This is a genomic window from Pandoraea sp., assembly GCF_041919235.1.
GTDB lineage: Bacteria > Pseudomonadota > Gammaproteobacteria > Burkholderiales > Burkholderiaceae > Pandoraea.
The window spans coordinates 115,344-173,014 of record NZ_JAYRUC010000009.1 but is presented as its reverse complement, the minus strand read 5'-3'; the positions used below and the strand labels follow the sequence as shown (position 1 = coordinate 173,014).

Here is a 57,671-nt window from a genome sequence, read left to right as displayed (position 1 = left end):
TCACCGGCCCACGCCGGTCGGGCATTGCCGGTCACATGCCAGGGAGCTCGGGGAGCGCACTATCGCTGCGACAGTTCATCGTTAGCAGCGTCGTGTCATCGCTACCGTGTCCCTGAATGTAGTAAAGCAGCAGCCCAGCAAGTTGCATCGCCCCCCAACCTGGATCGCCTGGCTGTGGCTTGATGTGATGCAGTGCCGTAAGAAATTCAAAACCCGCCGTTCGTTCATCGACGGCGGGTTTTTGCATTGCGCGAGAATCGATCTTTGGCGCGCCTGCGGCGGGCGTAAAACGTTGCGCCGCCGACGTGGCGAACACCGCTCGATTCGCTTATTCCGCGCCGGGATCGTCCGGCGGGAACATCAGCGTGACCTGCAGGCCGCCGGTGGGCCGATTGCTGAACGATACGCGCCCGCCCAATTGCTGGGTGAGCTTGTCGACGATGGCAAGTCCCAGCCCGCAATGGGCATTGCCCCCGCGTGCCGGGTCGAGCCGCACGAAAGGCCGCACGATGCGATTGATATCTTCGTTGGGAATGCCGGGGCCGCTGTCTTCGATGACCAGACGCCAGCCGCCGGCGTCCCGCGACGTGCGAATCGCGAGCGGCGCGCGCCCGTAAGTTACCGCGTTATCGAGCAGGTTGTTCACGATGCGTTCGAGGTACGTCTGCTTGAGCTTGAAGCCGGGGCCTGCCTGCAGGTCAAGCTCGATGGCATATCCCTGGTCGACGAACGGCGAAATCAGTGCGGGAATGCGGGCTTCCACCGGCGACGCTGCACTATCGGTCTCAACGCCGCGGGCGAACAGCAGGAATTGGTCGACAATCCGGGTCATCGATTCGGCGTCGCGCGTTATGCCTTCGCTCATCTGCACGTCGTCGAGCATCTCGGCACGCAGTCGCAGGCGCGCGAGCGGTGTTTTCAGATCGTGGGCGATACCCGCGAGCATCGTATTGCGCTCACGATCGGTTTGCACGATATCGTGGCTCATGCGGTTGAAACGCTCGGTCAGTTGGCGCAATTCCAGCGGGCCGCGCTCCTTGACCTGCGTGCGAACACGATGCGTTGCGAGTTGCTCGGCCGCAGCGGCCATATCCCGTACCGGTCGCTGCAACTGCCACGCGGCAAACAACGCAAAAATGACGGTAATACCGAGCACTGCGGCCAGGCCCGGCAGAATCGTGGCGGTGCTTGGCGGGTTGCGCACGGACAGCACCGGGGTGGCAATCCAATAGTCGCGCCCCGGCAGACGCGCCCAGATGCGCGGGGGGGGCGTGCGCTCCACGCGCAATTGCGTGCCGGCTGGCAGGCGCCGCGCGAGTTCGGTCGTCAGCCGGGCTGTCTTGCTGGGCGGTTCGAAGACGTCGCCATGGGCGAACGAGACCGGCACGAGCTGCACGAGATCGGGCAGCGTGAGCGACGAGCGACCGTCGTGCACTTCGGCGGCGGCCTTGATGATGAACGCCATCTGCTCGGCGGCATTTTGCACGCGCGTCTCGTCGTGATCGCTGCGCAGGATCGTGAGATACGAGAAATGACTGATGACCAGTGCCGCGATGATGAGCAACGCAAGCCGGCCGAACAACGTATCGAAACGGCCTTTCATGCAGGGCTCCGCATGGGGGCTGGGGGAAGCATTATCGAGGGCATGCCGGCGTCCTTGTCAGACGAGGGGAAGACGTCTCCGAACAGGACGACGACAAAGCGTCGCGTTTGGCGCCGGTCCATCAACCGGTGGCCATGTCCGCGCGTTGCCCATCGGGAACGAAAATGTAACCGCGTCCGCGCACGGTCTGGATAAAGCGCGGGCTCTGCGCGTCTTCGTCGAGCAGCCGGCGCAGGCGCCAGATCTGCACGTCGATGCCACGGTCGTTGACGTCGCTCTGCGCGCCGTAGAGCAATTCGATGATGCGTTCGCGCGAGAGCACCTGCATGGCGTGGTTCACCAGCAGGCGCAGCAAGCCGTATTCTCCGTCCGAAAGCGTGAGCAGTTGCGCGTCGCGGGTGAGCGTGCGGCTGCGGAAGTCGAGCACGAACGGGCCGAACGTATAGTTTTCGCGCTGCTCAGGCACCGCCGCGTCGGGCATTTTGCGGCGGCGAAGCACGGCGTTGATCCGGGCGAGCAACTCGCGCGGGCTGAACGGCTTGCCGAGGTAGTCGTCGGCGCCGATCTCCAGCCCCACGATGCGGTCGATCTCGTCGCTGCGCGCCGTGAGCAGGATTACCGGCACATCGTCGTTGCGCGCGCGCAGGTCCCTCAGCGCCGTAAGGCCGTCGATCTTCGGCATCATCAGGTCGAGCACGATCAGGGCCGGACGTTCACGCTCGAGACGTGCGGCCAGCCCGTCGCCGTCATGCATCACCGCGACCGAGAAGCCGTGGCGGCTCAGATACTCGCGCAGCAGGTCTCGCAGATCGGGATCGTCGTCGACAACAAGAATTTTCATATTCGTTCGGACCGGTAGTGTCGTCATGATAGTGGCCTCCCCGCGCGCCTTTGCACGGGTTTTGTTTCCGGACATTACAGTCTTGGTCGCCTGTAACGATGCGTAATAATAGAGCGAGCCACGGTGACGCACGAATTTCGCGCGTCTCGTGTGAGCTTGGCGCTTACCACCCTGCCACCGCTTTGACGGCAAACTCCGCACACCCCAGTCGTACGTCTCGCATGGCGGACATGCTGCGGCAAGGCAAGGCACAGCGCTGCAAAGCGCAGCGAATGGGCCGCGATGCGAACCATTGCGCGCGCCGCCTGTCTTTGATCAGCGGCGCGAACATCGATCGCCTGCCGGGAAAGCTGTTGTAATCCGCCGTCCCATTTGGCTTTTGCGACGGTCTGCTATGCTGATCGGCCAAACCTCGTGCGCGGCGCAGCCCAGGGGCCTTCAGGCCGTTTGCTGCGTCGCAGCAACCAAACAGAACGAACGTCGTCCGCACTGGACGAATCCGCCCACTACTCCGCTGTGATGAGGAAGTCATGACCGAGCACGGTCCCCACGGTTCCGAACAACCGAACGGTTCTGATCGGCCAGCGTCCGCCGCCACCGGGACGCAACGCGACACCGGGCCCGCCCCGGCGTCTTCGCGCACGCGCCGCTGGCTCGTGCCCACCGCGATCGGGCTGATCGTCGTGCTCATTGCCGCGGGCGTGTATTACCGCCTGCATTCGCCGAGTGGCCAGGGGCCGGCTCAGACGGGCGGGCGTCGCGGCGGGGCGCCGGGCGGCATGGCCGGCGCGGGCGCGCCCGCCACACCGGTGACGGCGGGCGAGGCGAAGACGGGCGACCTGCCGGTCTTCCTCAATGGGCTGGGCACGGTCACCCCGACACGCAGCGTTACCGTGCATTCGCGCGTCGACGGTCAACTCATGAAGGTGCATTTCAAGGAAGGCGAGATGGTCAAGGAAGGCCAGTTGCTTGCCGAAATCGATCCGCGTCCGTTCCAGGTTCAGGTCACCCAGATGGAAGGCCAACTTGCGCGCGATCAGGCACTGCTCAAGAACGCTCAGATCGACCTCGCCCGCTACCAGACGCTGCTCAAGCAGGACTCGATTGCCGCGCAGACGGTCGATACTCAGCGCGCGCTTGTCAAACAGTACGAAGGCACTGTCAAAGCCGACGAGGGACAGCTCGGCAATGCGCGTCTGCAATTGAACTACGCGAGTGTGACGGCGCCGCTCTCGGGACTCGCGGGTCTGCGTCAGGTCGATCCGGGCAATGTCGTTCACGCGTCGGACACCAACGGCATCGTCATCATCAACGAAGTCACGCCGATTACCGTTGTCTACACCATTCCCGAGGACAGCCTGCCGAAGGTGGTCAAGCGCTCGCAGGGCGGCGAGACGTTGCCCGTCGAGGCCTTCGACCGGGCGGGCACGATCAAGCTGGGCACCGGCAAGCTCGCGTCCATCGATAACCAGATCGATACGACGACCGGCACCGTCAAGCTCAAGGCCGAATTCGCCAATCGCGACGGCCTGCTGTTCCCGAACCAGTTCGTCAATGTGAAGATGCTCGTCGATACCCTCAAGGGCGCCACGCTGATTCCAAGCGCGGCCGTGCAGCGCGGTACGCAGGGCAGCTTCGTCTATACCGTGCAGCCGGGTCAGACCGTCAAGCTCAAGACGGTGAAGCTCGGCCCGACCGATGGCACCAACGTGGCCGTGGAGTCGGGGATCGCGCCGGGCGAGAAGCTCGTGATCGACGGCATGGACAAGCTGCGCGACGGCGCCAAGGTCGAAGTGATCACGGCCGCGAGCCGCGCGGCAGCGGTTGCGCCGCGTGCGCCGGGCGAGGCGCGTGCCGGCAACGGCGGGCCCCGCCGTCCGGCGCAATAGGGCGCCACCGCGTGACCTCGCGCGAAATCGCCTACGCCCCGCTCGCGGCCCCAAGAGACGCCCGTCCACCCAGCCAATGAATCCGTCCCGCCCGTTTATTCTCCGACCGGTCGCCACGTCGTTAATGATGTTGGCGATCCTGCTCGCCGGTTTCGTCGCTTACCGGCTGTTGCCGCTCTCGGCGCTGCCGGAAGTCGACTATCCGACCATTCAGGTGGTCACGCTCTATCCGGGGGCGAGTCCGGATGTGATGACCTCGTCGGTGACGGCGCCGCTGGAGCGACAGTTCGGCCAGATGCCCGGCCTGAACCAGATGTCGTCGACCAGCTCGGGCGGGGCGTCGGTGATCACGCTGCAGTTCTCGCTCGATCTCGGACTCGACGTTGCCGAACAGGAAGTGCAGGCGGCAATCAACAGCGCAAGCAATCTGCTGCCCAGCGATCTGCCGATGCCGCCGATCTACAGCAAGGTCAATCCGGCCGACACGCCGATTCTCACGCTGGCGATCATGTCGAAGACCATGCCGCTGCCCAAGCTCGAGGACCTGGTCGACACGCGCGTGGCGCAAAAGATCTCGCAGTTGCCCGGCATCGGCCTGGTGAGCATTTCCGGCGGACAGCGCCCTGCGGTGCGCATTCAGGTCAATCCCCGCGCGATCACGTCGTACGGACTCAATATCGAGGACGTTCGCACGTCCATCGCGGCGGCCAACGTCAATCAGGCGAAGGGCAGTTTCGATGGCCCGCTGCGCGCGTCGACCATCGACGCGAACGATCAGCTCGTCTCCGCCGACGAGTATCGCAACCTCGTCATCGCCTACAAGAACGGGGGGGCGATCCGTCTTTCCGACATCGCCGACGTGATCGACGGCGCGGAGAACACCAAACTGGCGGCATGGGCCGATACGACGCCGGCCATCGTGCTGAACGTGCAGCGTCAGCCGGGCGCGAACGTGATCGAGACGGTCAACCGGGTCAAGGCCCTGCTGCCGCAGTTGCAGGCCTCGCTGCCGGGCAGCATCGACGTCAAGCTGCTCATCGACCGCACCACGACGATTCGCGCCTCGGTCTCCGACGTGCAGTTCGAACTCATCCTCGCCGTCGCCCTCGTGGTGATGGTGATCTTCCTGTTCTTGCGCAACGTCTCCGCAACCCTGATTCCGAGTGTGGCCGTGCCGCTCTCGCTGATCGGCACCTTCGGGGTGATGTATCTGGCCGGGTTTTCGATCAACAACCTGACGCTCATGGCGCTGACCATCGCGACCGGCTTCGTGGTCGACGACGCCATCGTGATGATCGAGAACATCGCACGTTACATGGAGCGGGGAGAAAAGCCCTTGCAGGCGGCGCTCAAGGGGGCGGAGCAGATCGGCTTCACGATCATTTCGCTCACGTTCTCGTTGATCGCCGTGCTGATTCCGCTGCTCTTCATGGGCGACGTCGTCGGCCGCCTGTTCCGCGAGTTTGCGATCACGCTGGCGGTGTCGATCCTGATCTCGGCCGTGGTGTCGCTCACGCTCACGCCAATGATGTGCGCGAAGCTGCTGCGTCACGTGCCCGAGGAGAAGCAGGGCAAGTTCTACCGCAAGACCGGCGAGATGTTCGATCGCATCATCGCGAAGTACGGCGAGTGGCTCACCTGGGTGCTCGATCGCCAGACGGCCACGTTGCTCGTTGCGCTCGGCACGCTCGTGCTCACGGTGCTGCTGTATCTGTGGGTGCCCAAGGGCTTCTTCCCGGTGCAGGACACCGGCGTGATTCAGGGCATTTCCGACGCGCCGCAGTCGATCTCGTTCGCGGCGATGGGCGAGCGCCAACAGGCGCTGGTCGCGGCGGTGCTCAAGGACCCGGCCGTCGAATCGGTATCGTCGTTCATCGGCGTGGACGGGGTGAACACCACGCTCAACAGCGGGCGTCTGCTTATCAATTTGAAAGACAAGTCCGTGCGCGGGCTGGACGCCTCGGCAGTCATCCGCCGCATTCAGCCCGAGGTGGCGAAGGTGCCCGGCATCGCTCTCTATATGCAGCCGGTGCAGGATCTGACGATTGAAGACCGCGTCAGCCGCACGCAGTATCAGTTCACCTTGCAGGACCCGAGTCTCGATACGCTCGGCATCTGGGTGCCGAAGCTCGTGGAGAAGCTGCAACAGGTGCCGCAACTCGCCGATGTGACGAGCGACCTGCAAGTCAACGGCCTGCAGGCATATGTCGACATCGACCGCGATACCGCAAGCCGTCTGGGCGTGACGCCGGCCGCCGTCGATCAGACCCTCTACAGTGCTTTCGGCCAGCGTCTGATTTCGACGATCTACACGCAGGCCTCGCAATACCGAGTGGTGCTCGAAGTGGCGAGCGACTTCCAGCGCGGACCCGACGCGCTCAGAGGCATTTACGTGGCGTCGACCTCGGGCGTGCAAGTGCCACTCACGTCGTTCGCGAAGATCGTGGAAAAGCCCACGCCGCTGGCGATCAACCACCAGGCGCAATTCCCGTCGGCCACGATCTCGTTCAACCTCGCCAAAGGTGCGTCGCTTGGCGACGCTGTCAAAGCGATCAACGACGCCGAGCAGTCCATCGGCCTGCCCGTGAGCACGCAGACGACGTTCCAGGGGGCGGCAAAGGCGTTCCAGGCGTCGCTCTCGAACACGCTGTGGCTGATTCTGGCGGCGGTCGTGACGATGTACATCGTGCTGGGCGTGCTCTATGAGAGTTATATCCACCCGATCACGATTCTGTCGACGCTGCCGTCGGCCGGTGTCGGGGCGCTGCTGGCGCTCATGGTGTCCGGCAACGACATCAGCATCATCGCGATCATCGGCATCATCCTGCTGATCGGCATCGTGAAGAAGAACGCCATCATGATGATCGACTTCGCCCTCGAGGCGGAGCGCGAACACGGCATGCCGCCGCGCGAGGCGATTTATCAGGCGTGTCTGCTGCGCTTCCGCCCGATTCTGATGACGACCATGGCCGCCGTACTCGGTGCGCTGCCGCTCATGCTCGGCTCGGGGGTGGGCTCCGAGCTGCGCCAGCCGCTGGGTATCACGATGGTGGGCGGGCTGATGGTCAGTCAGGTGCTCACGCTCTTCACGACGCCGGTGATCTATCTGTGGTTCGACCGCCTGGCCGCGCGTGCGCGCGCTTGGCGTGAGCGGCATTTCGGCGCGCCGGGGCCGTCGGACGATTCGGGGCTCGGCGAGCATGACGATCATGGCGACCGGGGCAACCCGGGCGGCGGCGGCGCCGGCCCGACAACCACGGATGGTCCGGCGCGATGAACCTGTCGGCCATCTTCATCAGGCGCTCGGTCGCGACCGTCCTGCTCACCATCGGGGTGACGCTCGCGGGTATCGTTGCGTTCGGCTTGTTGCCGATCTCGCCGCTGCCGCAAGTGGATTTTCCGACGATCTCCGTCTCGGCGTCGCTGCCGGGCGCGAGTCCCGAGACGATGGCGGCGAGCGTGGCCACCCCGCTGGAGCGTTCGCTGGGTCGTATCGCAGGGGTGACGGAAATGACGTCGAGCAGTTCGCTGGGCTCGACCCGCATCACACTCCAGTTCGATCTCTCGCGCGATATCAACGGTGCGGCGCGTGACGTACAGGCGGCCATCAACGCCGCGCGCAGTCTGTTGCCGACAGGGTTGCCAAGCAACCCGACCTATCGCAAGGTGAATCCTGCGAGCGCGCCGGTGATGATTCTTGCGCTCACGTCGCAGAGCATGTCGCGCGGGCAGATGTACGACTCTGCGTCGACCATTCTCGCGCAGAAGATCTCGCAGCTCGAAGGGGTGGGCGACGTGACCGTGGGGGGCAGCTCGCTGCCCGCAGTGCGCGTCGAACTCAACCCGACGGCGCTCAACAAGTACCAGATCCCGCTGGAGAAGGTACGCACGACGATCCAGGCGGTCAACGCGAACCGCCCGAAAGGCGCGCTCGAAGACGGCGATCGGCGCTGGCAGATTCTCGCCAACGATCAGGCCAAGTCCGCGAAAGAGTACCTGCCGGTGATCGTCAGCTATCACGACGGCCGGCCGGTACGTCTGTCCGATATCGCCGAAGTGGTCGACTCGGTACAGGACTTGCGCAACGCGGGCTCGGCCAACGGCAAGCCGTCGGTGGTGCTCATCATCACGACGCAACCGGGCGCGAACATCATCGAGACGGTCGATCGCATCAACAAGATCCTGCCGAATCTGCGGGCCTCGATCCCGGCAGCGATCAACCTCGACGTGGTCATGGACCGCACGCCGACGATCCGCGCCTCCCTCAAGGAAGTCGAGCGCACGCTGCTGATCTCGATCGCGCTCGTCATCACGGTGGTGTTCATCTTCCTGCGGAACTGGCGCGCGACGCTGATTCCCAGCGTGGCCGTGCCCGTCTCGCTGATCGGCACGTTCGGGGTGATGTATCTGTGCGGTTTCAGTCTCGACAACCTGTCGCTCATGGCGCTCACCATCGCCACGGGTTTCGTGGTCGACGACGCTATTGTCGTGTTGGAGAACATCTCGCGACATATCGAAGACGGTCTGAGTCCGTTCGCGGCGGCGCTCAAGGGAACGCGCGAGGTCGGCTTCACGGTGCTCTCGATGAGCATTTCGCTGGTGGCGGTGTTTATTCCACTGCTGCTCATGGGCGGCATTGTCGGGCGATTGTTCCGGGAGTTCGCGGTCACGCTCTCGGCGGCCATTCTGGTCTCGCTGGTCGTCTCGCTCACGACCACGCCCATGATGTGTGCGCGTTTGCTTAAGGGCCGGGCCGCGCCGCGAGCGCCCGTGCCACCGCCGCGCCCGTCCGTCTGGACACGCCTGGGCGGCCTCACCGCGCGCATGTTCGACGGCATGCTGCGCGAGTATGAGCGCTCGCTGTCGTGGGCGCTGCGTCACGGGCCGCTCATGCTGGGGATTCTGTTCGCGACCATCTGCCTGAACGTCTGGCTCTACGCCGTTGTGCCGAAGGGGTTCTTCCCGCAGCAGGATACGGGGCGGATGATCGGCTTCATTCAGGCCGATCAGGCGATCTCGTTCCAGGCCATGGAGAAGAAGCTGGCCGACTTCATCAGAATCGTGCAGGCCGATCCGGACGTCGCAACGGTCTCGGGCTTTACCGGCGGGTCGAATCGCAACGGCGGTTTGATGTTCGTCACGCTCAAGCCGCTGGGGGAGCGCAAGATTTCGGCCGATCAGGTCATTGCGCGTCTGCGCGGCAAGCTGGCCAAGGAGCCGGGGGCGATGCTCTATCTGCAGTCGGTGCAGGACATTCGCGTGGGCGGGCGTGCCAGCAACGCGCAGTATCAGTACACGCTGCAGGCGGACGATCTTCAGCAGTTGCGCGAGTGGGAGCCGAAGGTGCGCAACGCGCTCTCGCATCTGCCGAATCTCGTCGACGTCAACACCGACCAGCAAGACAAGGGTTTGCAGACGACACTCGATGTCGATCGCGATCAGGCGGCGCGGCTCGGGTTGACGATGAGCCAGATCGATAACGTGCTCAACGATGCGTTCGGGCAGCGGCAGGTCTCCACGATCTACAATCCGCTCAATCAATACAAGGTCGTGATGGAAGTGGCGCCGCAATGGTGGCAGAGCCCCGAGTCGCTCAAGGACATCTATGTGGTGACCTCGGCGGGCGCGCAGGTGCCGCTCTCGGCGTTTGCGCGCTACCGGCCCACCAACACGGCGTTGGGTGTCTCGCATCAGGGACAGTTCGCCGCGAGCACGATTTCGTTCAATCTGCCGCCGGGGGTGTCGCTGTCGCAGGCGCAGGCGTCGATCAACGACGCCATTGGCCGTCTGGGCATGCCGACCGCGGTGCACGGTAGTTTTCAGGGCACGGCACAGGCGTTTCAGTCTGCCTTGTCGTCGCAGCCGCTCCTGATTCTGACGGCGCTGCTCACGGTGTATATCGTCTTGGGCGTGCTCTACGAGAGCTACATCCATCCGCTCACCATTCTGTCGACGCTACCGTCGGCGGGGGTCGGAGCGCTGCTGGCGTTGCTGCTCTTCAATACCGAGTTCAGCATCATTGCGCTCATCGGGGTGATTTTGCTGATCGGCATCGTGAAAAAGAACGCGATCATGATGATCGACTTCGCGCTCGACGCGCAGCGGCGGCAGAACATGTCGCCGCGTGAGGCCATTTACCATGCGTGCGTGCTGCGCTTTCGCCCGATCATGATGACGACGATGGCGGCCATGCTCGGCGCGATTCCGCTCGCGCTGGGTACGGGCGACGGCGCGGAGTTGCGCCAGCCGTTAGGAATTTCCATCGTGGGCGGCCTGCTCGTGAGCCAGGTCCTTACGCTCTATACGACGCCGGTGGTGTATCTGTATCTCGATCGCGTGGGCCTGCGCTGGGCGCGCTGGCGTGCGCGCGGCCGGTCCGGCCAACAAGATGCCGGGGAGGTGGGCCATGGCTGATGCCGTTCGCTGCCCGCGCCGTGTTCTGCCCGGCGCGTCTTCCGAAACTTCTGTCCCGGCCGAAGGGCCGATGAATGCCATGTCCCGTTCCCTGAATCGTCAAGTCCCTATCGTTCGTATGCATGCGGCTGCCATGGCGGCAGCGGGGCAAGGGCGAAGCGTGCCGACATCGCCGCGCGTGCGTCGTACGGTGACATGGCTCGCGGCGAGCGCCGTGCTGTGGCTCGCGGGCTGCGCCGTGGGGCCGGACTACGTGCGCCCGAGCGTCGAGACGCCGGCAGCGTTCAAGGAGACCGGCGACTGGAAGCTCGCCGAGCCCAGCGACGCGGCGTCCAAGGGCGATTGGTGGGCGATCTACCAAGACCCGGTGCTCACCGACCTGATGGCGCAGGTCAACGTCGACAACCAAAACATCAAGGTGGCCGAGGCCAACTACCGGCAGGCGCTGGCCTTGGCCTCGCAGGCCCGCGCGGCCTTCTTCCCGACGATTGGCGCCGATGCCGGGCTCACGCGCGCCAGCTCGCGCGTGAGCAACACGGCGGTGAGCGGATCGGGCGCCGGTGGAATCTCGAACAGCTTCAGCCTGTCGGGCACGGCGAGCTGGGAGCCGGACATCTGGGGCAGCGTGCGCCGCTCGGTCGAGGCCGGCAATGCGAGCGCCGAGGCGAGTGCGGCCGATCTGGCCAATGCACGTCTTTCGGCGCAGGCGTTGCTCGCGCAGAACTACTTCGACCTGCGGGTGACGGATGCCCAGAAGGCGCTGCTCGTTCGTACGGTCGCCGCGTATGAGCAGACGCTCAAGCTCACGCAGAATCAATACGCCGTCGGTGTGGCGCAGCGCTCCGACGTGATTCAGGCGCAGACGCAGTTGCAATCGGCGCAGGCGTCGGTGCTCGATATTGAAGTGACGCGCGCACAGTTGGAGCACGCGATTGCGTTGCTCGTCGGTAAGGCCCCGGCGGCGTTCTCGCTCGCGTCGACGCCATTGCGCGCCGCGTTGCCGACGGTTCCGGTGAGTCTGCCGTCGACCTTGCTGGAGCGACGCCCGGATATTGCGGCCGCCGAACGCTCGGTGGCGGCGGCGAATGCGAAGATCGGCGTGGCCAAGGCGGCCTTCTTCCCGACGCTCTCGCTCTCGGCGACGGGCGGCTTCCAAAGCAGCAGTTTCGCCAACTGGCTGACGCTGCCGAGCCGCTTCTGGTCGGTGGGCCCTGCACTGGCGGCAACCCTCTTCGACGGCGGCCTGCGTCGCGCGCAGACCGATGCAGCGATCGCCGCGTATGACGCGCAGGTCGCGACCTACCGTCAGACAGTGCTCACGGCGTTCCAGGCGGTCGAGGACAATCTCGCCGCACTGAACTATCTGGGACGCGAGTCTGCCGTGCAGAACCAGGCGGTGCAGTCCTCACGCGAAGCGCTGCAACTCATCCTCAACCAATACAAGGCGGGTACGGTCGGATTTCAGAACGTGCTGACCGCTCAGACGACCGCGTACACCACGGAGCGTACGGCGCTGACGATTCTCGGTCGTCAATTCACGGCCAACGTTCTGCTCGTGACGGCGCTCGGCGGCGGCTGGCATGGACTGCCGAACGAGGGCGAAAATGGCACGGCCAAGCAAGCCGATCACTAAATCGGGTGTTGGTGTTTAAGGTAATTCCGAACTTCACCATTGGAATCGCGGACGCGCCGCTTGCGAATCTTCCGAACACGGGTAACGCGAGTAGCACAGTCAACGCTGGCATGCGTCTGAGCAATTTCACCTCCGGGCGAGTCCCGTCAAGCAGTTAGACCGCAGTACCCGCTCTATCAGGCAGCATGCGGGGCTCGTGTGCGCTGACCACACCGCGTGGCAAGGACCTTTGCTCACATCGACTATGTGACGTTTCCCAGGCGGTTGGCATGATCCCTTTTTGCCAGAATGGACTCGCTTCGTGGCGATGGCAGGCGCGAAGCACCGTACGTTTACAGCGGCGGTGACGGTACTGCCAGATGACGAATAAGGGGAGGGGGCAACGATGACGATCAATGTCGTGGTCGCGGACGACCATCCGATTGTGCGCTACGGAATACGACGTCTGCTCGAAGAGCGGGAAATGATTCATCTGGTCGGCGAGGCGGCCAATTCGTCAGAGCTGGTGAATTTGCTGGCCAAGGCGCCATGCGACATTCTCGTAACCGATTTCTCGATGCCTGGAGGGAATTTCAAGGACGGACTTTTTCTTATCGGCTACGTGCGCCGGTACTTTCCGCACATCAAGATCATCGTCGTGACGATGCTCGAAAACCTGGCGATACTTCGCGGCATGCTCAAGCTTGGCGTGCATTCAATTCTCTCCAAGCTTGACGAGCAGAGTTCGATTGCCGACATTGTCTGCGTGGTGGCCGACGGCAGTCGCTACATTCCGGCGGGGCTGGCTACCCGGCTGCACGACTCGGTGGTCGACGACACCGAGATCGATGCGTCGAAGCTCTCGGGCCGCGAGGTGGAGGTCGTGCGGCTGTTTGTCTCGGGGCTCACCATCAGCGAAATCGCGTTTCAGCTCAGTCGCAGCGTCAAGACCGTCAGTTCGCAGAAGACCAACGCCATGCGCAAGCTTGGGCTGGATCGCGATGTCGATCTGTATCACTACGCCACGCGAACGGGCATCACCTGACGGATCGAACGATGCTGCCCTGCCGGGCAGGGGCAGGGGCAGGGGCAGGGGCGGCGGGTCAGGTCGGTAGACGAATGGCCCGCATGTCGCGAAGAATCAACTCGCCCGCCCGAAGCATCTGCTTGAGCTGATGCACCACTTGCTTGATTTCCTGCACATGGGTCTCGGACGTATCGGGCTGCTGTTCCTGGGCGACAACCAATGCGTCGAGGCGGCGCGTGTAGTCGCGCATCGCCTCGCTCGCGGCCTGGGTATCCGTTGGCACGGAGGCCGCCGGCGCCGCGACCGCCTTCGAGAGCAGATCGCTGATCGCGGCGACGACCTGACCCAGCTCGCCGCTCTTGTCCGCCGCAATCTGACGCGGCAGCAGATCCGACATCCCGGTGATGTATGACGCCATCACGTGGTTCTGTACCAACAGGTCGTTGAGTTCCCCGACCGAGACTTGCTTGGACTTCGGCTCCAGCATCATGCGCTTGAAGGCTGCGCCGAAATTCCCGAACGCGATGTGCATGTCCTTTCTCGCCATGCGATAGGCCAGGTCGTCGCGCTTGCCTTCCCGGCCGGCGCACGATTCCAGATAGGCGCGCGTCGACTGCACGGCCTGCCGGATGAGTGGTCCCATGAGGCGGTATTCCCAGTACGGGAACAGATACGAGCAGACCAGCGCCACGGCAGACCCGATGAGCGTGTCGATGGCGCGCTCCCCGATAACGGACAGCGATCCGGGCAGCAGGAAATGGAACAGCAGCAGCACGTAGGACGACATGAATACGACCGACAGGCCGTAGTTGAACAGCGACAGGCTGTTCCCCATGACCATGCAGAAGAACATGAGTGCGAGCAGCATCCAGGGCGTGTGCACGAAGGACAGGACGAGCAGCACGCTGACGCAGCCGATGAGCGTGCCGGTCAGACGTTGGGCGTTCTTCTGCTTGGTCAGGCTGAAGCCGGGCTTCAGAATCACGATGATCGTGAGCAACACCCAATAACTGTGCGCCTGTCCGGCGAGCAACGACCAGTTCTCGCAAATGACCATGCCGACGACAATGGCAATGGTCACCCGCAACGCATGGCGAAAGCTTGGCGACGAGAAGGTCAGATTCTTCCAGAGGAGCTTTGGAGAGTAGCTCTGTCGTGACGTGAAGCGAAGGAGCGCCTGATCGATCTGCACCTCCGTGGCCGCGCCTGCGGTGGCGAGATTCGTGTTGCGGTGCATGCGCTCCACGATACGCGTGCTGCTCCATACCCGGCGGAAGGTGCTCACGAGCGCCTGGTATGCCTCGGGCGCGCGTTGCGGCAGCGACTGCTTGCGCATCAGCTCGATCTCGTACTCGATGGCCCGGAATTCCGCGCGCCAACTGCGCTGTGCCCGCGAGGGCTCGTTGGTGGCGATGGCGTAGCCGATGCCATCCACTTCGTTCGCGATCTTTCGGATCATGTCGCGAAAGAACAGCAGCACGTCGTTGTCGGCGAACTCTTGGCGCAGCATCGGGTAGTCGGTATGCACCGACACCACCACCTCGTGCAGATCGACGATATTGATGAACAGGTTGAACAACATCGTGCGGCGCGACTCCAGCGTGCCGCTGCGCAAGCGGGGCAGATTGCGCAGAATGATCTCGCGCGCGGCCTGCTGCTTTTCGACGACGTTGACCTGCGCAGCGATCAGTCGCCGGTAACAATCGTCGATATCGGTGGCGGTATCGTAGAACGCCGCTTTGGCCTCCAGATATTGTGCGGTGACGAAGAAGCACTCGGCGAGGGTTTGCTGTTCGATACGAAACCACCAGAGGCGGCAGACAACGAGACTGAAATAGGTGTACCAAAGGCCACCGGCGAGCACGGCGCCGGCGTCGAGCACGGCCTGGTGGCGCGTGAGGTCGCCCTCGACATTGAGCACCATCATCATCAGGCAGGCAAAACTCACGAGCGACGCGCGATAGCCATACACCACGAGCATCGACAGGCCAAACGTCAGGATCATCGACGTGATCCAGAGCTGCCACGGCTGCGCGGCGGTGGCCATGCCGGTGATCAGGACCGTGAGGGCGCCGAGCAGCGTGCAACTGAGCAATTCCGTGTGCTTGTGACGCAGTGGCCCATTGATGTCGACCACGCTTGCGCATAGCGCCCCGGAGGCCACTTCGATGCCGAGCAGGTGCTGGTCCATCCCCCAGAAGAGCACGAGGGCAGGCAGCACCACCCCCACTGCCTGACGGGTGCCGCTGAAGAAGTAATGGCTGTACAGGAACTTCTTGATATCGGTTTGATAGTCCATGCGTCAGGTGCGAGGGTTCCGCAGCAAAGCCGGCCGCGCGACGGGGGAGTGCGCGGCGCAGTGAGAGTCTAGCCGAAGCCTCGCGCGCCGCGAAGAGGGGATACCGCCGGTGACACGCGGCGCGTGCATGTGCGGGCCGTGGTGTGTGCCATGGTGCGGGCCGTGACGTGCGACGTCACCGTCACCCGGGGTGGGGCGGTTTTTCGGATCTGCCCGATCGGCTTGTCGATGAGGCTTTTGCTATGCTTGCGAACAGACTCGCTCAGCCGCCACGCCCGCATGCTCCACTTATTCTTTTCCAACCGGTTCACCACGCTCGAAGCCGCGTTGCTGCGCGAGCTCGCGCAAGCGCCTGGCAGTGCGGGTGGCGCAGGCAATCCCTTCGACACGGAGACCATCGTCGTGCCAAGCGTGGCGGTGCGGCGCCGGCTCGAACTCGACTATGCCGACGTTTTCGGCGTGTGTGCAAACGTTCGCCTGACGTACCTCGCACAGTGGCTGTGGGACATGGCAGGCAAGTTGCTCACGGTTCCCGAGAGTTCGCCGTTTGCGCCGGACCGGCTCGTCTGGCCGCTGTATCAGTGCCTGGCTCAGCCGTGGGCGGAAGCCTCGCCGCGTCTGGCCGGCTATCTGGCGGGGGCGGACGATGTCATGCGCTTCGAACTGGCCGAGCGTCTGGCGCATCTCTACGACCAATATCTGACCTACCGGCCGAATTGGCTCGAACGGTGGCAATCCGGCGAAGCGATCGAGCCGGGGGCGGCAGCGGGCTGGGGCGATGTGCAACGTGCTGACGAAGCGTGGCAGAGCGCATTGTGGCGGCAGGTGCTGGCGCATCTCGAGATCGACGAGCGTCATCCGACGTTGCGGGCGATCGACCGGATAGCGCAACTGACCCCCGAGACCGTGCCGGCCGGCTGGCCGTCGCGCGTGTCGGTGTTTGCGCTGTCGTCGATGCCGCCGCTCTCGATGGCGTTGCTCAAGGCGATGTCCCGCCTGATCGAGGTGCACCTCTACGTACTCAATCCGTGCGAGAGCTATTGGTTCGACATCGTGCCGCCATCGCGACTGTCTTATCTGGCACGGCGTGACGGGGGGGCACACCGGGAAGTGGGCCATCCGTTGCTGGCCGAATGGGGGCGCCAGACGCAGTCGCATATCGACGCCTTGTATGCCGACCTCGCGCCGCAGGCGGTGGAGGACCGGGCGCTGTTCCAGCCGAACCCTGCGCCGACGCTGCTCGCCGCGTTGCAAAACGGCATGCTCACGCTGGACGACGGTCGCGGCGGCGCGCCCGATGGGGCAAGCGCGGACGGCTCGGTTCAAGTGCATGTCTGTCATAGTCTGGCGCGTCAGATCGAAGTGCTGCACGACCGGTTGTTGGCGTGCTTCGACGAGATTCCCGATTTGCGACCCGACGACGTTCTGATTACCGTACCGGATCTGGGGCGCGCCGCTCCGCTTATCGACGCCGTCTTTGGAACCGCCACGCCGCGCATCCCCTATCTGGTGACGGGTCTGCCGCCGACGCGGACCAACCCGGTCGCGCGTGCGTTTGCGTCGATTCTGGCGTTGCCGCAGCAGCGCGTGGCGGCGTCGAGTCTGGTGGAACTCGCGCGCACGGAGGCGATTGCACAACGCTACGACCTCGGCGGCAACGTACTCGATACCCTTCAGAATTGGCTGCAAGCCGCCGGTGCGCGACGCGGCTGGCGTGGCGATGCGCTGCTGCGGCTCGACGCGCTGCAGGCGAGCGCGACGTCGGGGGCAGACACCGCACCGGCGTTGGCGCGGCACACGCTGGGCGATGCCATGATGCGGTTGTTCCTTGGCTACGCCTTGCCCGACGACGCCCTGCCGGTCGACGACTGGCTTCCTGTGGGCGGGATCGAAGGCGGACGTGCCGAGTTGCTCGGGCAGTTGGCGCGGTTGATCGACGATCTCGCCGCCGCCGCCGTGATGCTCCAGACCGATCGCACGGGGCTCGCGTGGCGCGATCATTTGTTGGCCATGCTTGAGCAATTTTTTTCCGACGAGCCCCGTTTTGCTGACGATGTCGCCGAGGTGCGCATGGCGATCGAGCAGATCGGCTCCGCCATTGCCGATGGCGCCCCCGACGTCGGGTTACCGGTCGAAGTGGTGGCGCGCGTGCTGGCCGACGCTCTGGACGATCCGACGCGTGGCGGCGTGCCCTCTGGGCGCGTAACGTTTGCGGCGATTCCGAGTCTTCGCCTGCTGCCTTATCGGGTGGTATGCATGATCGGCATGGACGACGGTGTGTTACCGGGGCGCGTGCGTGCCGACGAATTCGACCTGATGCGGGCCTTGCCGCAGCGCGGCGATCGTCAGCGGCGCGACGATGAGCGTAATCTCTTCCTCGATCTCATGTTGAGCGCGCAAGACCGTTTCCTGCTGACCTACACGGGGCGAAGCGTGCGCGACAACGCACCGCTGCCGCCATCGACCGTCGTGGACGAATTGCTTGATTTCTCCGCACAGTTGCTGGCCCCGGTATCGCAGGGGTACAGCCTCGAGGAACAACGCGAAGCGCGTGAGCGTCTGGTTGTCATGCATCCGTTGCAGCCGTTTTCTCCGGCCTATTTCGATGGGCGCGATGCGTCGCTCTACAGCTACGACGTGTCCAATGGCGAGGCCGCCCAGCAACTGGCGGAGCAACTCGCGTCTCCCGCACCGGACGCACGCGCTGCGCCTTTCGTGCGCGAGCCGTTGCCTGCGGTCGCGCAAACCCATTTGACGCTCGACGACCTGCTGCGTTTCTGGCGTCACCCCGGCAGAGCCTGGGCGCGCGATCGTCTGGGTCTCTCGCTCGGCGAACTGCCCACTGACGTCGACGACGAAGAGCCTTTCGTGCTCGATTGGGGCGGTCGCGACGCGCTGGCCGCGCGGTTGCTGCCGCGACTGTTGCGCCAGGATGGGCGTGATCCGCGAAAGCACGCCGAAGCGATTGAGCGCATTGCGAAGGTGAGCCACGAGTTGCCGGGCGGGGCGACCGGTGCCGTCTGGCGTCGACGAGAACTGAGCGGTCTGCGGGCGCTGGCGTCGCAAGTGCGAGACGCGCACGCCGAGGGCACGCAGGAGCTCCACGTGACGCTCGCACTGAAGCCTGCGTTGCCGCCCGCCTGGCGCGAGTCGACGGACGCAGCGTGGCACGGCGATGCTACGCTGTCCGCGGAATGCCTGTTGCAGGGGCGCCTGGCCCCGGTGTCGCGCTTTGGGCTGACGATGTATCGATACGGCAGCATGCGGCCGAGTGATCTGCTCGCCGCGTGGCTGGCGCATCTCGCGCTGTGTGCGCATCTTCAGCAGCCCGAGCACATTGGGCAGGATGTCGCGGCAAGAACGCTGTGGTACGGCGAGGACGAGACGTTCGCCTTGCGGCCCGTGGACGACGCCGCAACGTTGCTGGGGCAATGGGTGGCGCTATACCGGCTCGGGCAGACTCGCCCGTTGCCGTTCTTCGCGCGCAGTGCCTGGAAGTTGGCGAGTACCGGCAAGCCGGGCGAGGCCGAGAGCGCATGGCTCGGTTCGGCGTTCGCGCGCGGCGACGCAGACGATCCGTACACGCGGCTGATCTGGCGCGGGGTGGACGACCCGTTGGCGTCGCCATTCGATTTGCTTGCAAATACGGTGTTCGGTCCGGTGGTACAGCATCTTGACGTGATGGAGGGGGCATGACGCGGCTCACCGACCTCGACGTCTTCGGTTGCGACCTCGACGGCGTTTGTCTGATCGAAGCGTCGGCCGGCACAGGCAAGACGTGGAACATCTGCGCACTGTACGTGCGGCTACTGCTCGAAAGGCAATTGACGGTCGAGCAGATCCTGGTGGTGACCTTCACCAATGCCGCGACCGCAGAGTTGCGTGAGCGCATTCGCGCTCGGCTGGCCGGGTTGGTGGCTGCGATGGCACCGGTTCTCGGCGAGGAAGACGACGCGGCGGACGAGGGCGAGGAAGAGGACAAGGGCGAGCGCGAGGGCGACGATTTCCTCCGGCTCGATCTCGATGCCAGCGACGACCCGTTGCTCAGCGTCATGATCGCGGGGGTGATCGAGCGTGGCGAGATGACACTCAAGGGCGTTCGCGACTGTCTTCAAACGGCGTTGCGCGGATTCGATCAGGCGTCGATTCACACGATTCACGGCTTTTGTCAGCGGGCGCTCGCGGAAGTGCCGTTCGCGGCCGGGTTGCCTTTCGCGTACGAACTGGTGCCGGACGACAACGGGGTGCGCCACGATCTGGCGGTCGACTTCTGGCGTCGTGTGGTCGAACCGCTTGCGGCGCAGGACGAAGGTTTCGCGGCGTGGCTGGTCGACCGCAAACGCGCGCCGGACACGCTCACGGATCAGTTGGCACGCCGGCTGAAGAAGCCCGTGTCGGCGCTGCGCTGGCCCGCGGCGGTGGAGGTGGAGGGGGATGCAGAAGCGGATGCAGAAGCGGATGCCGATGCGGGGGCGCCGCCGGAATCGGCATTACGCGCGACCTACGCCGCGGCCTGCGCGTGTTGGGACGCCGAGGCCTCGGCGATTGCCGAGCTGATGCGCGCCGCGTTGCCGTCGTACAAGAAGAACATTTATCACGAGACCTCGATCGCGCAAGCCGTCGCTGCGTGGCAGCGCTATCTGAGCGCGTGCGATGCCGGCGCACAACTGAGTCCGAAAGCGGAATTGCTGACGACGACGCGTCTTGCCAAAGACATCAAGAAGGGCGAAACGCCGCCCGATCACCGGTTCTTTGGCATGGCCGACACCCTCGTTCGCGCGCGCGCCGATGCGCACGAGGGCTACAGCACGCAGTGGCTGCGGATTCTGCGCCAATGGTTGATGCAGGCGCCTGACCAATTGGCGCTTCGCAAGCGTGAGTTGCGTGTGGTGTCGTTCGACGATCTGCTTGGCAACATCGCCCGCGCACTGACCCAGCACCCCGGCTTGGCCAGCGCCTTGCGCGAGCGATATCCCTGTGCGCTGATCGACGAGTTCCAGGATACCGACCCGCTGCAGTTTGCCATTTTCAGCGCGGTGTATGGGCCGCAGGCTACGGCTACGGCTACGGCTACGGCGTCGCCGGGCGGCGGCCGGGGGCCGATGTTCATGGTGGGCGACCCGAAGCAGGCGATCTACAGTTTCCGTGCAGCGGATCTGCATACCTACCTGGCGGCGCGCGAGAATGCCGATGCGGCGTACACACTGGCGGTCAATCAACGCTCGACGCCGGCCATCATCGAGGCGGGCAATCGGTTGTTCGGAGCCAATGACCGGGCGTTCGTGCTTGACGGACTCGATTATCCGGCGGTGCGCCCGGGGGTGCGACGGCGCCCGCCGTTCTCGGATGCACGCGAGGTGGCCGACTTCACCGTGTGGTGGTTGCCGGACGATGACGAGCCCCTGACGAAGGACGACGCGCAGCAAGCGTGTGCGCGCGCGGCGGCGGCCGAGATAGCGCGTTTGTTGGCGGGGGCGTCGTGCGGCGAGGTGCGCGTGGGCGAGCGTCCCATTGCGCCGGCCGATATTGCGGTCATCGTGCAGACGCACCGCCAGGGTGCGCTGATGAAGACGATGCTCGCCGCCCATGCCGTGGGGAGCGTGGAACTGACGCAGGACTCGGTGTTTGCGAGTGAGGAAGCGGAAACGCTGCTCCGGGTGCTTCGTGCGGTGGAATCGCCCGGCGACGTGCGTGCGCTGCGCGCGGCGCTGGCGACTGAACTGTTCGGACTCGATGCGACGGCGTTGTATCGCATGCAGACCAGCGAGGCCTCCGACGCGGAAGCGATCGCGTGGATTGAGCGGCTGCAACGCTATCGCCAGTTGTGGATCGATCGCGGCTTCTCGGCGATGTGGCGCACGCTCATGCGCGAGTTGGGACTCGCGGCACGTCTGGTCGCGCGCGCCGGCGGCGAGCGGCGTCTGACAAACTTCATGCATCTGGCAGAGCTTGCGCAGGCCCGTTGGGCTGAGCAGCCGGGCATGGCCGCGCTCTTGCGTTGGCTGGCGTCGCAACGCAACACGCGTGGCAGCGAGGAAGCGCAACTGCGTCTTGAGTCCGATCAGAACCTGGTGCAGATCGTCACAGTTCACAAGTCGAAGGGCCTTGAGTACGGCGTGGTTTTCTGCCCGTTTCTGTGGGACGGTGCGGTGCGCGACGGCGGCAGCCTCGACGGACTCGAGTATCACGACGGTCCCACGGCCGTCATCGACTTTACCGACGCGGCTGCCAAGGGCTCGCCGGCGATGGCCGCGCTACGCCAGGAGCAATCGGCCGAGCAGGTGCGGCTGTTGTACGTGGCGCTCACGCGAGCGGTGTATCGATGCTATCTGGCGGCGGGCATCTATTCATCGCGGCGCAGCGTGAAGGAGGCGTGCGGTGGCATGCTCAACTGGCTCGCGGCAGGGCAGGGCACGACCTTCGATGCCTGGATTGCCTCGACGGTCGATACCGACGAGCGCGTGGCGACGATTCGTTCTGCGTGGAAGGCGCTGGTGGGGGGGGCGCTTGCCTTGGTGCCACTGCCGATGGGGGACGCGTTGGACGCGGGAGCGCGCCTTGGTCACAACGCGGCGCCTGAACTTGCCGCGCGCGCCAGTACGCGTGCGTTGCGCGAAGTCTGGCGAATCGGCAGCTTCTCGGGGCTCCTGGCGGGGATGCACGCCGGGCCGTCGTTGGGCGGGGGCCAACTCAGCGCGCCGGAGCGCACGCGTCCCGATTACGATGCGCAGGCCAATGCCGGGCCGGTGTTTGCCTTGCCGCCGCAGGGCGACGATGCCTGGCCACCGGCCGACGATATCCTTCGCTTTCCACGCGGCCCGGCCGCAGGCGAGAGTCTGCATCGCGTGTTCGAACTGGCCGATTTTCAGACGCCTGCCCAATGGCCGCAAGCGGTCTCGCGCGCTCTGCGCGAGCGTCCGCCTGGGCGCGGCGCCGAACACAACGAGATGTGGCGGGCCATGATGATGAACCTGTTGGGCGATACGCTTGCGACACCGCTGCGCCCGGGCCTGCAATTGAGCGACGTGGCGATGGCCGAGCGACTCACCGAAATGGAGTTTACTTATCCGGCCGACGCCGTGTCGCTTGACGCCTTGCGTGGCGTGTTGCGCCAGTTCGGTTACCCGGATCTGCCGCTCGACGTCACGGTGCTGCGCGGTTACCTCAAGGGGTTCATCGATCTGGTGTTCCGGCACCGTGCTCAGTGGTGGATTCTCGACTGGAAGTCGAATTACCTCGGCACCGCGCCGGAAAACTACGGCGCAGACGGGCTGCGCGAAGCGATGGCCGAACACGGCTACCACCTTCAATATCTGCTCTACACGCTGGCGCTGCACCGCTACCTGCAACGTCGTTTGCCCGACTACGACTACGATCGCGATATGGGTGGCAGTCTCTATCTCTTCGTACGCGCGGTTCGGCCCGACTGGGCGAGCGCTCATCCGGTGGGCGACGAAGTGCCGGGTGTTTTCTTCGACAAGCCGTCGCGCGAGATGGTCGACGCACTCGACAGGTTGTTCGCCGCAGGCGAAAACACTGCGCTGGCGGACGCACTCTCTTTTGATATGCGCGGCAGCGCTGCAGGTATCGCCGAGGAGGGCGCATGAGCGATATGCGTTCGCGGGTCGATGCCTCCGCCGGCGCACCGCTGGCCGACAGCGGTGTCGTGCGGCTGGCGCAGGGGTTTGCCCGTCGCATGGCGTTGCTCGCTCGTGGACATGGGGCGGACGACGTGACGTGCCGCTATGTCTGGCGCGCGGCCCTGGCGGTGAGTCTCGCCACGGCGGAAGGGCACGTTTGCGTGCCGCTCGATAGCCTGCTCGACGCGCAAGCCAGCGGAGAACTGTTTCCCGGCGATGCACCTGCCCTGTCCGTTTGGCGCGCAGCGCTATTCGCCAGTGGCTTGTGCGCCCCCGCGCGTGAGGGGCTTGCACTGACGGGCGACGCCCAAGTCGACGCATTCCCGTTGCTGCTCGACGACCGCGATCGGCTTTATCTGGCGCGTTACTACAGCTATGAGGCACGTCTGGCCGCTGCGCTTGGGCGCAAGCTGTCGCTGAGCGCACGCACGCCGATCACGCCGGACGACCGCGCGCGTCTGCGGCGCTACTTTGGCGAAGGGGTGCTCGTCTCGGCCGACGGCCAGCCTGAACCCAACTGGCAACGGGCGGCGGCGGCGCTGGCACTTCAACGCTCGCTGGTGGTGCTCAGCGGCGGACCCGGAACGGGCAAGACGACGACCGTGGTGGGCTTGCTCGCGTGCCTGCTCGAGCGCGACGCGGCCCTGCGCGTGGCGCTCGCCGCACCGACGGGCAAGGCGGCGCAGCGCATGCAGGAGGCATTGACAGCGCGTCAGGATCTGCCGGAGACGGTCCGCCAGGCGCTGCCCGAAGCGGCGGTGACATTGCACCGACTGCTCGGCGTGCTGCCCGAGTCTGCCGAGCACGTTGGCCGACGCTTCCGCCATCACGCAGGCAATCCGTTGCCCTACGATCTGATCGTGGTCGACGAGGCGTCGATGATCGATCTGTCGATGGCGACGCAATTGCTCGAAGCGGTTCCCGAAGGCGCGCGTCTGATCCTGTTGGGGGACAAGGACCAATTGGCGGCGGTGGAGGCCGGCGCGGTGTTCGGGGAGTTGAGCGCCCAACGCGCGTTCTCGCCGGACATGCGCATGCGGCTCTTGTCGGCCCTCGAATGGCCCGCAGATCGACCGCTGCGGTCCGGACCGCTAGCCCCCAACGCCGACGCCGACGCCAACGCCGACGCCAACGCCGACGCCAACGCCGACGCCAACGCCAACGCCAACGCCAACGCCAACGCCAACGCCAACGCCAACGATACGCATGCTCGGGCACAAGGGCGCGGCCAAGGCGCAGGAGGACTGGAGGACACCGTTGTCTGGCTCGAGCGCACCTATCGCTTCGGAGCGCATTCGGCGATCGGCCGGCTGGCAAGCGCCATCAAGTCGGGGCAGGTTGTCGAGGCGCGCAAGGCTTTCACTGTCGCGGAAGGCGCGCGCGATGCGCGCACGACAGCCGACGCGGACTCGGCAGCGGTGATCGAGGCGACCGGTACCGATCGCGTGATGCTCAGCGAGGATGCAGGAATCCAGTTATCGCCGGTTAATCTGAACGCGTTGGCCGACGGGTATGGTGCCTACCTCGACGCGCTGGCCCAGGCGGTGACGATGATCGGACAGCTTGGCGATCCGGCCGCCGCGACACCCGCCGATATCGCCATGGTTGCGCAGCCGGTATTTGCGGCATTCGGCCAGTTCCGCGTGCTGTGCGCGACGCGTGGCGGGCGACGCGGCGTGGAGTTTCTCGGGGCGCAACTGACGGCCGTGCTCGCGCGCCGAGCCGGTGTGGCGCTTGGCGCTGGCGGGGGCGTTTGGTTTGCGGGCCGCCCTGTGTTGGTGACGCAAAACGAGTACGCGCTGAACCTGTTCAACGGCGATATTGGCATTGCGCTGCCACTCGGGCCGTCCGGCGCGCTGCGCGTCGCATTTGCCACGCCAGACGGTGGTTACCGCCTTTATTCGCCGGCCAGCCTGCCGGCGCACGAGACCGCGTTTGCCATGACGATCCACAAGTCGCAAGGCTCGGAATTCGAGCGTGTGGCGATCGTGTTGCCGGAGCAGGCAAGCCGGGTGTTGTCGAGAGAGCTGATCTATACGGGACTGACGCGGGCACGTCGTCAGGCGTGGTTCTACGCGCCCTGGCAGGTGATGGCGTCGGCCATCGCGCGGCCGACGCAGCGCGATGGCGGATTGACTGACCGGTTGTCCGAGGTGCTGGCTACGATGCCTGCTTCGACGACTGCTTCGACGACTGATTCGACGCCGCGAGTGCCGCCTCGGCAAGCGACCCCAGACGTGTGACGAGCAACTGGTCGATCTTGTAGTTGTCGATGTCGACCACTTCGAATTTATAGCCAGCGGCCTCGGTGGCCTCCGACTTTTTCGGAATGCGCTTGAGTTGATAGATCATGAATCCCGCGATGGTTTCAAATTCCCCTTCGCCGGGAAGTTCGTCGATATCGAGCGCCTTTTTCACGTCTTCGACCGACGTGACGCCGTCGACGAGCCAGGAGTGTTCGTCGCGCTGCACGATCTGATCTTCATCGGCCGGGTGAATGACATCGCCCATGAGCGCGCCCACGATATCGTTGAGCGTCACCACGCCCACTACCAGACCGTATTCGTTGATGATGACGGCAAAGCCTTCGCGCGTTTCCTTGAAGCGCGCCAGTGCTTCGGACAGATTGAGCGTGTCGGGAATCACCAACAGCTTCTTCGCGTAGAGGCGGTCGAGATTGCGAATCACGCTCGACAGGTCTTCGCTGGCGATGCGCTGGAGTAAATCCTTCGAGTCGACGTAACCGAGCACGTTGTCGATGTCGTCCCGGCACACGAGGTACTTCGAATGCGGGCTTTCCGTGATCTTCTGGCGAATGCTGCGCTCCTCCTCCGCGATAGTGAAGTACACCACGTCGTCGCGAAACGTCATGACCGAGCCGACCGTGCGCGACTCCAGCTCGAACACATTCTCGATCAGATGGAGCTCCTGCTTGCGCACCACCCCGGCTTGCGCCCCCGCACCGACCATCGCGGCGATGTCTTCCGACGTAATGTTCTCGATGGCATGCGTCGGCAGCTTGAACAGGCGCAGGAACAGGTTCGCCACACCATTGAACAGATAGACGAGCGGGCGCAGGATCTTCAGGCACAGCAGCATCGGATCGATGATGCCCATGGCGACGCGCTCGGGGTTGACCATGGCGAGGCGCTTGGGGATCAGATCGGCGAATTGAATGAAGGCGATCGTGATGAACAGGAACGAGCCGATGCCGGCCAGCCGCAATGCCAGCGCCTGATCGGTAAACGACGAAAGCCACGCGAACAGGTAGGGGGTCAGGAAGCTCTCGCCGAGCACACCGCCAAGCACCGCGACCGCGTTCACGCCAATCTGCACGACCGTGAAGAAATTGCCGGGCTGCTCCTTGAGCGCGAGCACCTTGATCGCCTGCTGATCGCCCTTTTCCATGAGCACGTGCAGCTTGGTGCGCTTTGCCGCCGTGAGTGAAATTTCGGCGGCGGAAAAGAAGGCGCTCGCCAGAACGAGCAAGAAGATACTGAAAAGAAATCCGTAACCACTCATATTGTTATCCCTGTAGGTGCGAAGGCGGATACACAGCCGCTACGCACGCCGGACCCGTTCGCACGGGGAAGCGTCCGGTGGCAGGGAGACATTTCAAAACAAGGCCGGCGGGCCATCATTTTGAGATGCCTTCGGGCGGGCGCGCGGGAGGAGCGTACCCAATTCGGTGGGGACGGCGGGCCAAAAAGGTGCCACCCACGCCGTTTGGCGGGCCGCGTCAGCCGCGTCGGCTGTGCCGCTGACCGATAGCATGCCATAAGTTCGGGACACGCCGACAGCGGTGCCCCATGAATTGGGCGGTCGGCGGTCGTCGGCCGCCGCCATTGTCTACTTCCGGACGGTGGCTTGCCCGAGCTGCAAGATGCCGCGTGCAGAACCGATAATGCGCGGGCGACGCTTCGGGCATCGTGAATCCGGCTTCGACGCCGTGTCGAAGTGGTGGCAACGGGCCACATGTCTCTTTCCTGAGGATTTCACGATGATGAATCGCATACAGGCATCCCACTATTCGCCCGGCATGGTCAACATCGCGGCACCTGAACCCATCGCGCTCAACGCAGGGGCTGGACTCGCCGATCCTGCCGGCATTCCGCTAGTGCGCATCGCGAACGCCCGTGCCGATCATCTGACGCATCCCTGGGCGGCGCGCGAAGCGCATGCCGTGCAGGTATCGAGGGAGATGGACAAGGCGTTCGGCAACGAATTCCTGGGTGCATCGACGCAAGTCGACGTCTCCGGCGAAGCCGCTTTCGACCGTATCACGCCAGCGCAGGACGACCTCGACCGCATCGATACGCACGGGGTACGGTTCGCGGGTCCCGGTCCCGGTAACGGCGCAGCGCGCGGCGTGCAACCCGTTCTGAGCGCATCCGCGATGGAGACGCTGCACGTCTGTGCCGGCACCCGAAGTAGCACCCCGCGCAACGCGCTGCCGGACGGCCGCAATCATCCTGTCTTCATGCCGGAGGGGCGTAGCGAGCGGGCACAGGTCTGCCGCGACATCGTGAATGGTTCGCTGCTCGGTACCGGGGGCCGCAACGGTACGGTGCCGTTCGATCCCAGCCGCGACGACGTGGCGTCGATTGTCGCGGACACGGCGCGCCGATGGACGGGCAAGCCTGCGCTGGCAGGGAAGAAGGAGTGGTCGAAGGCATGCGAGGAACTGGAGCCGCCTGCCACGTTCATCGCGAAGTTGAACGACCGCTTGCAGCAGGGTTCTCGCGTTCTGCCGTCGCAGGAGAGCACCGCATGGATGCTTCGTGTGGGGTTCGCCGAGGGCCTTCCGATGCATCAGGCCATGGTGCGCGCCGACCTGCCCCCTAGTGTCGGAATGGGCACGGACGAATGGGTCAAGCTCGCCCTTGGCATCGAGCAAGTGGGTGAGCGTCACTGGGCGTTGGGCCACGCGGCGGTGATCGACGCGGCGGCGTTGCCGGCGACGAACACGAAGGCCTTCACGGCGCTGGCAACGTCGCTGTCGGCGAGGCCGCCGCACATTGCAACGCAGCGGCTGCGCAACCAGTTGACCACGCGCGGTGTACCCACGGCGCCGGCCAGCGCCACGAGCGAGTCGTCGACACGCGTCTGAGCGCGAATAGTGGGATCAGTGCGAAGCGTGCGAAGAGCACGATGCGCGCGATGCGGGCAATGAGCGCGATGAGTGCAATGCGTGCAATGAACGCTTGATCGCCCACGTCATCCATAAAAAAACGCGCCCGGCGTGACCCGGGCGCGTTGACTTGCATCGTCGACGGTGAACGCGTGCGTGCTGCGGCACGCGTGTCCTCGGCGATCAGGTGCGTCGATAGATCTCGGCGCCGCTCTTGACGAATTCCACCGCCTTGACTTCCATGCCCTGCTTGAGCGCGGCTTCGTCGGAAATGCCTTGCTTGGCGGCGTAATCGCGCACGTCTTGCGTGATCTTCATCGAGCAGAAGTGCGGCCCGCACATCGAGCAGAAGTGCGCCACCTTGGCGGAGTCCTTCGGCAGTGTCTCGTCGTGGAATTCGCGCGCCTTGTCCGGATCGAGACCCAGATTGAACTGGTCTTCCCAACGGAATTCGAAACGTGCCTTCGACAGCGCATTGTCGCGAATCTGCGCGCCCGGGTGCCCCTTGGCGAGATCGGCGGCGTGCGCGGCGAGCTTGTACGTGATGATGCCTTCCTTCACGTCGTCCTTGTTCGGCAAGCCAAGGTGTTCCTTTGGCGTGACGTAGCACAGCATGGCAGTGCCGTACCAGCCGATGGTCGCCGCGCCAATGCCCGACGTGATGTGGTCGTAACCGGGGGCGATGTCCGTCGTCAGCGGTCCGAGCGTGTAGAACGGGGCTTCGTCGCAGTACTCGAGCTGGAGATCCATGTTCTCCTTGATGAGCTGCATCGGCACGTGGCCCGGGCCTTCGATCATCACCTGGACATCATGCTTCCACGCAATCTGCGTGAGTTCGCCCAACGTCTTCAGCTCGGAGAGTTGCGCTTCGTCGTTGGCGTCATAGATCGAGCCGGGACGCAGGCCATCGCCCAGCGAGAACGCGACGTCGTACGCCTTCATGATTTCGCAGATATCTTCGAAGTGCGTGTAGAGGAAGCTTTCCTTGTGATGTGCGAGACACCACTTGGCCATGATCGAGCCGCCGCGGCTCACGATGCCGGTCATGCGGTTGGCGGTCATCGGCACGTACGCGAGGCGCACCCCGGCGTGGATCGTGAAGTAGTCGACGCCTTGCTCGGCCTGTTCGATGAGCGTGTCGCGGAACATTTCCCACGTCAGATCCTCGGCCTTGCCGTTCACCTTCTCGAGCGCCTGATAGATCGGCACCGTGCCGATGGGCACCGGGCTGTTGCGCAGAATCCACTCGCGGGTCTCGTGAATGTGCTTGCCGGTCGACAGATCCATCACCGTGTCGCCGCCCCAGCGGATCGCCCACGTCATTTTGTCCACTTCTTCGCCGATCGACGACGTCACCGCCGAATTGCCGATGTTCGCGTTGATCTTCACCAGGAAGTTGCGGCCGATGATCATCGGTTCCGATTCCGGGTGATTGATGTTGTTCGGGATGATGGCGCGGCCGCGGGCGATTTCGCTGCGCACGAACTCCGGCGTGATCTCGGCGGGGAGGCTCGCACCGAAATGTTGCCCCGGATGCTGGCGCGAGAGCAGCTTGGCCAGACGCTCGCCTTGCGGGCCCGCGTTGCGCACGCTCTCGATGTATTCCTGACGGCGCAGATTCTCGCGAATGGCGATGTATTCCATCTCCGGCGTGATGATGCCCTGACGCGCGTAGTGCATTTGCGTCACGTTCTTGCCGGCCTTGGCGCGGCGCGGCGTGCGATGCAGGCCGGGGAACCGCAGATCGGTCGTGGCGTCGTCGGCGGCACGCTCCCGACCGTAGGCGGAGGTCAGGCCGGGCAGCGCTTCGGTGTCGCCGCGCTCCTCGATCCATGCCGCGCGCAGGGCGGGCAGGCCGGAGCGAATGTCGATTCGAGCGTCGGGATCGGTGTACGGACCGGACGTGTCGTAGACGAAGATCGGCGGGTTCGTCTCGCCGCCAAAGCTCGTCGGCGTGTCGGCTTGCGAGATTTCGCGCATCGGGACACGGATGTCGGGGCGCGAGCCGCTGACGTAGATCTTGCGGGAATTCGGCAGCGGTGCGATCGCGGCTTCGTCCACGCGCGCATTGGCTGAGAGGAATTTCGGATTGGCGTTCATGCAATGTCTCCTGGCGGGGCACGTGTTGACGCCGACAATTTCGGCGCAAAGCGGCTCAGGAGCATGAACGGGGGCGAGTAATTTCTACGCTCCCTGCGCTGGCATTATCCAGATCAGGTTCTAAGGGTATTTCTCACCCACAACTCACGTTGCAGGACCCCTGCGCTAGCTTTGCGGCAACGATACACCGACATGCCCGGCAAACACAAGCACGATGCGTCCCGAAAAACGTGAACGGCCGATGGTGCGGCGCGACATGCCGCGTGCGCGCCGTCGAAAATCCCGGTGTTCGAGGCGTGGGTCAGCGGGCGCCACGCGCTCGGTCGTCTTCGTCGATGGCGCGCGAGAGCCGTTGCGCGACGTCATCGGCGAGCGCTTCGGGCACGTTGGTGAAGCTCATCACGAGTGCCGGCGGCAACGGCCGGGCAACGCTGAAGAGCGAGAGCGCTGCCGGTGCTAGGCCGTAGCGGCGCGCGATGTGGCCTATGGCGCGGTCATTGCGGTGCGTCTCCAGCCAGCCGAGTAGATGCATGCCGCCGGCCTGACGCGCGAGTTCGATGCGTCCCGCGAGGTGTTCGCGCAGCGCATCGGCGAGTGCGGCCCGGCGCTCGCCGTAACGTTGGCGCATGCGCTTGATATGACGGCTGAAATGTCCCTGGGTGATGAAATCGGTGACGGTCGCCTGCTCGATCCATCCCTGCCCGGGAAAGGCGATCGAGGTGTGAGCGACGAAGGCGTCGCACAGTGCGGGGGGCACGACGAGATAGCCGAGCCGCAGGCCGGGAAACAGCACCTTGCTGAACGATCCCGCGTACAGCACGCGCGCGCCGCCATCCAGACTCTTGAGGGCGGGGAGCGGGGCGCCTGTGTAGCGGAACTCGCTGTCGTAATCGTCTTCGACGATCCAGGCGTCGTTGGCCTGCGCCCACGCCAGCAAAGCGAGACGGCGCTCGAGCGGCAGCGTCACCGACAGGGGCGACTGGTGCGACGGTGTGACCACGGCGAGTCGTGCATTCGGCGCGGCCCGTTCGCCCGCAGCGACATCCAGCCCGTCTTGATCGACCGGCACGGGCACCAGTGTCGCACCCGCCATTTGCAGCCCCTCGTGGGCGCGGAAATAGCCCGGATCCTCGCACCACACAGCATCGCCCGGGCGCAGCAGCACGCGCGCGATCAGCGCGAGCGCACCCTGATAGCCGGCGGTCACGATGACTTGTCCCGGCTCGCATCGGATACCCCGCGCGATGGCCAGATAGCCGGCGATGGCTTCGCGCAGCGGCGCCCAGCCGATGGCGTCCTGGTAATGGAGCGCGTCCGTCGATAGTTGTCGCGCGCGGCGCGCGGCAAGCCGCGCCCACAATTTTCGCGGGAACTCGTCGAGGGCAGGCAGGCCGTTTTGCAGCGGAAACGGCATCCCGGATGCACTCACCGGGATATGTCCGGGGTTCTCGGGGCAATCGCCGCCGACGATCTGCGGCGTGTTGGACGATTCATCGACGGGCGCGTTGGCGCGACGCGCTCGCGCCGACGCCACATCCGCCGGCATCGCCTTGGCGGCCGCATCGAGTCGCGCGGCGTCCAGCAGAGGGTTGACGCGGCTGCCCGCCGCGCCGCGACCGATCACGAAACCCTCCGCGACCAGTCGTTCGTACGCCGCTTCGACCGTGCCACGCGCCACGCCCAGTTCGCTCGCGAGCGAGCGCGTCGACGGCAGACGCGCGGCGGGCGCGAGCTTGCCCGAGAGAATGCCTTCGCGGATGCGTTCGTAAAGTGCCCGGTACGTCGGAACGCCGGGTGCATGGGCGGCATCGGCCAGATGCAACGCCGCCAGAGCGGGACGACGGGATTGATCGGTCATGGCGCAATGCCTCGCGTGGCGTGGACGACGGCTCGACTCGGAAGCCCCGGACACGGGGCCCGTGAGAGGACCGGCTTGGCTTGGTTTGGCCCAACGATTTTATTCAATTTTGGCTCTTCCTGATGAGACAACGGGTGCGTATCCTCAAGGACGTGAACGCGTTGCATGCGCGACAACGGCATGTCGCTGTTTCCAACGCCTTGACTGAACCGAACTGAACGGAGAATCGACGCATGTTACGACTGAACTACATCAAGGCCGCCCCGCGCGCTTACGAACACCTGGGCGCGCTGAGCGGCTATTTCCACGACTGCGGCTTGCCGGACGGGCTGGTCGAGCTGGTGTGGCTGCGCGCATCGCAACTCAACGGCTGTGCGTTTTGCATCGACATGCACGTGACTGACGCCCTGAAGATGGGCATCGAGCCGCGCCGCCTGCATCTGCTCGATGCCTGGCGCGAAACGGAGCTGTATTCGCCCGCCGAGCGGGCCGCGCTGGCATGGACGGAAGCGGTGACCAACGTGCAGGACGGTCACGTGCCGGACGACGTTTTCGCCGACCTTCGCGCGCATTACGACGACAAGCAGATTGCCGATCTGACGTTCGCGATCGCCACGATCAACGCGTGGAACCGCCTGGCGATTTCGTTCCGCTCGCCGTTGCCGAGGACGCCGCAGGGCGTGCGCTGAGTGAGCTAAGTGCGCTAAGTGCGCTAAGTGCGCTAAGTGCGCCAAGTCTGGCCCCGAGGCGAGGCGCCTCTCGACGCCGACGTCACTGCGCGAGGCGCACCTCGCGCTGAAATTCCCGGGGCATCAGCCGCAGCGCGTCGCGGAAGAACCGCCGGTCGGGCGATGGGAGCATCGGCAGCACGCGGCCCAGCGACCGGGCGGCGTGCAAGGCCTGCGGCGAGTCGCCGTCCTGATGCAGCGCGAACCACAACATCTCGAACCACAGGTTGGCGAGCTGCAACGGCTCGAAACAAACGCGGCCGTCTTCGTGATCGGCGAGCGTCGTCTCGACCACATCGGTCCAGCGCCGGAAACCCTTGGCCCGCGAGAAGGGCGCGCCGAACGGCTGGACGGCGTCGAGAAAGGCCTCTACGGCAAGTGGGGTGCTGGCGCGCAGCGTTTCCAGATCGGGGTCGCGCCGTACCGGCACCGCCCCGCGCGCGATGCGCAGCAGGAAGACGGTATTCCAGACCGAATTGCCACCGACGCCGAAGCGGTCGCAGATCCATTCCGATAGCCCGATCCAGCGCAGCGCCTGCCGCTGCACGTCGGCGGCGGCAAGCCGTCGGCCAGGATCGATGAGCGCGCCCTGCCAGAATAGCCACAGCGATAACCCCATGTTGGCCGCGACGTGCTGCGCAAGTTCGATCGAGTCGGCTTCGAAGGCGGCTTGCAGAGCGTCGGAGAAGGCCGCCAGCGCATCGGCCGCCGATTGCGCCCGCGCGGGCGTCGGGCCGGGACGAGCCGCGTGCGACTTATGCAGCAGCGCTTGCAGGTTACGGCACTCGAAGCGGATGCGCGGGTTGTAGACGAGACAGGGCGCGAGCGAAGCATCGTCACCGATGCGTTGCAGATGAGCGAGCGCGCCCGCCTCGTCGCGCAAGGCATAGGCTTGCCATGCCTGTACGACCCAATGCATGGCGCGTAGCGTGGGCGAGCCCGGCGGGTTCGTACCGAAGGTCGCGGCAAGCGTGGCAAGCGTTTGCTTTGCGCGTGCCGCATCGCCCATGCGACGCCACACGATCGTCTCCGCGAGCAGGGCGATGCCGCGTTGAACGTCGTCGACGGCACATACCTGCGCGGCATGGAACGACGCCATTGCGCCTATGCGCTGACGTCGTCCCTCGCCATGCGAGCGCGCCTGCGGCGGCGCGAAAAACACGCCGTCCTGCAGATCGCGCTTGCCCAAGGTCAAGTGATGCCAGAACGCAATGTCCTGCATGACGTAATCGAGGGCGGGCGATGGCGTATCGGGCGCCGCATCGTGCGGCAGGCCGAGAAATGCGGCAATGGCGCGACGCGGGTCGTCGGGCGTTGTATCCCCGATCATGACGGCAATACGGGGGATCTCATGAGGGGCAAGCCAGAAGGGGCCTTTGCCTCGGCCTCGCGTCGGGAGCAGGCGGACATCGGCCTGCGCGTCGTCGCCCCAGCCCACGGCGACACCCCAGCGCGCGAAGTCCGAGAATGCGCGGCTGATCAACATGCGCAGATCGCCCGCCGCGCCTGACTGTCCGAAGCGGATTTTCAGCGAGGCCAGCGGGACAGGTGACATCTCATATTGCGCAGCGTAATAGACCCGCATCAGCAGCCACAGGCTTTGATACCTGGCCGGCTGGCCGTCGATTTTCTGCGGCGCGTCGAGGCGCACGACAAGCGTCGGCGCGTTGGGGGTGGCTGTCGGGAAGGTGCGCGGGGCAGGGGCGTCGGACATGGCAGCGGTGAGCATCGCGTTGCACGCGGCAGCGCACGGCCGCCGCCGCATCGTGCGGAAATTGCGGAAGCGGTGAACCGATGATACGGCGGTTACGTCAGTTACGGTAGCGTTGCTTGGTGTCTGTCAAAACGGGAACTCTCTCGTAGACATTTTCGGAACGCCGCGCCCGACTATCGCCACTGGCGAGGTTTCCGCCAACTCTAGCGTTTGATGAAATAAGGATAACGAAATGAAAAAGCGGATCTCTCGCCGACGTCGCCGCCGCATTGCGCTAAAGCGAAACGCGGCCATGGCACCCGCCTCGCAAAAGATCTCGCGCATATAGACGGAAGCCAGGCGCGACGACACCGGTGACGGACATCGCCCCATCGGCCGTGCCGCCGCCCGCTGTTACAACGCGCGTCCGAGTCTGAGGGCGCCCGCGATTTCCGCGACGTGACGGCCTTGCGTGCGCGCGATCTTCAACTCGTTCTCGCTGGGTTGACGCGAGCCGTCGCCGGCGGCGAGCGTGGTCGCCCCGTAAGGCGTGCCGCCGGTCACCTCCCCCATCTGGGTGAGGCCGGGCTCCGTGTACGGCACGCCGACGATGATCATGCCGTGGTGCAATAACGTGGTGTGAAAGCTCGTGATGGTCGTTTCCTGTCCGCCGTGCTGTGTCGCGGTGCTGGCGAACACGCTGCCGACTTTTCCGACGAGGGCGCCCTTGGCCCAGAGGCCGCCGGTCTGGTCGAGGAAGTTGCGCATCTGCGCGGTCATGTTGCCAAAGCGCGTCGGGGTACCGAAGAGGATCGCGTCGTAGTCGGCGAGTTGATCGACGCTGGCGATGGGCACGTTCGCGAATACAGCGCGTGCCGCTTTCGCGCCACTCTTTTCGAGCACTTCGGCGGGCACCAACTCGGGGACTTGCATGACGGTGACGTCCGCGCCCGCGACGCTGCGTGCGCCATCGGCTATCGCTTCGGCCATCTTGTAGATGTGCCCATACATGCTGTAGAACACCACCAGGATCTTGGTGTTGGCCATGTGAATCTCCTTAGGGGGTCGAGAGAGGCCGACGCTGCGGGCGGTTTGCCGCGTGGCGCGATCCGTTCCATCATAGTCGACATCGGTGACGGAAGAGTGAGTCGCACGGGGTTCGGTGCAGGCCGAGACGACTTGCCGCGCAGAGCGCCACTTCGAACGCTTCCCTGGAGAAATCAGCCGATGGGGCGGCGAGCGCCTGCCTGAGCTTCCCCACTCGCCAACCCGCCTGAGCTGCCTGAGCGGCCTGAGCGGCCTAACGCAAACGTGAGCCGATGAGGCAGCCAAGGGCGAGGGCGGCCATCAGCACCGTGACGCTTGCCGACATGCCACCTGCCAGCGCCAGCCCGGTGGCAGCCACGCCGTGCGCCATCACCGCTGCGGGAACGAGCAACATGATGCTCACGGCACACCAGCGCATGACATATCGCCACATGAAGCGACTCACCACCTGCATGCGTGCGTCGAGTTGATGCCGCTGCCAGAACGACAGATCGGCTGCCGCGTGGAAGAGCCACAGCGGGCTGAAATACTTGATGAACAATTCCATGACGCCATACCGGAAACACAATGGCCGCAGGGCGCGGGCATGTCGTCGAGGCACGATGGCGGGGCAGACGCCCGATGGCACAGTCACGCACTTTGAGGGAAGTCGACGCCTGAATATTGTAGCAGGCGCTTACTCACTTTGTGACGGTGCGATGGCGGCTTGGACGGGCTGTATTGGGTTTAATTTCGTGCAATGTGCCGTCAAACTCCGCTATCGGGTGATATGTCCAATGATGTCAGGGTTGAGGTGGCGTCTTGGCCGTCGCCCCGATCGTTCCTGATATGGTGGAGAGTGCGTGCGGCGTATTGGCGGCGATTTGCTGAATCAATGCCCAGACGGATTGGGCGGCGGGAGAAAGTGTGCGGTTCTTGCGGCGCACCAGCATGATGGTGCGATCGAGCTGCGGCACGAGCGGCCGGGCAACGAGGTGAGCGCCATCGTTCCCCGGCAGGCTCGGCATCGCGGGAAGTGCCAGTGCCGGCATGATGCTGATGCCGATGCCCGCTTCGATCATGCGGAAGACGGTGATTGCGTGTCCGACTTCCTGCGCGATCCGGCAATAGGCCCCGTGCTCCGCCAGCGCCCGGTCGATCAGAGGGCGGCTGCCCGACGCGTAGTCGAGCAGCACCAGCTTTTCGCCATCGAGTTCCTTCCACGTCACTTGCGCCTGCTTCGCGAAGCGATGTGAGCGGTCGCAAACCACAAGGAACGGTTCGACCATGATGGGTTCGCCGACCAGATCGTCCGCCCCTTCCGAAGCAACGATGACCCCGAAGTCGACCTCGCCGTGCCGCACGCTGTCGCTCGCGAGCGTTTGCACCTGATCGCGCAGCATGAGTGTGATGTCCGGGTAGCGGGCGGCGCAGGTGGAAATGCATTCCGGCATCAGATTGGCCGAGATCGTGGGCGCACTGGCGACGCGCACCCGGCCGCGCCGCTCTTCGGCCAGGCCGTGCGTGTCGCGCAGCGCGCTCTCCAATTCGTCGAGCACCCGGGCGAGCGTTGCCGAGAGACTTGCGCCCACTTCAGTCAGCGTGACCTCCCGCGTGGTGCGGTCCACCAGCTTGAGGCCGAGTTCTTGCTCCAATTCACGGATGCAACGGCTCACGGCGGGCTGGGTCAGGCCGATATCCTCGCCCGCACGGCTGAAACTCCCGTGCTCGGCCACTGCGAGGAACACTTTGAGCTGGCGCAGCGAGATATTCATGCGTGTTTGGTATGAATAAATTTTTTAAATGAATTTGTATTTTAACTGGCCTTGCGCTCTAATACGTAAAAACCCGTATCGCGAGCGCACACTTCCGGTCACTTTCGATCGTCTGCCGATCGAGCGATGACCATCGGCGGCCGCCATGCCGTCGCGACCTGTGTTCTGGCGAGCGGGCTTTGTCTTTTCCGACGCATTCGAGATCGACGATGGCCAGACCGCGTTTCCTTCCCGACAATTTCACGTTGATGCTTGTGACGACCGTCGCGCTTGCCAGCTTGCTGCCGGCGCACGGCGAGGGCGAGGTTGCCTTCAACCTGCTCACCAACGTGGCGATTGCCGCCTTGTTCTTCCTTCACGGCGCGAAGCTCTCTCGCGAGGCCGTGCTCGCCGGTGCGACGCATTGGCGTTTGCACTTGCTGGTGTTCGCCAGTACGTTCGCCGTCTTCCCGATCGTCGGGTTGGCGCTCAAGCCGGTGCTTTCCTGGATGGTGACCCCGCAACTGTATCTGGGCATTTTGTTTCTGTGCACGTTGCCAGCAACGGTCCAGTCAGCCATTGCATTCACCTCGATTGCCCGTGGCAATGTGCCGGCGGCCGTGTGCAGCGCGTCGGCGTCGAGTCTGTTCGGCATTTTCATCACGCCGGTACTCGTCGGTCTGGTGGTCATTCATCACGATGGCGCCACTGGCGCGTCGCCGTTCGACTCCATCGGCAATATCATGCTGCAACTGCTCGTGCCATTCATTGCCGGCCAACTGTCGCGCAGGGCGATCGGCAAGTGGGTCGAGCGCCATCGCGCGTTACTCAAGATCGTCGATCAGGGCTCGATCCTGCTGGTCGTCTACACGGCGTTCAGCGAGGCTGTGAATACGGGCTTGTGGCATCAGATTCCGCCGCTGGCGCTGCTCGGGCTGCTTGGTTGCTGCGCGGTGATTCTGGCCTTCATGCTTGCTTTTACGACGTACGCAGCGCGCTGGCTCGGTTTTTCGCGAGAGGACGAAATCACCATCGTCTTTTGCGGCTCGAAGAAGAGTCTTGCGAGCGGTATTCCGATGGCCAAGGTGCTGTTCGCGACGGGATCGCTTGGCGCCATCGTGCTGCCGCTCATGTTGTTTCATCAGATGCAACTGATGGTATGTGCGGTGCTCGCGCAACGCTATGCCGATCGTCAGCGCGCGGCGCAAGCGGCCCAGCGGGCGACGACAGGCGTTGTCACGCCGCTCGGTCGTGACGGCAACGCCGAGAGCAGCGCCAACGCTGGGGCGGGCCGCTGACGGTCGATTCCCCGGCAAAACACGGGGGCCGTCAAGGGGACTGTCACACGTTGGTCGTGCGCAAGTGTTAGAATCGCGCTTGTTTTGCTTCTTCACGACCACCCTGGTCCGGCGGCGCCCGACGCATCTGTCCTTCGACAGGCCCCTCTCGCGCCAGCCCTGAGCATGGCGCACAGCGCCCCTTGAATCTTCGCGAGTGAGCTTTGATGCGGAATCCTTCCGCGTGGCGGCCCCCGTTTTTTAAAAGAGATGTCCCTTCATCATGGCTGATGTAAATGCTGTTCCGATCCCCGGCTTCGATAGCTTTGGGCTGCATGCGGACATCTTGCGGGCCATTGCCGAGCAGGGCTACACCCAGCCGACGCCGATTCAGGCGCAAGCGATCCCGGTGGTGCTGTCCGGGCGCGACGTCATGGGTGCCGCGCAAACGGGGACGGGCAAAACCGCCAGCTTCTCGCTGCCGATCATCCAGCGCCTGCTGCCCGATGCCAACACGAGTGCGTCGCCCGCACGTCACCCGGTGCGTGCGTTGATCCTGACGCCAACGCGTGAGCTTGCCGATCAGGTCGCTGACAACGTGCGTATCTACGCAGGTCATACCCCGTTGCGCAACACGGTGGTGTTCGGTGGTGTCGACATGAATCCGCAGAAGGAAACGCTGCGGCGCGGTGTCGAAATCCTGATCGCCACGCCGGGTCGTTTGCTCGATCACGTCGAACAGAAGACGGTGAATCTCGGCCAGGTGAAGATGCTGGTGCTCGACGAAGCCGATCGCATGCTGGACATGGGCTTCCTGCCGGATCTTCAGCGAATTCTGAATTTGTTGCCGAAGCAGCGCCAGACGCTGTTGTTCTCGGCCACGTTCTCGAACGAGATCAAGAAGCTCGCCTCCACCTATCTCACGAATCCGCTCACGATCGAAGTCGCCCGTCGCAATGCCACGGCCGACAATGTTGAGCAGGTCTACTACGAGGTGGATGAAGACGACAAGCGCGCGGCAGTGGTGCAGATCCTGAATGCGCGCGATCTCAAGCAAGTCATCGTGTTCGTCAACAGCAAGGTCGGTGCGAGTCGTCTGGCGCGCCAGTTGGAGCGCGAAGGTGTCGTGACGGCCGCCATTCACGGCGACAAGTCGCAGAACGAGCGCATGCAGGCGCTCGAAGCGTTCAAACAAGGCGGTATCCGTGTCCTCGTGGCTACTGACGTTGCCGCACGCGGCCTCGATATTACCGATCTGCCGGGGGTGATCAACTACGATCTGCCCTACAACCCGGAAGACTACGTACACCGTATCGGTCGTACGGGTCGCGCGGGCGCGTCGGGCGAGGCGATCTCGCTGTGCGCCCCCGACGAGCGAAAGCAACTCGTGGAAATCGAGAAGTTGATCAAACGCGAACTCAAGCGTGGCGAGTTGGTGCTCGAGCGCCGCAGCCGTTCGCGCGACGACCGGGCTGAGCGCGGTGAGCGTGGTGAACGCGGCGACCGCGGCGAGCGCCATAGCCGACACGACGGCCTGCGGGCCAGCCGCAGTGGTGGCAGTGCCGCACCGCGCCGCGTCCGCCCGGAAGACGAGTTCTTCTACAAGCCTTATGAGCCGTCGCCATCGGCGAGCGAGCCGCAACGCGACGCCCGCTCGTCACAGGAATCCGTCGCCCCGACGGCCTTTGGTGCAATGCCTGAAAAGGCGCCGAAGCGTCAGGTCGCGGCGCTGCTTGCGGGCTTCCCACGCAAGGCGACCAACTGACGAGCGACGCATTGCGTCGAAGCCATTCCGGGTTGAAGTAAAAAGCCAGCGCATTTGTGAGCGGGCCCCAAAGTTTGGATCCAGGTCCAACTTTTTGTGTCCAGCCCATTTGCGCTGTTTTTTTTGTGCGGCGAACGGGAGCAAAGGCAGGGGCAGATTTTACCGTTCGCTGTACTGTCCACTTACTGTCCGTTTACCGTCCATAGCGTACCCGCCATGCCTGCGTCGCTGCGGCAAGGAAGTCGTCGCCGTGAGATAGGGTGCCGAGCGATGCCGGCAATCCGAGATGCGCAGCGGCGTTCTTGAGCGCGACGAGCGCGGCGGCGGGCGTGTCGAGCACGAGCGGCGCCGCGCCATTCTGTTTGCTCAGCTTCTCGCCATCGTCTGCCAACACCAGCGGTACGTGCAGATAGCGCGGCGTCGGGGCATCGAGGCAGGCCTGCAAATAGATCTGACGCGCCGTCGAGTCCAGCAAATCTGCCCCGCGCACGATATCGGTCATGCCCTGCGCCTGATCGTCGACGACGACGGCCAACTGATAGGCCCACTGGCCGTCGGCGCGCTTGAGCACGAAGTCGCCGACTTCCGTCGAAAGATCCTGTATTTGCGTTCCCATCCAGCGATCTTCGAATCGAATGCGGGCAGCGTCGCCATCGGGCACCCGCAGACGCCAGGCGCGTGCGGTCTTGCCGTGCAGGCCTTGCCGGCATGTGCCGGGATACGCGAGGGTGCGATGACGCGCGTGTACGCGCACGAGAGAGTCTGCGATTTCTCGGCGCGTGCAACCGCAGGGATAAACGAGTCCACGCGCCGTGAGCGATGCGAGCGCTTGTTCGTAGTAGGCGTGACGGCGACTTTGCCGCACGACTGGCTCGTCGGAATGCAGTCCAAGACGCGAGAGCGCCGCAAGAATGTCTTCGGCGGCCCCCGGCACACATCGCGGTTCATCCAGATCTTCCATGCGCACGATCCAGACACCGCCGTGGGCACGGGCATCGAGCCAGCTTGCCAGCGCAGTGACGAGCGAGCCCTGATGCAGCGGCCCGGTCGGGGAGGGCGCAAAGCGGCCTCGGTAGCGCGGTGCAGGGCCCGGTGTCGGGCGCGGGCCAGGCCCGACGGGCAGCGTGGCGTCGCGTGCCGGAGCGTGAGCCACGGGGGCGCTCAGTCCGTCGTGGCGACAGTGGCAGCCTTCTGGGGTGCGCTCTCAGCAGCACGGCTGCCGACACACCTCGGGCACTGTTCGCCTTCGATGTAATCGGAGCTGCGCCGATCCTCGGCCGTCACCACGGCGCGGCAAGCAAAGCACTGTTGGGTCGTCGACGGGGCGAGTTCGGGGGTGAGCGCCGTGCGGTAATCGAATACGAAGCAGTCGCCCTGATAATGCGCGCCGCCCACGTCCTCGAAGTACTTGAGAATGCCGCCGTCGAGCTGATACGTATGCTCGAGGCCGATGTCGCGCATGTAGATCGCGGCCTTCTCGCAACGAATGCCACCGGTACAGAACGACACGATGGTCTTGCCTTCGAAGTCCTTGCGGTGCTCCGCGATGACGTCGGGGAATTCCGAGAACTTCGTCAGACGATAGTCGACGGCGTTATCGAACGTACCGACATCGACTTCGAAGTCGTTGCGCGTGTCGAGCATCACCACCGGGCGGCCTTCGTCGTCCTGACCGGCGTCGAGCCAACGCTTGAGCGTAGCGGGGTCGATGCCGGGCGCGCGGCCGTCGGCCGGCTTGATGACCGGCATCTTCATCGTGATGATCTCTTTCTTCGGGCGCACCAGCATCCGGCGGAAGGGTTGCGTCTCCGAGAGGCTTTCCTTGACCGCCAGGTCGGCGAACCGGACGTCGGCACGCAGACGGGCGAGGAAGGCGTCGATGCCATCGCGCGAGCCCGCCAGGAACAGGTTGATGCCTTCGGGGGCGAGCAGGATGGTGCCCTTCAGGTCGAGCGCCTGACAATGTTCGAGCAGGGCCGGACGCAGGGTCGCGATGTCGTCGAGCGTGACGAACTTGTACGCAGCGATATTGACGATGGACATGGCAACGGAATTTCGCAAAAAGCGTGAAGCAGGAAAACGCCATTATCGCCGATTCGGTACGGGAACACTTTGATTTCACCCCGGCTGTTGCCGAATCGGACGGCATCCCGGTACAGGCGAGGGGAATTTCCTGGTACGGCCCCAGCCGTGTCCGAAACGGGCCGGCCAAGCCGGATGTTTCGCGACGCGAGGCGCTGTAGCCATGGGCGGCGCGTTACAATACCGCCCATGTCAGAACCTCGCTTCGTCCACCTCCGTCTTCATTCCGAATACTCGATCGCCGATGGCATTGTGCGGCTCGACGACGTCGTCAAGGCCGCCGCCAAGGACGGTCAGGGCGCGCTCGCGCTGACCGACCTCGCGAACATGTTCGGCGCCATCCGTTTTTACAAGGAAGCGCGCAGCAAAGGCGTCAAGCCGATCATCGGCTGCGACGCCTGGATCACGAATCAAGCCGACCGCGACAAGCCGTCCCGGCTGTTGCTCCTTGCGCGCGACAGGGAAGGCTACCTGCACCTGTGCCAACTGTTGTCCAGGGCCTGGCTTGGCAATCAGTGGCGCGGGCGGGCGGAGATCGACCCGTCGTGGCTCCAGGCCGACGGCCTTGCACGCGGTTTGCTGGCCCTCTCGGGCGCGCAGATGGGGGACGTTGGCGCCGCGCTGGCGGCGGGTAACCCGGAGCAGGCGCTGCAGTGCGCGAAGCACTGGGCGAGCGTTTTCCCGGGCGCGTTCTACATCGAGTTGCAGCGCACCGGCCAGGCGGGCATGGAGACCTACGTGCAGCAGGCGGTGCAGTTGGCGGCGAAAGTGGGATTGCCGGTGGTTGCCACGCATCCGATCCAGTTCATGACGGGCGACGATTTCACCGCGCACGAGGCGCGCGTGTGTATTTCGGAAGGGGAAATGCTCGGCAATGCGCGCCGTGTGCGCCGTTTCACGCAGGACCAGAGTTTCCGGACGCAGGACGACATGATCGCCGCGTTTGAAGACGTGCCCTCGGCGCTGGCCAACACGGTCGAGATCGCCAAGCGTTGCAACCTGACGCTCGAGTTGGGCAAGCCGAAGCTGCCGCGCTTTCCCACGCCGGACGGCCTGTCGCTCGACGACTATCTCGTGCAGTTGTCGAAGGAGGGGCTGGAGACGCGTCTTGCCCAACTGTTCCCCGACGAGGTCGAGCGCGACAAGCAGCGCCCCGACTATTACAAGCGGCTCGACTTCGAGACCGGTACGATCATCAAGATGGGCTTCCCCGGCTACTTCCTGATCGTGGCCGACTTTATCCAATGGGCCAAGAACAACGGCGTGCCGGTCGGTCCGGGCCGCGGCTCGGGCGCGGGTTCGCTCGTTGCTTACGCCCTGGGCATTACCGATCTCGATCCGCTCAAGTACAACCTGCTGTTCGAGCGTTTCCTGAATCCGGAACGCGTCTCGATGCCCGACTTCGACATCGACTTCTGTCAGGACGGGCGCGATCGCGTCATTCAGTATGTGAAAGACAAATACGGCGCTGACGCCGTCTCGCAGATCGCGACCTTCGGTTCGATGGCCGCCAAGGCGGCAGTGCGTGACGTTGGCCGTGTGCTCGACCTGGGCTACAACTTCGTCGATGGCATTTCCAAGCTGATCCCGTTCAAGCCGGGGAAGCACGTCACCATTGAAGACGCGCTCAAGGAAGAGCCGCAGTTGGCCGAGCGTTATCAGACGGAGGACGAGGTCAAGCAGTTGATCGAGCTGGCCCAGCGCGTCGAGGGGCTGACGCGCAACGTCGGCATGCACGCGGGCGGTGTGTTGATTGCGCCGGGCAAGCTGACGGATTTCTGTCCTCTGTACACGCAGGGCGGTGGCGAAGATGCCAGCGGCGTGGTGAGTCAGTACGACAAGGACGATGTGGAAGCGGTCGGCCTCGTGAAGTTCGACTTCCTGGGCCTGACCACGCTCACGATCCTGAATTGGGCTGAGCGCTATATCAAGCGTCTGCATCCGGAGATGGCAGACTGGTCGCTCGATCAGGTGTCGCTCACCGATCCGGCAGCGTTCAGCATCCTCAAGAAGGCGAACACGGTCGCCGTGTTCCAGTTGGAAAGCCGTGGCATGCAGGGCATGCTCAAGGACGCCCAGCCGGACCGCTTCGAGGACATCATCGCCCTGGTGGCGTTGTATCGTCCGGGGCCGATGGACCTGATTCCGAGCTTCTGCGCCCGTAAGCACGGTCGTGAGAAGGTGGAGTACCCTGACCCGCGCGTCGAGCCGGTGCTCCAGGAGACCTACGGCATCATGGTCTATCAGGAGCAGGTGATGCAGATGGCGCAGATCATCGGCGGCTACTCGCTCGGTGGCGCCGATTTGTTGCGTCGTGCGATGGGCAAGAAGAAGGCCGAAGAGATGGCTCAGCACCGCGAGATTTTCGCGCAGGGTGCTGCGGCAAACGGCCTCACGCGCGAGAAGTCGGACGAAATCTTCGACTTGATGGAAAAGTTCGCGGGCTACGGTTTCAACAAGTCGCACGCGGCGGCGTACGCGCTGCTCGCGTACTACACCGCATGGCTCAAGGCGCACCATCCCGCCGAATTCATGGCTGCCAACATGAGCTTGGCCATGGACGACACCGACAAGGTCAAGATTCTGTATGAAGACTGCCTGACCAGTGCCAACGGGCTGGCCGTGTTGCCGCCGGACGTGAACGTCTCCGCCTACCGGTTCGAGCCGGCCGACGCGAAGACGGTGCGGTATGGGCTGGGCGCGATCAAGGGGAGCGGACAGTCGGCGATCGAAGAGATTCTGCGTGCCCGAGAAGGCAAACCGTTTACCGATCTGTTCGACTTTTGTGCGCGCATCGACCGTCGCGTAGTGAATCGGCGCACTATCGAAGCACTGATTCGTGCCGGTGCGTTCGACAGCATTCACCTCAATCGCGCGCAATTGATGGCGTCGGTGCCGATGGCGATGGAAGCGGCGGAGCAGGCGAGTGCGGCGGCCAATCAGGTCAGTCTTTTCGACCTCGGCGACGAGAGCCTGCAAGCACCGCTGGAGCTGGCCGACGAGCCGGCCTGGAGCGACAAGCGCAAGTTGCAGGAAGAGAAGCAAGCGCTCGGCTTCTACCTGTCTGGCCACATGTTCGATTCTTACGCGGAAGAGGTGCGGCGCTTCGTCCGCACGCGCATCCGCGATCTTTCGGAGGGCCGCGACCGGCTGGTCGCCGGTGTGATTTCCAACCTGCGCACGATGATGACCCAGCGAGGCAAGATGCTGATCGTGCAGCTCGACGACGGCACGGGCACGCTTGAAGTCACGATCTTCAACGAGCAGTTCGAGGCGAACAAGCATCTCTTCAAGGAAGACGAACTGCTGATCGTGCAAGGCAACGCACGCCCGGACAGCTTCACGGGTGGGCTGCGTTTCACCACGGAAAGCGTGATGGATCTCGGTCGAGCGCGCGCGCGTTTCGCGCGTGCGCTCAAACTGTCCTTCAACGGCAATGCCGACTGGACACGCTTGCGCGCTACGCTGCAGCCGCACTGCGCGATGTACCGCGTCGCGGCGACGGCCGGCGTCAGCGGCGGGTTTAATGGCGGTGGCGGTGGCGGTGGTGCGGGGAGCGGCTTCGGTCGCCGCCATGGCAACGGCGATGGCGATGGCGATGGTGACAAGCCGCATGGCTTGCCGGTGCACATCGTGTACCGCCGCCCGGACGCCGAATGCGAGTCGCGGCTGGGCGACGACTGGAAGGTGCAGCCCGGTGACGAATTGCTTGGCGAGCTTCGCCAGTGGCTGTCGGCCGATTCAGTACAAGTCATCTATTGATGCGGGCGGGACGGCGCGATGCGGTGCGATGCTGCGCCGCGTGGTGCTGGTCTTTCGATACAACAAGGAAATCCGGATGTTCTCCATCATCGTTCCGACGTGGAACAACCTCGCCTTGCTCCAGCTTTGCGTGCGCAGCATTCGCCAGAATTCGAGCTATTCGCATCAGATCATCGTTCATGTGAACGACGGCGCCGATGGCTCGCTCGACTGGGTACGGGCGGAGGGGATCGAGCACACGGCGTCGCCCGGCAACGTTGGCATTTGCTACGCGGTGAATCAGGCGGCGGCGCTCGCGCGCGAGAAGTACATCGTTTATCTGAACGACGACATGTACTGCTGCCCCGGCTGGGACCGCGCCTTGATCGAGCGTGCTGAAGCCATGCCTGACACGGCCTTCATGCTCTCGGGCACGATGATCGAGCCGGTCGACACGGGCAATCCGTGCGTCCTTGTGCAGGACTTCGGCCGCGACGTCGACACCTTCGACGAGGCGGCGCTGCTCGCGAGCGTTCCGACTTACCGCAAGCCCGACTGGTTCGGCGCGACCTGGCCGCCGACGCTCGTGCATCGCGACTGGTGGTTTCTCGTCGGGGGCTACAGTACCGAACTCAGCCCGGGCATGAGTAGCGACAACGACTTCTCGATGAAGATGTGGGCGGCCGGTGCGCGACGATTTGTCGGCGTCGGCGCAAGCCTTGTTTACCACTTTCAGTGCAAGAGCACGGGCAAGGTCGTGAAGAACGACGGCCGCACACAGTTCCTGCGCAAATGGGGCATGACGCAGTCGATTTTCGATCGCTACTATCTGCGTCGCGGCAAGCCTGTGCCGGCGGGTAACGACGGGCGCTTGCCCGAGCCGGTCGACGACGGCAAGCTGCGCTGGGAACTGTTCCGCTCACGTGTGAAGCGGGCGCTCGCCAAGTGACGCCGTCGCGGGATGAGCGAAGCGGACGCATTCGAGCCTCCGCTCAGCGCCGCGCCAACCGCCACGCCGGCGGCTAACGACTGGCGGCCAGCCGTCGACACCCTGCCGAGAGCGGATGTGCGTTGGCAGTCGCGGGTGCGTCAGGCGTCGTTGCGACGGAGCAGGGCGTACTTCAGAAAGGCGCTGCGGGCGTTCATTCGCGCAATCGCGGCCCCGGTGGCGCCGTCAAGAAACCCCCTGCGCAGCAAGTAGGTGCGAACGAACGCCCACCCGCCATTGATCCACGGCTTCAACGGCGAGACGCGTTTGCCGCGCAATGCCATTTCTTTCGCGCCGGCGCGCGCGTACCGCTGCACCTTGTCTTCGACCTGACGCGCTTCGGTATAGCTGTAGTGAAGCAGGTGGTGCGAGAGCGTGCCGATCTCGCCGTCGACGATCACACGCTCGTGCACGAGGTTGTCGGAAAAGCGCCCGGAGTCTCGTCGAAACAGTCGCAGCACATAGTCCGGATACCAGCCGCAGTGCCGCACCCAGCGTCCGAGGAACTGCGACAGGCGAGGCATGCGGTAACCCGCACGGTCGCTGCGGGCAATCGCCGCGGCAATGTCGCGCGCCAACTCGGGCGTGACGCGTTCATCGGCATCGAGCGATAGTACCCACGGCTGCGTCGCGTGCGCCAGGGCACGATTCTTCTGCGGACCGAAGCCGGGCCAGTCGGGTGTCACGTGCACTTCGGCGCCGGCGGCACGCGCGATGTCCGTCGTGCCATCCGTGCTGGCGTTATCCACCACAACGATCTGGGATGCAATCGACTGCACCGACGCGATGCACTCGGCAATGTTGTGACACTCGTTGCGCGTGAGAATCGTCACCGTGAGCGGCAGGCGCTGCGAGGACGAGACGGGCGATGTGGCTTCGTTCATGAGAACTCACGAAATGGCGGCATCCGATCCACGGCCGATTCAAGACCCTGAGGCGTGATCAAGCGTTGGCCCGGTCGTTGAGCAACTCGACGAGCGCCTCGCCATAACGTTCGATCTTCGCTTCACCGAGTCCGGTAATATCGGCCAGCGCATCGCGATGGCGCGGGCGGCGTTGGGCGAGTTCGCGCAGCGTCCGGTCGTGAAGGATAACGTAGGCGGGTACCTGCTGGGTCTTGGCGATGTCCTGCCGCCAGGCACGCAGCTTGTCGAACAGTTGTTGGTCGGCGAGATCCAGCTCGATGGCCGGTGACGACGCATACCCGGCAAACCGGCTTTTCTTGCCGACCGCGGCCCGCTGGCGCCGCAACGAGAGGGTCGTCTCGCCCTTAAGCACCGGGCGCGCCGCTGCATTGAGCGTCAGCGCGCCGTACTGGCTGCTGTCCGGCTCAATGATGCCATGCGCAATCAACTGCCGGAACACCGCGCGCCATCCCTGATCGTCGAGTTCGCCGCCGACGCCGAACGTCGGCAGGGCTTCGTGTCCGAATTGGCGAATCTTGTCGGTGCTGCGCCCGCGCAGCAAGTCGATCAGATGCCCTGCACCGAAGCGCTGGCCCGTGCGCAGAATGGCCGAGAGTGCCTTCTGCGCCGCGACGGTGCCGTCGAAAACCTCGGGCGGATTCAGACAGACATCGCAGTTGCCACACGGTTCGCTCGACTCGCCGAAATACGACAGCAGCACGGTGCGGCGGCAGCGCGGCGCCTCGCAATAACCGAGCAGCGCGTCGAGCTTCTGGCGCTCGATGCGCTTTTGAACGTCCGGGGCATTCGACTCATCGATGCGGCTGCGATGCACCACAACGTCGTTCAGCCCATACGTCATCCAGGCTTCGGCGGGTTCGCCGTCACGCCCGGCGCGCCCCGTCTCCTGGTAATAGGCTTCGAGGCTCTTGGGCAAATCCAGGTGCGCCACGAAACGGACATCCGGCTTGTCGATGCCCATGCCGAAGGCGACCGTGGCCGACATCACCAGCCCCTCCTCGCGCAGGAACCGCTGTTGGTGTGTGCGGCGCACTTCCGAATCGAGCCCTGCGTGATACGGCAGGGCGGGAATGCCTTGCGTCTCGAGCCACGCGGCGGTTTCCTCCACTTTCTTGCGTGACAGACAGTAGACGATGCCCGCCTCGCCCCGATGGCGAGCGAGAAACGCGAGCAACTGTTTGCGCGGATTGTCGCGGTCGACGATTTCGTAGCGAATGTTCGGGCGGTCGAAGCTGGAGATGAACAGACGCGCCTCGGTCAGACCGAGCCGCGTCTGAATGTCCTCGCGCGTCGCGGCATCCGCCGTCGCGGTCAGCGCGATGCGGGGCACGCGCGGATAACGCTCGTGCAGCGCCGAGAGCTGAATGTACTCGGGACGGAAGTCGTGGCCCCACTGCGACACGCAGTGCGCCTCATCGATGGCGAACAGCGCCAGTTGCCCGCGCTCGTCCAGCCGATCGAGCAGATCGAGAAAGCGCTCGGTCAGAAGACGCTCAGGCGCAACGTAGAGCAGGTCGAGTTCACCGCGGGCGGCGCGGCGCTCGGTATCGAGCGCTTCGTCGAAGCCGAGACTGGAATTGAGATACGCGGCACGCACGCCCGCTTGCAGCAAGGCGTCGACCTGATCCTGCATGAGCGCGATGAGCGGCGACACGACGATGCCGATGCCGGTGCGCAGCAGCGCCGGAATCTGGTAGCAAAGGGATTTCCCGCCGCCGGTGGGCATCAGGACGAGTGCGTCGCCCCCGTCGCTCACATGGTCGACGATCGCGGCCTGATCGCCACGAAATGCGTTATAGCCGAATACGGTACGGAGGACTTCGAGTGCGCTTGCCATGGGCGGGAGTATACCGGTTCCCCTCGGGCTTCGGCGCGCGACAGCCCCCGGAAAGCGGGGAGAGTGGCGAATTTCAAGGCGGCGTCCGAGTCCGGCTCGGACACCGCCCGGCGGGAGCGGCCGGTACGTTAGAATAGCGGTTTTTCCGGCGTTCCCCACATACATGAGCGTACCGCACAAGCCCATCGGACCGATTCTGCGGCGTCTGCTGGGCTATCTCCAGCCGTATTGGCACATGGGCCTGCTGGCCGTTCTGGCCATGGCGCTCGTGGCCGCGACCGAAGCGGCCATCCCGGCGGTCCTCAAGCCGGTGCTCGACAAGGGTTTCTCGGGGCAGGACCCATGGAAGCTCTGGTACGTCCCCGCTGCCGTGATCGGTCTGGCCGTGATACGCGGCGTGGCGCAGTATTCGGCCAACTACATGCTCTCGTGGGTGTCGAACCGCGTGCTGCTCGATCTGCGCGTGCGCATGTTCGAGCGTTTGCTGCACGCGCCGGCCGCGTTCTATCAGCGCGAGACGACGAGCACGCTCATCAACGCCCTCGTCTACGAAGTCAACCAGGTGCTCGGCGTACTCACCACGGTGCTCATCACGCTGGTGCGCGATTCGCTCACAGTCGTTGGGCTGCTCGGCTATCTGTTCTATCTGAATTGGCGCCTCACGCTCGTCGTGGCCGTGATCCTGCCATTCATCGGCTGGCTTGTCGGCAAGATCAACCGGCGCTTGCGCCGCCTGAACCGTGAGCAGCAGACGCTGACCAATGCGCTGTCCTACGTGGTCGAAGAAGCGGTGGCCGGCTACAAGGTCGTGAAGATCCACAATGGCGAAGAATATGAAAAGTCGCGTTTCGACAAGATGACCGGCACCCTGCGCGGCTATGCCATGCGCGTGACGGTGTCCGGCGGTCTCGCGCAGCCGGTCACGCAGGCGCTCGCCTCGCTGGCGCTGGCCATCGTCATTACCGTGGCGATGGTCGAATCGTCGTCGGGCGAGATGACCGTGGGCGGTTTCACGGCGTTCGTCACGGCGCTGTTGCTGGTGGTCTCCCCGCTCAAGCATCTGATGGACGTCAACCAGCCGCTGCAGCGTGGCGTGACGGCCGCCGAGCTGATTTTCGACGTCATGGACGTCGAGGTCGAGCCGCTTGGCGGCGAGCGCAGGCTGGAGCGCGCCAAGGGCCGAGTGACGTTCGATCAGGTGAGCTTCAACTACGGCGCCAGCGAGCGTCCGACACTCGACCGGATTTCGCTCGATGTGGCGCCCGGAGAGATGGTCGCGCTGGTGGGGCCGTCGGGCAGCGGCAAGACGACGATGGTCAATCTGGTGCCGCGCTTCTTCGACCCGACCGGTGGCCGCATTCTGCTCGACGATATCGACCTCACCGACCTGCGGCTGGCCGATCTGCGTCGCCAGATCGCATTCGTGAGCCAGGATGTCGTGCTCTTCAACGACACCATCGCCGCGAACGTGGCGTACGGTCAGGAGATCGACGCCGAGCGCGTGCAGGCGGCACTGCGTGCGGCCAATCTGGCCGATGCGGTCGCTGCCATGTCCGACGGCGTCGACACGCTCGTGGGCGACAACGGCATGCGCCTGTCGGGCGGCCAGCGCCAGCGCCTCGCGATTGCGCGCGCCATCTACAAGGACGCCCCGATCCTGATTCTGGACGAAGCGACTTCCGCACTCGATTCGGAATCGGAGCGTCACGTGCAGGCGGCGCTGGAAGTGTTGATGGAAGGGCGCACCACGCTGGTGATTGCGCACCGCCTCTCGACCATCGAGCGTGCGGATCGCATCGTTGTGCTCGAACATGGACGGATCGTGGAGCAGGGCTCCCACCAGGCGTTGGTGGCGCATAATGGCCTTTACGCGCATTTGCACCGTATTCAGTACGCACAGCAGCAGGATGCCTGACGTCGCCGTCGCCGCCGACATCGACGCATCGCGACCGCCGAACCTTTCCGCGTAACCAATAGGAGAACGTGATGAACCAGCCGACGATCAGTCGTTTCCCCGTGCCCGACCTTGCCGCGTTGCCGGCAGACATTCGAGCGCGCATCGACGAGGTGCAGGAGAAGGCTGGCTTCATCCCGAATGTGTTCCTCACGTTGGCCCATCGCCCCGACGAATTCCGCGCATTTTTCGCGTATCACGATGCGTTGATGCTCAAGGAAGGCAATCTGAGCAAGGGCGAGCGCGAGATGATCGTGGTCGTCACGAGCGCGGCGAATCAGTGCCTGTATTGTGTCGTCGCGCACGGTGCGCTGGTGCGCATCTATGAGAAGCAGCCGCTGCTCGCCGACCAGGTCGCCGTCAACTATCTCAAGGCTGATCTCACGGCGCGTCAGAAGGCGATTCTCGCCTACGCGATGAAGGTGTGCGAGCGCTCCCACGAAGTTGGCGACGACGACTACGTGGCGCTTCGCCAACACGGTCTCGACGACGAGGACATTTGGGACATCGCCGCGATTACGGCGTTCTTCGGCATGTCCAACCGCATCGCCAATGCGATATCGATGCGACCTAACGACGAATTCTTCTTGATGGGGCGCGTGCCGCGCGCTCGATAACCTCACTTTTCGCAAACCTTCGATTTCTATGATCTTCGTAACTGGCGGCGCCGGCTTCATCGGTGCAAATTTCGTGCTCGATTGGCTGGCGCAACACGACGAGCCGGTCGTCACGATCGACAAGCTGACCTATGCAGGCAATCTGGCGAATCTGGCGAGTCTGGAGCACGATTCCCGTCACCATTTCGCACAGGTCGATATCTGCGATCGCGCCGCGCTCGATCGTCTTTATGCCGAGCATCGTCCGCGCGCCGTGCTCCATTTCGCGGCGGAAAGCCACGTCGACCGCTCCATTCACGGCCCCGGCGACTTCGTGCAGACGAATATCGTCGGCACATTCACGATGCTCGAGGCCGCGCGCGCCTATTGGGGCGCGCTCGAAGGCGAGGCGCGCGATGCGTTCCGCTTCCTGCATGTCTCGACGGACGAAGTCTACGGCTCGCTGAGTCCAAGTGACCCGGCATTCACCGAGACGACGCCGTACGCGCCGAACAGCCCGTACTCGGCCTCGAAGGCCGGCTCCGATCATCTGGTGCGCGCCTATCACCACACGTACGGTCTGCCGGTACTCACGACCAACTGCTCGAACAACTATGGTCCGTACCAATTCCCCGAGAAGCTGATTCCGTTGGTGATCGCCAATGCGCTGGCCGGTAAGCCTTTGCCGATCTACGGCGACGGCAGCAACGTGCGCGATTGGCTGTACGTCGGCGACCACTGCTCGGCGATTCGCGAAGTGCTCGCGAGGGGCGCCTCGGGCGAGGTGTACAACGTGGGCGGGTGGAACGAGCAGAACAATCTGTCGGTGGTGAAGCATCTGTGCCGATTGCTCGATGAACTTTCGCCGCGCGCCGACGGCAAGTCGTATGCCGATCAGATCACGTTCGTCACCGACCGTCCCGGCCATGATCGGCGCTATGCCATCGATGCTCGCAAGCTTGAGCGTGAGCTGGGCTGGCGTCCGGCTGAAACCTTCGAGACAGGCATGCGCAAGACGGTTCAGTGGTATCTGGCCAATGGTGAGTGGGTGCGTCAGGTACAGTCGGGCGAGTACCAGCGCTGGATCGAAACGCACTATCAAAAGAACGACTGAGGTACGCATGAGCATCAAACGAAAGGGCATCATTCTTGCCGGTGGCTCCGGTACGCGGCTGTACCCGGCGACGATCGCCGTCTCCAAACAACTGCTGCCGGTGTACGACAAGCCGATGATCTATTACCCGCTCAGCACGTTGATGCTGGCGGGAATTCGCGACATATTGATCATTTCGACACCGCAGGACACGCCGCGTTTCGAGCAATTGCTTGGCGACGGCAGTCGTTGGGGGCTGAGCCTGCAGTACGCAGTGCAGCCGTCGCCGGACGGTCTGGCTCAGGCGTTCCTGATTGGGGCGGACTTCATTGGCAACGACCCGTGTGCGCTGGTGTTGGGCGACAATTTGTTCTATGGGCACGATTTCGCGTCGTTGCTTGCGGCAGCGAATGCCCAGACGCAGGGGGCTTCCGTGTTCGCGTATCCGGTGCACGATCCGGAGCGTTACGGCGTTGTGACGTTCGACGCGAACGGCAAGGCCATCGAACTCGTCGAGAAGCCGACGGCGCCGAAGTCGCGCTACGCGGTGACCGGTTTGTACTTCTGCGATAACGACGTCATCGACATCGCACGCTCGATAAAGCCGTCGGCACGCGGTGAGTTGGAAATTACCGACGTCAACAATGAATATCTGCGTCAGGGCAAGCTCAACGTACAGATCATGGGGCGTGGCTACGCGTGGCTCGACACCGGGACTCATGAGTCGATGCTCGAAGCCAGCACGTTCATTCAGACGATCGAGAGCCGGCAGGGCCTGAAGGTCGCGTGTCCCGAGGAGATCGCTTACCGGCGTGGCTGGATCGACGCGGCGGCCATCGAGGCGCTTGCGAAACCGCTCGCCAAGACCGGCTACGGTCAGTACTTGCTCTCGATGCTGCGCGAGCGGGTGTTCTGAGCTTCCCGCATCGCTGCGCCCTGATTCTTACCGATATCTCCTATGCAAGTGACTCCTACCGCCATTCCGGCCGTTCGCGTGATAGCACCCAAAGTATTTGGCGATGCGCGCGGCCATTTCTTCGAGAGCTTCAACCAGCGCAACTTCGACAACGCACTCGGTGAGACGCTCACGTTCGTGCAGGACAACCAGTCGCGTTCGGTGCGCGGCGTGCTGCGCGGTCTGCACTATCAGGTCAAGCAGCCTCAGGGCAAGCTCGTGCGCGTGTTGCACGGGGAGATCTACGATGTCGCCGTCGATATTCGTGCTGGCTCGCCGACTTACGGCAAGTGGGTCGCCGAAGTACTGAGCGCCGAGAACAAAAAGCAGTTGTGGATTCCGGCAGGCTTCGCGCACGGCTTTGTGGTGACGTCCGAGACGGCCGAAGTGCTCTACAAGACCACGGACTATTGGGCGCCGCAGTTCGAGCGCTGCATTCGCTGGGACGACCCGACATTGGCCATTCCCTGGCCGCTCGATGGCATTACGCCGATCGTATCGGACAAGGATCGGCAAGGCATGTTGTTCGCGGACTACAAGCAGGAAGACTGATCACGCGCGGCATATCGCCCCGTATGCATGCTTCGCAAACGCCATGGCCGGGTCGTCAATCACCGGCGATGGGGATGGGGGTTGGCGGGCGATGCGTCTGCGGGCACCGTCGCGATGGCGGCAATGGCGGCCTCGCCCGGCGGTGCCGACGTTTCCCCCGTCACCCGCAGTACCCGGACAGATCGCAGACCAAAGCGCGCGGCTAACGCCTCGGCCACGATCTGCGATGGCGGTTCCATGTCGCTCGCGTCCGGACCGCCCGGAGCGCTGGAACGTGCCGGTGCTCCCAGTCCTTCGACGATCACGTCGGCTTCCAGCCCGTTGTTCAGGTAGTGCAGCTTGACGTCGTGCAGCGCCAGCGCGTTCGCCCGGCACAGCGCCTGCGCTGCCTCGACCACCACGGCACGCTCGGGCCATTCCTGCAGCGCGGTGCCCTTGGTGTCGCTCTCCGGATCGACGTGCACGAGAACATCGAGAATCTGCGGCTCGAGCATGACCGCCGCGCGGGCCTGCTCTGCGATGTAGTGTCCCTCGGAGACCGACAGTTGCGCGTCGACGAGGATGTGCACGTCGACGACGATCTCGTCGCCCATGCGCCGCGTGCGCAGCATGTCGATGGTGCGCACGCCCGGCGTAGCGAGCAGACGTTCGCGAATGGTAACGGTCGTGGCATCGTCCACGCCGCGGTCGATGAGGTCCTGCAATGCGTTCCAGCCGAACTGCCATCCGGTGCGTCCGATCATCAGGCCGACGAGGGCGGCAGCGAGCGGGTCGAGAATGCGATAGCCGGCGAGGTTGCCCAGAATCCCGCACGCCACCACGAGCGAGGACAGCGCATCGGAGCGCGCATGCCAGGCGTTGGCCACCAGCATCGCCGAGCGCACGCGCTGCGCGGCGCGCAGCATGTAGCGAAAGAGGCCCTCCTTGCTGACTAGCACGAACACGGCGACGACGAGCGCGATGGTGTGCACTTCCGGAATCTCTTCCGGATGCAGCAGCCGCTCGATGCCACGCCACAACATTCCCGCCCCTACCGCGAGCAGAATGACGCCCAGAAACAACGACGCCGCGTTCTCATAGCGGCTGTGGCCGTAGGGATGATCGGCGTCCGGCGCGCGTGCGCTGCCGCGCGCGGCAGCCAGCACGATGAAGTCGGAGACGATGTCCGAGAGCGAGTGAATACCGTCGGCAATCAGCGCCTGCGAGCGGGCAAAGATGCCAATGACGATCTGCGCCGTCGTCAGCACGATATTGACCCAGATGCTGACCCAGGTCGAACGGCGCGCGACGGCATGCTTGTCGAGCGCCTCGCTCGATGCCACCAGATTGTCGTAATTCGAGTAAGACATGTCGTCGGAACGGGCGAGCGTTGTGAGGGGTTACATCAGAATGATGTCGTACTGCTCCTGATGGAACGACGATTCCACCTGCAGCGAGATCGGCTTGCCGATGAAGTCGATCAACATGGCGAGATGCTGCGACTCCTCTTCGAGGAACAGATCGACAACTTCCTGCGAGGCAATCAGGCGGAACTCGCGCGGATTGAATTGGCGCGATTCGCGCAGAATTTCGCGCAGGATGTCGTAGCACAGCGTGCGCGGCGTCTTGACCTGTCCCTTGCCCTGACAGACGGCGCAAGGCTCGCACAGCACATGGGCGAGCGACTCGCGCGTGCGCTTGCGGGTCATCTCCACGAGCCCAAGCTGAGAAAAGCCGTTCACGGTGATGCGCGTCCGGTCGCGTGCAAGCGCCTTCTTCAACTCGGCAAGCACCGAGTCGCGATGCTCGGCGTTTTCCATATCGATGAAGTCGATGATGATGATCCCGCCCAGGTTGCGCAGCCGCAACTGGCGCGCGATCATCAGTGCCGCTTCGAGATTCGTCTTGAAGATCGTGTCGTCGAAGTTGCGCGCACCGACGTAGCCGCCCGTGTTCACGTCGATGGTCGTCATCGCCTCGGTCTGATCGATCATCAGATACCCGCCGGACTTGAGATCGACGCGACGCGAAAGCGCTCGCTCGATTTCCGTCTCCACGTTGTACAGATCGAAAAGCGGCCGCTCGCCCGTGTAATGCGTGAGTTTGTCGAGGACCGCCGGTGTGTAGGTCGCGGCGAATTCAGCCAGCTTCACGAACGTCTCGCGCGAGTCGACAAGGATCTTGCCGGTGTCCTCGTGCACGAAGTCGCGCAGCACGCGCTGGGCGAGGTTCAGATCCTGGTACAACAGCGCAGGGGCGGGCACGCGGGTGCTCTGCTCGCCGATGGTCTGCCAGGACTTGCGCAGATACG

At 64.2% G+C, this 57,671-nt stretch carries 38 protein-coding genes and 1 riboswitch (1 of these 39 only partly in view); of the genes, 21 read left to right on the top strand and 17 right to left on the bottom strand.

Annotated features, from left to right (window positions below; genetic code table 11):
- Positions 1 to 31: 31 nt before the first annotated feature.
- The 3 genes from ACE3UG_RS09680 to ACE3UG_RS09670 all read right to left on the bottom strand — a co-directional run bounded on the left by ACE3UG_RS09680 (position 32) and on the right by ACE3UG_RS09670 (position 2,444).
- Positions 32 to 247, bottom strand: coding sequence for a hypothetical protein (locus ACE3UG_RS09680; protein ID WP_374622853.1), 216 nt, complete (start codon positions 245 to 247; stop codon positions 32 to 34).
- A gap of 81 nt (positions 248 to 328) precedes the next feature.
- On the bottom strand, positions 329 to 1,603 hold the full coding sequence (locus ACE3UG_RS09675) for an ATP-binding protein (RefSeq protein ID WP_374622851.1): 1,275 nt from the start codon (positions 1,601 to 1,603) through the stop codon (positions 329 to 331).
- Positions 1,604 to 1,724: 121 nt separating this feature from the next.
- A complete protein-coding gene (locus tag ACE3UG_RS09670; RefSeq protein WP_374622848.1) occupies positions 1,725 to 2,444 on the bottom strand; it encodes a response regulator in 720 nt (239 codons plus the stop codon).
- Between the two features lie 221 nt (positions 2,445 to 2,665).
- Here ACE3UG_RS09670 and ACE3UG_RS09665 point away from each other — a divergent pair, with 221 nt between their 5' ends.
- The 6 genes from ACE3UG_RS09665 (at position 2,666) to ACE3UG_RS09640 (ending at position 13,404) form a co-directional block, all read left to right on the top strand.
- Complete coding sequence (locus ACE3UG_RS09665; RefSeq protein WP_374622845.1) at positions 2,666 to 2,803, top strand: hypothetical protein; 138 nt, start codon at positions 2,666 to 2,668, stop codon at positions 2,801 to 2,803.
- Positions 2,804 to 2,974: 171 nt separating this feature from the next.
- Positions 2,975 to 4,333: an MdtA/MuxA family multidrug efflux RND transporter periplasmic adaptor subunit gene (locus tag ACE3UG_RS09660; protein ID WP_374622843.1), complete on the top strand. Its 1,359-nt coding sequence runs from the start codon at positions 2,975 to 2,977 to the stop codon at positions 4,331 to 4,333.
- Positions 4,334 to 4,409: 76 nt separating this feature from the next.
- Positions 4,410 to 7,610, top strand: a complete 3,201-nt coding sequence (locus ACE3UG_RS09655; protein WP_374622841.1) for an MdtB/MuxB family multidrug efflux RND transporter permease subunit — start codon at positions 4,410 to 4,412, stop codon at positions 7,608 to 7,610.
- Positions 7,607 to 10,747 carry a multidrug efflux RND transporter permease subunit gene (locus ACE3UG_RS09650; RefSeq protein ID WP_374622839.1) on the top strand — a complete coding sequence of 1,047 codons (3,141 nt, stop codon included), beginning with the start codon at positions 7,607 to 7,609 and terminating at the stop codon, positions 10,745 to 10,747. The genes ACE3UG_RS09655 and ACE3UG_RS09650 overlap by 4 nt, the downstream gene beginning before the upstream one ends.
- Before the next feature lie 79 nt (positions 10,748 to 10,826).
- Positions 10,827 to 12,380 carry an efflux transporter outer membrane subunit gene (locus ACE3UG_RS09645; RefSeq protein WP_374622837.1) on the top strand — a complete coding sequence of 518 codons (1,554 nt, stop codon included), beginning with the start codon at positions 10,827 to 10,829 and terminating at the stop codon, positions 12,378 to 12,380.
- Positions 12,381 to 12,765: 385 nt separating this feature from the next.
- Positions 12,766 to 13,404: a response regulator gene (locus tag ACE3UG_RS09640; RefSeq protein WP_374622835.1), complete on the top strand. Its 639-nt coding sequence runs from the start codon at positions 12,766 to 12,768 to the stop codon at positions 13,402 to 13,404.
- Between the two features lie 58 nt (positions 13,405 to 13,462).
- On the opposite strand, the gene ACE3UG_RS09635 is transcribed toward ACE3UG_RS09640, so the two are convergent.
- Positions 13,463 to 15,685 carry an FUSC family membrane protein gene (locus ACE3UG_RS09635; RefSeq protein WP_374622833.1) on the bottom strand — a complete coding sequence of 741 codons (2,223 nt, stop codon included), beginning with the start codon at positions 15,683 to 15,685 and terminating at the stop codon, positions 13,463 to 13,465.
- A 279-nt stretch (positions 15,686 to 15,964) separates the two neighbouring features.
- On the opposite strand from ACE3UG_RS09635, the gene recC reads away from it, so the two are divergent.
- From recC to ACE3UG_RS09620, 3 genes are read left to right on the top strand one after another with little or no spacing between them, the layout of a single operon-like run.
- Entirely contained in the window at positions 15,965 to 19,381 is a 3,417-nt protein-coding gene (recC, locus tag ACE3UG_RS09630; RefSeq protein ID WP_374622831.1) for an exodeoxyribonuclease V subunit gamma, read from the top strand.
- Positions 19,378 to 23,292 (top strand): exodeoxyribonuclease V subunit beta, encoded by a 3,915-nt coding sequence (recB, locus tag ACE3UG_RS09625; RefSeq protein ID WP_374622829.1) that lies wholly within the window; start codon positions 19,378 to 19,380, stop codon positions 23,290 to 23,292. The genes recC and recB overlap by 4 nt, the downstream gene beginning before the upstream one ends.
- The gene (locus ACE3UG_RS09620) at positions 23,289 to 25,568 is read left to right on the top strand and encodes an AAA family ATPase (RefSeq protein WP_374622827.1); all 2,280 of its coding nucleotides are present in this window, start codon (positions 23,289 to 23,291) and stop codon (positions 25,566 to 25,568) included. The genes recB and ACE3UG_RS09620 overlap by 4 nt, the downstream gene beginning before the upstream one ends.
- On the opposite strand, the gene ACE3UG_RS09615 is transcribed toward ACE3UG_RS09620, so the two are convergent.
- On the bottom strand, positions 25,486 to 26,847 hold the full coding sequence (locus ACE3UG_RS09615; RefSeq protein WP_374622825.1) for a hemolysin family protein: 1,362 nt from the start codon (positions 26,845 to 26,847) through the stop codon (positions 25,486 to 25,488). The two genes, ACE3UG_RS09620 and ACE3UG_RS09615, sit on opposite strands and share 83 nt — an antisense overlap.
- A 478-nt stretch (positions 26,848 to 27,325) precedes the next feature.
- Here ACE3UG_RS09615 and ACE3UG_RS09610 point away from each other — a divergent pair, with 478 nt between their 5' ends.
- Complete coding sequence (locus tag ACE3UG_RS09610; protein ID WP_374622823.1) at positions 27,326 to 28,435, top strand: hypothetical protein; 1,110 nt, start codon at positions 27,326 to 27,328, stop codon at positions 28,433 to 28,435.
- 204 nt (positions 28,436 to 28,639) lie between these two features.
- Here ACE3UG_RS09610 and thiC read toward each other — a convergent pair whose 3' ends face one another.
- Positions 28,640 to 30,556, bottom strand: a complete 1,917-nt coding sequence (thiC, locus tag ACE3UG_RS09605; RefSeq protein ID WP_374622821.1) for a phosphomethylpyrimidine synthase ThiC — start codon at positions 30,554 to 30,556, stop codon at positions 28,640 to 28,642.
- Positions 30,557 to 30,629: 73 nt separating this feature from the next.
- A riboswitch (TPP riboswitch) is annotated at positions 30,630 to 30,728 on the bottom strand.
- A gap of 129 nt (positions 30,729 to 30,857) precedes the next feature.
- On the bottom strand, positions 30,858 to 32,414 hold the full coding sequence (locus ACE3UG_RS09600; RefSeq protein WP_374622818.1) for a PLP-dependent aminotransferase family protein: 1,557 nt from the start codon (positions 32,412 to 32,414) through the stop codon (positions 30,858 to 30,860).
- A gap of 233 nt (positions 32,415 to 32,647) precedes the next feature.
- Between ACE3UG_RS09600 and ACE3UG_RS09595 the strand changes: the two genes are divergently transcribed.
- Positions 32,648 to 33,103 carry a carboxymuconolactone decarboxylase family protein gene (locus tag ACE3UG_RS09595; protein ID WP_374622815.1) on the top strand — a complete coding sequence of 152 codons (456 nt, stop codon included), beginning with the start codon at positions 32,648 to 32,650 and terminating at the stop codon, positions 33,101 to 33,103.
- Positions 33,104 to 33,185: 82 nt separating this feature from the next.
- Here the strand turns inward: ACE3UG_RS09595 and ACE3UG_RS09590 are convergent, their stop codons facing one another.
- The 4 genes from ACE3UG_RS09590 to ACE3UG_RS09575 all read right to left on the bottom strand — a co-directional run bounded on the left by ACE3UG_RS09590 (position 33,186) and on the right by ACE3UG_RS09575 (position 37,636).
- The gene (locus ACE3UG_RS09590) at positions 33,186 to 34,856 is read right to left on the bottom strand and encodes a hypothetical protein (protein ID WP_374622812.1); all 1,671 of its coding nucleotides are present in this window, start codon (positions 34,854 to 34,856) and stop codon (positions 33,186 to 33,188) included.
- A gap of 393 nt (positions 34,857 to 35,249) precedes the next feature.
- Positions 35,250 to 35,882 (bottom strand): NAD(P)H:quinone oxidoreductase, encoded by a 633-nt coding sequence (wrbA, locus tag ACE3UG_RS09585; protein WP_374622809.1) that lies wholly within the window; start codon positions 35,880 to 35,882, stop codon positions 35,250 to 35,252.
- 253 nt (positions 35,883 to 36,135) lie between these two features.
- Entirely contained in the window at positions 36,136 to 36,429 is a 294-nt protein-coding gene (locus ACE3UG_RS09580; RefSeq protein ID WP_374622807.1) for a hypothetical protein, read from the bottom strand.
- 235 nt (positions 36,430 to 36,664) lie between these two features.
- Positions 36,665 to 37,636 (bottom strand): LysR family transcriptional regulator, encoded by a 972-nt coding sequence (locus tag ACE3UG_RS09575; protein ID WP_374622804.1) that lies wholly within the window; start codon positions 37,634 to 37,636, stop codon positions 36,665 to 36,667.
- A 209-nt stretch (positions 37,637 to 37,845) separates the two neighbouring features.
- Here ACE3UG_RS09575 and ACE3UG_RS09570 point away from each other — a divergent pair, with 209 nt between their 5' ends.
- Positions 37,846 to 38,913 carry a bile acid:sodium symporter family protein gene (locus ACE3UG_RS09570; protein WP_374622802.1) on the top strand — a complete coding sequence of 356 codons (1,068 nt, stop codon included), beginning with the start codon at positions 37,846 to 37,848 and terminating at the stop codon, positions 38,911 to 38,913.
- A gap of 262 nt (positions 38,914 to 39,175) precedes the next feature.
- Positions 39,176 to 40,657 (top strand): DEAD/DEAH box helicase, encoded by a 1,482-nt coding sequence (locus ACE3UG_RS09565; RefSeq protein WP_374622799.1) that lies wholly within the window; start codon positions 39,176 to 39,178, stop codon positions 40,655 to 40,657.
- Positions 40,658 to 40,850: 193 nt separating this feature from the next.
- Here ACE3UG_RS09565 and gluQRS read toward each other — a convergent pair whose 3' ends face one another.
- Together gluQRS and ACE3UG_RS09555 are read right to left on the bottom strand one after the other, a co-directional pair.
- Complete coding sequence (gluQRS, locus tag ACE3UG_RS09560) at positions 40,851 to 41,780, bottom strand: tRNA glutamyl-Q(34) synthetase GluQRS (protein ID WP_374622907.1); 930 nt, start codon at positions 41,778 to 41,780, stop codon at positions 40,851 to 40,853.
- A gap of 38 nt (positions 41,781 to 41,818) precedes the next feature.
- Positions 41,819 to 42,700, bottom strand: coding sequence for a sulfurtransferase (locus ACE3UG_RS09555; RefSeq protein ID WP_374622796.1), 882 nt, complete (start codon positions 42,698 to 42,700; stop codon positions 41,819 to 41,821).
- Positions 42,701 to 42,723: 23 nt separating this feature from the next.
- On the opposite strand from ACE3UG_RS09555, the gene ACE3UG_RS09550 reads away from it, so the two are divergent.
- From ACE3UG_RS09550 to ACE3UG_RS09540, 3 genes are all read left to right on the top strand, one after another.
- The gene (locus ACE3UG_RS09550; RefSeq protein WP_374622793.1) at positions 42,724 to 42,900 is read left to right on the top strand and encodes a hypothetical protein; all 177 of its coding nucleotides are present in this window, start codon (positions 42,724 to 42,726) and stop codon (positions 42,898 to 42,900) included.
- Between the two features lie 19 nt (positions 42,901 to 42,919).
- A complete protein-coding gene (dnaE, locus tag ACE3UG_RS09545; protein ID WP_374622905.1) occupies positions 42,920 to 46,501 on the top strand; it encodes a DNA polymerase III subunit alpha in 3,582 nt (1,193 codons plus the stop codon).
- Between the two features lie 76 nt (positions 46,502 to 46,577).
- A complete protein-coding gene (locus tag ACE3UG_RS09540) occupies positions 46,578 to 47,429 on the top strand; it encodes a glycosyltransferase family 2 protein (protein WP_374622903.1) in 852 nt (283 codons plus the stop codon).
- A gap of 140 nt (positions 47,430 to 47,569) precedes the next feature.
- Here ACE3UG_RS09540 and ACE3UG_RS09535 read toward each other — a convergent pair whose 3' ends face one another.
- Together ACE3UG_RS09535 and recQ are read right to left on the bottom strand one after the other, a co-directional pair.
- The gene (locus ACE3UG_RS09535; protein ID WP_374622790.1) at positions 47,570 to 48,352 is read right to left on the bottom strand and encodes a glycosyltransferase family 2 protein; all 783 of its coding nucleotides are present in this window, start codon (positions 48,350 to 48,352) and stop codon (positions 47,570 to 47,572) included.
- 58 nt (positions 48,353 to 48,410) lie between these two features.
- Positions 48,411 to 50,231: a DNA helicase RecQ gene (recQ, locus tag ACE3UG_RS09530; protein ID WP_374622788.1), complete on the bottom strand. Its 1,821-nt coding sequence runs from the start codon at positions 50,229 to 50,231 to the stop codon at positions 48,411 to 48,413.
- Positions 50,232 to 50,394: 163 nt separating this feature from the next.
- Between recQ and msbA the strand changes: the two genes are divergently transcribed.
- The 5 genes from msbA (at position 50,395) to rfbC (ending at position 55,381) form a co-directional block, all read left to right on the top strand.
- Positions 50,395 to 52,146, top strand: a complete 1,752-nt coding sequence (msbA, locus tag ACE3UG_RS09525) for a lipid A export permease/ATP-binding protein MsbA (protein ID WP_374622785.1) — start codon at positions 50,395 to 50,397, stop codon at positions 52,144 to 52,146.
- A 71-nt stretch (positions 52,147 to 52,217) separates the two neighbouring features.
- Positions 52,218 to 52,802: a peroxidase-related enzyme gene (locus ACE3UG_RS09520; protein WP_374622783.1), complete on the top strand. Its 585-nt coding sequence runs from the start codon at positions 52,218 to 52,220 to the stop codon at positions 52,800 to 52,802.
- Positions 52,803 to 52,830: 28 nt separating this feature from the next.
- Complete coding sequence (gene rfbB, locus ACE3UG_RS09515; RefSeq protein WP_374622780.1) at positions 52,831 to 53,895, top strand: dTDP-glucose 4,6-dehydratase; 1,065 nt, start codon at positions 52,831 to 52,833, stop codon at positions 53,893 to 53,895.
- A gap of 7 nt (positions 53,896 to 53,902) precedes the next feature.
- On the top strand, positions 53,903 to 54,790 hold the full coding sequence (gene rfbA / locus ACE3UG_RS09510) for a glucose-1-phosphate thymidylyltransferase RfbA (protein WP_374622777.1): 888 nt from the start codon (positions 53,903 to 53,905) through the stop codon (positions 54,788 to 54,790).
- A gap of 42 nt (positions 54,791 to 54,832) precedes the next feature.
- A complete protein-coding gene (gene rfbC, locus ACE3UG_RS09505) occupies positions 54,833 to 55,381 on the top strand; it encodes a dTDP-4-dehydrorhamnose 3,5-epimerase (protein WP_374622774.1) in 549 nt (182 codons plus the stop codon).
- A 59-nt stretch (positions 55,382 to 55,440) separates the two neighbouring features.
- Here the strand turns inward: rfbC and ACE3UG_RS09500 are convergent, their stop codons facing one another.
- Together ACE3UG_RS09500 and rng are read right to left on the bottom strand one after the other, a co-directional pair.
- Complete coding sequence (locus ACE3UG_RS09500; RefSeq protein WP_374622772.1) at positions 55,441 to 56,730, bottom strand: cation diffusion facilitator family transporter; 1,290 nt, start codon at positions 56,728 to 56,730, stop codon at positions 55,441 to 55,443.
- A 30-nt stretch (positions 56,731 to 56,760) separates the two neighbouring features.
- A protein-coding gene (gene rng, locus ACE3UG_RS09495) for a ribonuclease G (protein ID WP_374622769.1) crosses the window boundary here: on the bottom strand, positions 56,761 to 57,671 show its 3' portion. Its footprint extends 559 nt past the window's final position; 911 of the gene's 1,470 nt are visible here — the last part of the coding sequence; its start codon lies beyond the right edge, outside the window; the stop codon is at positions 56,761 to 56,763.

Bases quoted from the DNA above. Each gene is read 5' to 3' on its own strand.
- recB (WP_374622829.1), top strand. From the start codon at position 19,378: ATGACGCGGCTCACCGACCTCGACGTCTTCGGTTGCGACCTCGACGGC.
- ACE3UG_RS09575 (WP_374622804.1), bottom strand. From the start codon at position 37,636: ATGAATATCTCGCTGCGCCAGCTCAAAGTGTTCCTCGCAGTGGCCGAG.
- wrbA (WP_374622809.1), bottom strand. From the start codon at position 35,882: ATGGCCAACACCAAGATCCTGGTGGTGTTCTACAGCATGTATGGGCAC.
- ACE3UG_RS09660 (WP_374622843.1), top strand. From the start codon at position 2,975: ATGACCGAGCACGGTCCCCACGGTTCCGAACAACCGAACGGTTCTGAT.
- ACE3UG_RS09655 (WP_374622841.1), top strand. From the start codon at position 4,410: ATGAATCCGTCCCGCCCGTTTATTCTCCGACCGGTCGCCACGTCGTTA.
- recQ (WP_374622788.1), bottom strand. From the start codon at position 50,231: ATGGCAAGCGCACTCGAAGTCCTCCGTACCGTATTCGGCTATAACGCA.
- ACE3UG_RS09535 (WP_374622790.1), bottom strand. From the start codon at position 48,352: ATGAACGAAGCCACATCGCCCGTCTCGTCCTCGCAGCGCCTGCCGCTC.
- rfbC (WP_374622774.1), top strand. From the start codon at position 54,833: ATGCAAGTGACTCCTACCGCCATTCCGGCCGTTCGCGTGATAGCACCC.
- ACE3UG_RS09590 (WP_374622812.1), bottom strand. From the start codon at position 34,856: ATGTCCGACGCCCCTGCCCCGCGCACCTTCCCGACAGCCACCCCCAAC.
- msbA (WP_374622785.1), top strand. From the start codon at position 50,395: ATGAGCGTACCGCACAAGCCCATCGGACCGATTCTGCGGCGTCTGCTG.
- ACE3UG_RS09595 (WP_374622815.1), top strand. From the start codon at position 32,648: ATGTTACGACTGAACTACATCAAGGCCGCCCCGCGCGCTTACGAACAC.
- ACE3UG_RS09520 (WP_374622783.1), top strand. From the start codon at position 52,218: ATGAACCAGCCGACGATCAGTCGTTTCCCCGTGCCCGACCTTGCCGCG.
- ACE3UG_RS09570 (WP_374622802.1), top strand. From the start codon at position 37,846: ATGGCCAGACCGCGTTTCCTTCCCGACAATTTCACGTTGATGCTTGTG.
- rfbB (WP_374622780.1), top strand. From the start codon at position 52,831: ATGATCTTCGTAACTGGCGGCGCCGGCTTCATCGGTGCAAATTTCGTG.
- ACE3UG_RS09580 (WP_374622807.1), bottom strand. From the start codon at position 36,429: ATGGAATTGTTCATCAAGTATTTCAGCCCGCTGTGGCTCTTCCACGCG.
- ACE3UG_RS09500 (WP_374622772.1), bottom strand. From the start codon at position 56,730: ATGTCTTACTCGAATTACGACAATCTGGTGGCATCGAGCGAGGCGCTC.
- recC (WP_374622831.1), top strand. From the start codon at position 15,965: ATGCTCCACTTATTCTTTTCCAACCGGTTCACCACGCTCGAAGCCGCG.
- ACE3UG_RS09640 (WP_374622835.1), top strand. From the start codon at position 12,766: ATGACGATCAATGTCGTGGTCGCGGACGACCATCCGATTGTGCGCTAC.
- ACE3UG_RS09620 (WP_374622827.1), top strand. From the start codon at position 23,289: ATGAGCGATATGCGTTCGCGGGTCGATGCCTCCGCCGGCGCACCGCTG.
- rfbA (WP_374622777.1), top strand. From the start codon at position 53,903: ATGAGCATCAAACGAAAGGGCATCATTCTTGCCGGTGGCTCCGGTACG.
- ACE3UG_RS09680 (WP_374622853.1), bottom strand. From the start codon at position 247: ATGCAAAAACCCGCCGTCGATGAACGAACGGCGGGTTTTGAATTTCTT.
- ACE3UG_RS09540 (WP_374622903.1), top strand. From the start codon at position 46,578: ATGTTCTCCATCATCGTTCCGACGTGGAACAACCTCGCCTTGCTCCAG.
- ACE3UG_RS09670 (WP_374622848.1), bottom strand. From the start codon at position 2,444: ATGAAAATTCTTGTTGTCGACGACGATCCCGATCTGCGAGACCTGCTG.
- ACE3UG_RS09645 (WP_374622837.1), top strand. From the start codon at position 10,827: ATGTCCCGTTCCCTGAATCGTCAAGTCCCTATCGTTCGTATGCATGCG.
- ACE3UG_RS09675 (WP_374622851.1), bottom strand. From the start codon at position 1,603: ATGAAAGGCCGTTTCGATACGTTGTTCGGCCGGCTTGCGTTGCTCATC.
- thiC (WP_374622821.1), bottom strand. From the start codon at position 30,556: ATGAACGCCAATCCGAAATTCCTCTCAGCCAATGCGCGCGTGGACGAA.
- ACE3UG_RS09665 (WP_374622845.1), top strand. From the start codon at position 2,666: ATGGCGGACATGCTGCGGCAAGGCAAGGCACAGCGCTGCAAAGCGCAG.
- ACE3UG_RS09600 (WP_374622818.1), bottom strand. From the start codon at position 32,414: ATGACCGATCAATCCCGTCGTCCCGCTCTGGCGGCGTTGCATCTGGCC.
- ACE3UG_RS09615 (WP_374622825.1), bottom strand. From the start codon at position 26,847: ATGAGTGGTTACGGATTTCTTTTCAGTATCTTCTTGCTCGTTCTGGCG.
- ACE3UG_RS09635 (WP_374622833.1), bottom strand. From the start codon at position 15,685: ATGGACTATCAAACCGATATCAAGAAGTTCCTGTACAGCCATTACTTC.
- ACE3UG_RS09565 (WP_374622799.1), top strand. From the start codon at position 39,176: ATGGCTGATGTAAATGCTGTTCCGATCCCCGGCTTCGATAGCTTTGGG.
- ACE3UG_RS09610 (WP_374622823.1), top strand. From the start codon at position 27,326: ATGATGAATCGCATACAGGCATCCCACTATTCGCCCGGCATGGTCAAC.
- ACE3UG_RS09650 (WP_374622839.1), top strand. From the start codon at position 7,607: ATGAACCTGTCGGCCATCTTCATCAGGCGCTCGGTCGCGACCGTCCTG.
- ACE3UG_RS09555 (WP_374622796.1), bottom strand. From the start codon at position 42,700: ATGTCCATCGTCAATATCGCTGCGTACAAGTTCGTCACGCTCGACGAC.